The sequence below is a fragment of the Halorubrum sp. CGM5_25_10-8B genome (assembly GCF_005435095.1).
Lineage (GTDB): Archaea > Halobacteriota > Halobacteria > Halobacteriales > Haloferacaceae > Halorubrum > Halorubrum ezzemoulense.
In genome coordinates this window covers 1-53145 of the sequence record NZ_SGTY01000003.1, presented here as the reverse complement: position 1 = coordinate 53145, position 53145 = coordinate 1, and the positions used below count along the sequence as shown (strand labels likewise).

Genomic DNA, 53145 nt, shown 5'->3' with positions numbered 1-53145 from the left:
GGTGACCGAGACGGTCACCTTGTCGCCGATCCCCGCCTTCGGGTGGCGGTTCTTCGTGCCGGAGTAGCCCGACACGGAGATGACCTTCAGCTCACGGGCGCCGGTGTTGTCGGCGCACGTGATCAGCGAGCCCTTCGAGAGCCCCTGCGTGACGTCGGCCTTGAGCGCCTCCATCACTGATCACCCGAGCGGATCTCGACGACGACGTGGGACTTCGTCTTCGAGAGCGGTCGCGTCTCCGCGATCGTCACTTCGTCACCGACTTCGAGCGAGTCGAGCACGCCCGGCACGTGGGCCGGGATGCGCGAGCGACGCTTCATGTACCGATCGTATTTCGGTACGAACACGTCGTACTCTCGCTCGACGATGACGGTCTTTTCCATATCCGTCGACACGACCGTTCCCTCGCGGGTCTGGCCGCGGACGGAGAGCTGCCCGTAGAACGGGCATTTCTCGTAGTCGTAATCCTCCGGGTTGTCTGGCTCCGGAGGCGTGGGTACGTCGATTCCTATCGCCATTGTGTGGCACCTCGTTCGGTGCGTTCGGCGGGCCGATATCGCAACCGATCGCCATCCACCGTCGCGTAGACCGCGTCTTTGCACTCGCCTCGGCGGCTCGCCGGACCCGCGCCGTCACCGTCGACGACGCTTGCGGATCCGGACGGGCCAGACTGACGGGGGCGGACCCCCGTAGTATCCGACCCGAGTTGGGACGCGGACCCCGGCGACTGTCCGTCGCCGGCGGCTTCATCTGTGCGAGCGGTCGGCGTCTCGGCGACGCCGAACTCGAACGTCGCGCCCGACTTGGGCACGCGTTTGTCCCCCGACGCCGTTCGGACCACGAGGGTACCGAACGTCTCGTCGAGCACGCGACCGGCGATACCCACGTGGGCGTCGCTGTCGGCGTCGGCCACCCGAACCGGGAGGCCGACGAGCTCGTGCCGAACGAGTGTGTCGGGGGAGATCATCTTACGCTTCGTCCTCGTCGAAGTCGCCTTCTTCCGCCTGGATCGTCTTGATCCGGGCGATCGTCTTCTTGAGCTCGTTGACGCGGCCCGGGCTCTCCGGCATGCCGCCGGCCGCCCGCTGCGCCTTCGAGTTGAGCAGCTCGGTCTCGAGCTCCTCGAGTTCGACCTGGCGCTCCGCCGCGGTCATGTCGCGGATCTCGTCGGTGTAGAGGATCGCCATTATTCGTCCTCCTCCTCCTCGTCGGCCGCCTCCATCTCCGCGACGAGGTCGGCCGCCTCGGACTCGATCTCTTCGTCCAGTTCGTCGAGCTCGTCGGCGTCCGCGTCGCCGACCGGCTCCTCCGCGGCGACGTCGGTCGCCTCGGTGGCCGTGTCCTGCGTCTCCTCGACGACCTCCTCGACGACCTCCTCGTCGATGACATCCGCGGGGTCCTCGTCGGGGACATCGACATCCTCGTCGGCGCCCACGTCGGGAACCTCCTCCGGATCCTCTTCGAGCAGCGCCTCGACGCCCTCGTCGTCGCCGGCGCCGGCGGCCGCCTGCTCGACCTCGGGGACCTCGGCGTCCTCGCGGATCTGGAAGTCGTCCGGGAGCGTCGCCCCCGGCGGAATGATCTTCACGTTGACGCCGATCGTCCCGAGCTTCATGACGGCGACGCCCTGGCCGTGGTCGACGACCTCCTCGGCGGGTTCGCCGTTGTGCTTGATGTAGCCGCGGTTGAACTTCTCGACGCGCGAGCGCGCGCCGGTGACCTTGCCGGACAGGACGATCTCGGCGCCCAGCGCGCCCGCGTCCATGATGCGGTCGATCGTCGTGTGACCGGCCTTCCGGAAGTACCAGCCGCGTTCGAGGGCGTTCGCCAGACGGTCCGCGACGATCTGTGCGTTCAGGTCGGGCTCGTCGACCTCCTGAACGTCGATCTGCGGGTCGTCCATGTCGAAGCGGTCCTCGAGCTCGGTGGTGATCTTGCGGATGTTCTTCCCGCCCTTCCCGATCACCATCCCGGGCTTTTCGGCCTTCAGGACGATCTGCGTGCCCATCGGCGTCTGGGCGACGTCCATCCCGCCGTAGCCGGCGCGGCCGAGCTCGTCCGCGAAGAACTCGTTGATCTGGGAACGGCGCAGGCCGTCCTCGATGAATTGGTGTTCGTCAGCCATTAGTTGTCAGCCTCCGGCTCCTCGATGATCAGTTCGACGTCCGCGAGCGTGGTGTTCCACTCGGTCGCGCCCGCGGCGCGGGGGTTCCGACCGGGTCGCTCGCCGACCTTGTGAGGGGCGACGTGTTTGATGACCATCGCCTCGCCGTCGAACCCCTGCTCGTCGGCGTTGTTCTTGACGTTCTCCAAGAGCTTGAGGAAGTCCTTGGCGGCCTTCTCGGGGTACCGTCCCGCGTCCCAGCCGTCGATGTCGGAGCGGTGGCCCGCGCCGGCGTTGTGCTGGCGCATCGGCACCGAAGTCTCCTCGTCGATGACCTCCTGGAGGAACTCCTCCGCGTCGGCGACCGTCTCGCCTTTGATCTCTCGGGAGATCTCCTTGCTGTCCTTCACGCTGATGGGCCGGTCGCGGAGCATCCCCTTGGCGGTGGTCTCCGGGTCGGCCTCGACGCTGTAGTTGATTCCCATGGGTTACTTGAGGGGCACGAACTTCGAGGACCGGGTCGCGCCGATGCCGGCCTGACCGTGTTCGACGGTGCTTCGCGTGAGGTGGAACTCACCGAGGTAGTGCCCGATCATCTCGGGCTCAACCTGAACGCGCTCGAAGCTGTGGCCGTTGTACACGGCGAAGGTGACGCCGACGAACTCCGGCAGGATCGGCATGTCGCGCAGGTGCGTCCGGATCGGGTCGTCCGCCGTCGTCTCCTTGTCGCGGCTCCGGACCGTCTCCAGCAGCTTCTGCTGTTCGGTGCCGAGTCCGCGAACGATGCTTCGCCGCTGGCGTGCGGGGAGCAGTTCCGCGACCTCGTCTACGTCCATCTCCTGCAGCTCGTCGAGCGAGTGACCGCGGTAGGCGAACTCCTCGCCCTCGCGGCCGGTTCGGTAGTCTGAACTCATTTGTTGCCACCTCGTCCGGTGCGCTTGGATGCGATGTCACCGACCTTGCGTCCCGGCGGGGCGTCCCGCGAGACGGACTTCGGCTGGCCGGGGTGTTGGCGACCACCGCCACCGAAGGGGTGGTCGACGGCGTTCATCGCGACGCCGCGGACGCGCGGGTATTTCGTGCCGCGCGCCTTCATCTTGTGGTGTTTGTTGCCGGCCTTGACGAAGGGTTTCTCCGTCCGGCCGCCCCCCGCGACCACGCCGATCGTGGCGCGGCACTGCGGGTCGAGTCGCTTCACTTCGCCGCTGGGGAGCTGGACGACCGCGACGTCGCGGTCGTGGGTGAGGAGTGTCGCCGACACGCCGGAGGCGCGCGCGAACTTCCCGCCGTCCCCGCGGTTGCTCTCGACGTTACACACCGGGACGCCCTCGGGGATCTCCGCCAGCGGGAGCGTGTTGCCCGGCTTGATCTCGGCCGAGACGCCGACCTGAATCGTCTCGCCCACGCGCACGCCTTCCGGCGCGAGTACGAGCCGACGGTCGTCGTCCTCGAACTCGACCTCCGCGAGGGGGGCCGAGCGGGCCGGGTCGTGTTCGATCCCGACGATCTCGCCGGTGACCGTGTCCACGTCTTCGAGCTTCTTGTGCGACAGTTCCGCCTTGTAACGGTGGGAGGGGGCCCGGAACGTCGGGCCGCCGCGTCCGCGCCGTTGTCCTTGGATTCGTCGTCCCATCTCAGAACACCCCGATACGCGAGGCGATTTCGGTCGCGTCGTCGTCCGCGGACAGGGTGACGACCGCCTTCTTCTCGCCCTGCGGCGTCACCTGCGTGTTCACGTTGACGACGCCCACGTCGTAGCGCTCGGCGACCTCGGACTCGATCTCCGGTTTGGTCGCGTCCACGTCGACGAGGAACAGCAGCTTGTTGTTGAAGTCCATCTCGTTCATCGCCTGCTCGGTGACGATCGGATGCTCGATGATCGAGTTCATCGGTCGGCCACCTCCGAGACGGCGCTCTCGGTCCACAGCGTGAGTCGGCCCGGGTGCGCGCCGGGCGCGAGGTCCTCCGCGTTGACCTCGCGAGCGGTCGCGACGTCGACGCCCGCGAGGTTGCGGGCGGCGCGGGACGGCTCCTCGCTGGTGACGACGAGGACGGACTTGGGCTGGCGGTACTTGCGGCCGCGGGCCTTGCCCTGTCCGGCGCGGACGGAGCGACCCTCCTCGGCGCGCTCGATGTCGGCGTCGGCGCCGACGGCTTCGAGCACGCCAAGGGCGTCCTGCGTCTTCTCGAGGTCCTCGAACTCGTCGCTCACGACGAGCGGGAGGTCGAGGTCCTCGTCGAACGCGTGGCCGCGCTCGGCGACGAGCTCGGCGTCGGTCGTGGCCGCGATGGCCGACCGGATCGCGAGCTGTCGCTCCTTGTCGTTCAGTTGCTTCGACTGGTCCTTCTCGGCCTTCGGCGGGTGCGCGGCGCGCCCCGACACGGCGTGCGGGACGCGACGGGCGACGTTCTCGGAACGTGGCACGTGCGCGAGCCCGCGGCCGGAGCCGAACGATTCGGCGGGCGTCCGCAGCCCGGCGAACTCGTCGGCCCCGTAGGCCTGCTTCCGGTTGGCCTGAGCGGCGTCGACCGCGCGACCGATGAGGTCCGGTCGGAACGCGGTCTCGAAGACGGCCGGCAGCTCGACGCTGCCCGCCTCCTCGCCGTCCAGGTCGTGTACTGTTGCGTTCATTGGTTATCCCTGGTTGGATTCGGTGGAAACGTACCGGACCTCGGGGTCGAGGCGCGGCTGGTCGTTCGGCCGGATGGCCGGGCGGAACCGCAGCAGGCGCTGGTCCGGACCGGGCAGCGAGCCCTTGATGAGCGCGTACTCACCGTCGACCTCGCCGTAGTTGACGAAGCCGCCGTCGACGGAGGCGTCGTCGCCCTCGCCGAAGTCGATGAGGCGCTTGTTGAGCTCGGTGCGCTGGTGATAGCCGGTCTGCCCCTGCTGGGGGACGGTGGAGCGGACGCGGGAGGGGTTCCACGGACCGAGGTTGCCGATCCGACGCCGCCATCCCTGGCGGGCGTGTTTGCCCTTCCGCTTCTGAACGCCCCAGCGTTTGACGGGACCCTGCGTCCCCTTCCCCTTCGTGATGCCGGAGACGTCGGTGTACTGGCCCGCGCGGAAGACGTCGCCGAACTCGTGGGCGCCGCCCTCCGCGACGAGGTCCAGCGCGAAGTCGGCGCGCTCCTCAAGGGAGCCGCCGCCGACGCGCGTCTCCATGATGTCGGGCTTCTTCTTCGGGACGTTCGAGAGCTCCGAGGGCGCCGTGTGCGTGATGACGCGCACGTCGTCGACGACGTCGTCGTCGAGCAGCGCGCGGAGCTCGTCGGCATCTGCCTCGAAGGTGTCTTCCGCCGGGAGGTCGAGCGCGCGGTCGAGTTCCTCGTGGAACTCGGTCGCCCAGACCTCTTCGACCGGCTTCTGTCCGTACGGCGTGTTCTCGTAGGCGCGCACGGCGACGGCGTGCATCTGCGGCGTCTCGACGACGGTGACGGGGACGGCCTCTTCCATCCCTTCACGCGGCGAGTTCGCCTCGTCGTTGACCATCATGACGTGGGTCATCCCGGCCTTGTAGCCGGCGAATCCCTGCAGCGCAGGGGCCCCGTCGTCTTCTGGCCACGAACGGATGCGCGGCACCTCGCTGTCTGCGCGGGTGCGCGGGCCGTAGCCCAGCGAGCCTTTTCGTGGTCGGCTTGGTTGTGGCATGTGTTTACTCCGTGAGTGTGAGCGAGCCGAGGGTCGCGAACAGAGCCTCCTCCGTCCGGACGACCTCGCTCGCCTGTGCCGGGATCGTGTTCAGCCAGAGGTCGAACCCCGGATCGGGTTCGACCGAGCGGCCGTCGGCGACGGCCGCCCGAATGCGGTCGGGCGAAAGCCCGAGCATCTCCGGAAGCCCCCGCTCGGGCGCGCCGAAGGCGACGGTGTAACCGCCGGCCTCGCGGGCGTCCGAGACGAGGTCGCCGAGCCGCGAGACGGAGAGTTCCGCTCCGTGTCGCGACGTCGCGACGGCCAGTCCGTCGCCGGCGAGCGCTTCCGACAGGTCCGCGGCCGCGACCTGGAAGCCGACCTCCGGCTTCCCGGTGATGCGGGCGCGGACCGGTTCTCTCGAAGAGACCCTGATGGTGACGCGCTCCCCCCGCTCGACCTCCATTCCGGAGGGGACGAGCAGGGAGATCGGGTGTTCCCGCAGCGGGGAATTGACCCGGACGCGGCCTTCAGGTCCGACCTCGGTCACGAGTCCCTGTGTTTTCGACTCTTCCCCGCTAGGGGTCGAGCCGGTCCGCCACGGCACGCGGAGCGGGGGAAGCACACCGACGTACCGGAGTTCGTCGCGCTGCCCCCAGAGGTCCTTTCGGAGCTCCGGCGGCGTCGCGGCGTACCCCAGCACGGTGCGGACGTACTCCCCGCCCCGTCGCCCGTCGCCTTCCCGGTCGGGGAAGACCACGAGCCGATCCGCCCGGAACACCGCCGCCGCACGGGCGACGTAGCCGAGTTTGCGAGTCGCCTCGCGGTCGTCCTCGGCTTCCCGGACGAGCGAAGACGGAACACAGATCGTGAGTCCGTCTTCGGTACGCATCGTGGCGAGACTGTAACCTTCGATTCCGGACGGCACGGTAAAAGGATAGCGGTCCCGATATCCGGCTGTGCCGCGTTCACACGGGGTCTGCGTGGGGATTCCGCCCGCGAATCCGAGCCAACTCGTCACACGGATCCGCGTCGCCGCGGAGGCGACCCCTCACGTCGGAACGACCCGCGCCACCGGCGCGTCGTCGTCATCGACCGCGACGTAGAGGTTCCCCGTGTCCGGTTCGACCGCGACCGCGCGCATGCGCCACCCGCGGTCGGCGAGCAGGGGCTCGCGCTCGGTCACGGTCGCGTCGAGGCCGTCGCCGTCGACCGTGAACCGCCCGAGGTACCGCGCCGCGAGCGTGCCCGCGAACAGGTCGCCCCGCCACTCGGGGAACGCGTCGCCGTCGTAGAAGACCGCGCCGCTCGGCGGGAAGCCGCCGGACCCGCACGGCCAGTGGTGGACCGGCGCGATCACGCCGTCGCGGTCCTCGTGGCCCGGCGCGAAGGGGTCGTCGGTCCCGTAGCGGCACGCCTCGCTGGCGACCGGCCAGCCGTAGTCGCCGCCGCGCTCGATCACGTTGATCTCGTCGCCGTCCTCCTCGCCGTGCTCGCACTGCCAGATCCGGCCCGTCTCGGACCGCACCGCCATCGCCTGCGGGTTCCGGTGCCCGTAGCTGTACAGCGCGTCGGCCGCGTCCGGGTCGTCGACGAACGGGTTGTCAGGGTGGGCGTCGCCGTCCGGGGTCAGCCGCAGCGTCGCGCCCAGCTCGTTCGAACGGTCCTGCGAGACGTGGTCGGGTCCGAAGTCCGTGTCGCGCCGGTCGCCGACCGTGACGAACAGCGACCCCTCGGGGCCGAACGTCGCCCGGGAGCCGAAGTGGTTCGCGCCGTCGCGGAACGGCTCGGCGACCCGGATTGGCTCGAACTCGTCGAGCACCGGCGCGTCGCCGCCGTCGAGCGAGAGCCGTCCGGTCCCGACGTGCGTCGTCGCCTCGCCCGCGTCGTTCGCCGCCGCGTACGTGAGGTAGACGCGCGGGTCGACCGGGTAGTCCGGGTGGACCGCAACGTCGAGCAGGCCGCCCTGCCCCTCCGCGAACACTTCTGGCGCGCCCGCGACCGCCTCGACGGCCCCGTCCGCGGGGTCGACAAGCGAGAGCCGTCCCGGTCGCTCTGTGACCAGCAGGCGACCGTCGTCGGGTAGGAAGGCGAGCGCCCATGGGTTCTCGAACCCCTCCGCGACGGTCTCGACGTCGTACGCGACGCCCGCGCCGTCGTCCGGCGGGGCGTCGCCGCCGTCGTCGCCGGAGCCTCCGGCCTCGTCGCCGCCGGGAGAGCCGCCGCCCCCGAGACAGCCGGCGACGGCGGGAAACGCGGCGATGCCGGCGAGCCCGGCGGTCGCGCGGAGGACGGTGCGTCGGTCGGCGCGGTCGGGCAGGTCGGTCATCGTTCGGGTACGGATCCGTGTGGGGGCGCGGCACCGATGACCCTTCCGCCGACCGTCGTTCGGAACCCTTATATCTCCGACCCGGACTACGATCGGATGCGAAGCACGCACCGGTAGTGTAGTGGTATCACGCAACCTTGCCATGGTTGCAACCCGAGTTCAAATCTCGGCCGGTGCACTCCCTGCGGTCGTGCCCCGACCTGACTCCTGCTCGCTCTGCTCGCGGGAGTCTCGGCCGATGCATTTTCCGACTGACTGCGCCAGTCAGCGTCCGCTTCACTCCGCTCAGCGGACTTGCGAACGAAGTGAGCAGAATGACCGAGAGAGACTTGAGCGCTATCAGTCGCGCGCAGCGAACGGCGAGCGGAGCGAGCCGTGAGCGGGCACGTCTGATTCTGAGTTCGAATCTCGGCCGGTGTACTCCCTGCGGTCATGTACCGGCCTGACTTCCGCTCGCTTCGCTCACGACTCCCTCGCGCGTGCTGCTCGGCCGCGTGGCGGCCTCGCAGGCACGCGCCGCCGCACGAGATTCCCCGACCGGTAGTTTCAATCGGTGATCCGGCGAACTCCCCTCGCGTGACCGTACCAACGAAGACGCTCCCGGGCGGCGCGGAGCTGCCGGCGCTCGGGCTGGGCACGTACGACCTCGACGACGACGAGACGGCCGACAGCGTTCGGGCGGCGCTCGACGCCGATTACGCGCACATCGACACCGCGGAGGGGTACCGCAACGAGGCGGTCATCGGGGAGGCGCTCGCGGCGAGCGACGTCGACCGCGACGACGTCTTCCTCACCTCGAAGGTGCTCGCGAAGAACCTCAACTACGAGTCGGTGATCGAATCGTGCGAGGCGTCACTCGACCGGCTCGGCACCGACTACCTCGACTTGTACCTGATCCACTGGCCGAACCCCGCCATCTCTCTGCGCGAGACGCTCCAGGCGATGGCGGAGCTGCGCGAGCGGGGGCTCGTCCGCGATATCGGCGTCTCGAACTTCAGCGCGTACCAGCTCAGCTGCGCGCACCACATTTCCGACGTGCCGATCGCGGTCAACCAGATCGAGTTTCACCCGTGGTTCCAGCGGCCCGACCTCGTCGACTACTGCCGCGAGACCGACACCGTGATCGAGGCCGCGGCCCCGCTCGCGCGGACCGACGTGTTCGGCGACGAGGTCGTCGCCGAGCTGGCGGAGCAGTACGACAAGCACCCGGCGCAGGTGATCATCCGGTGGGCGATCGACCGCGGCGTCGTCCCGCTACCGCGCTCGTCGACCCCGGAGCACGTCCGGGCCAACGCCGACCTCGACTGGGAGCTCGACGAGGCCGATCGGCGACGGCTCGACGGGCGCGACCGCGACGCCCCGGTGTACGACACCCCGGCCCGCGACTGGACGAGCGACGTGTACGGGATCGAACAGTAGTGGGCTCGCAGCCGCGGTCGCGGCTCAGTCTCCGAGTTCGACCGGCCGCCCGGTCTCGGCCGACTCGTAGACGCCGGCGAGCGCGCGCATGTCCGTGAGCGCGTGCTCGCCGTCGGGGTGGAACGGTTCGTCGGCCAGCAGCTGGTGACCGAAATAGGCGAACTCCTCTTCGATCTGGTGGACCTGCTCGAAGTCGACATCGACCCGCGTCCCGCCGCGAACCACGGCGAATCCGCGGTCCTCGCGCTCGTAGAACGCCGGGTCGAGGACGAGTCTGGCGTCCGTCCCGGTGACCTCCAGCCGGCTCGCGTGCTGGGCGTTCTGGCTCACCGTACAGAACGCGTCGACGTCGTCCGGGAACTCGAGTCGGAACGAGGCGTGCTCGTCCACGTCGGCGAACGCCTCGTGCTCCCACCGGGTCCGGCCGGACACCCGGACCGGGTCCTCGCCGAGTGCGAACCGCGTCGTGTTGAGCGGGTAGACGCCCAGATCCATCACCGCGCAGCCGCCCGACAGCGAGGGGTCGAGCCGCCACTGGTCCGTGTCGCTTCCGAGTTCGCCGAGCATCGTCTGCGACATCGTCGCGTGGACGTGGATCACCTCGCCGGCGACGCCCGCGTCGAGGAGGTCGCGGAGCCGCCGGACGGCGGGGTCGGTCTGCATCCGGTAGCCGACCATCAGGGGCGCCCCGGCGTCGCGGCAGGCCGCCACCAGCTTCCGCGCGCGCTCCGGCGTCACCTCCAGCGGCTTCTCGCAGAGGACCGCCTTCCCCTGCTGTGCGGCGGCCTCGACGTACTCCAGGTGGGTCGCGTTCGGCGTCGCGACGTAGACGGCGTCGTACGCGTCCGCGGCGGCCCCCGATCGCAGTTCCTCGGGCGTGAGGCCCGTCAGGTCGCGCTGGGCGGCGACCGCTTCGACCGCCGCGGGGTCGACATCGCTGACGACGGTGGCCTCGGTGTACGCCGACCGCGCGATGCCGGGCAGCGCCCACTCCCGGGCGAACCAGCCGAGGCCGACGACCGCGACCCTGACCGGGTCGGCGACGGCGGCCGGGTCGAGCGTCTCCCAGTCGCGGCGCGTGAACTCGTCGAGGTACTCCGCGAAGGCGGCGTCCATGTCGCCCCCTCCGCGCGGGGGCGTCAAATAACCACGGCGACGCCGACGCGTGACGCGACCGAGCGAGTCACGGACCGCGCCGCCGTCGCGCTCGTCCGCGCCGCGCTCACCACGGCCCGTCGTAGTTCACCCGCGGCCGGTCCACGTCGATCCCGATCTCGCGGAGCGTCTCGGCCGCGCGCCGGACCGGCGCCGGGTCGGCGCGGTCGAGGGGATCGTCGGTCGCCTCGGCGAACCGGACCGTCCAGTCCCCGTCGATCACGACCGTCGCGCGCCGCGGGATGCCCGAATGCCCCTCCCACGAGTCGGCGAGCAGGTCGTACGACTCGGCGACGCCGCCGTGGAAGTCGGCGACGACCGGGAAGGGGAGTCCGAACCGGTCGGCGTACGCGAACGCCGCGTACAGCGAGTCGCCCGTGAGCGCAACGACGGCGAGGCCGTCGCGGTCGTACCAGCCGGCGTCGCGGACCGCGGCGAGCGCCGCGGTACAGGGCGGCACGAACGTCGCGGGCGCGAGACAGAGAGCGACGGCGTCGTGCGCCTCGACCAACCGGAACAGCGCCAGTTCGGTTGCGGTGCGCTCCGCGTCGCCGTCCGGAGCCCCGCCGACCGCGGGCGCGGCGAAGTCGGGGGCGGTGTCGCCGACGGTGACCATGCGTCCACGAGGCCCGCGGCCGATAAATAGCCACCCGAGGCGGGGGCGGCGACCGCGACCGGGCCCGCGGAGCGGCCTGACGCGTGCGAACAGCCGGCTCGGGGGGTGTTTTAGCTGTGGGGCCCGGAGGGCGGTCGTGATCGGAGCCCACGCCGAGACGGCGCTCGCCCTCGTCGGCACCTACGGCGCCGTCGCGGTCTTCGTCGTCTTCGCGCTCGAAGGCGCCCTCGTCGGGAAGGTGCTGCCAGCGCGGACGCTCTTTGTCGCAGCGGTGGTCGCCGCGGGGGTCGACGCTGTGGCGGTCGTCCCGGTGTTCGCGGCGGCCGTCGTCGGGGCGACGACCGGCCAGTCGCTGCTCTTCGTCGCCGTCCGTCGGTTCGACCTGGATCCGACGGCGTCGAGGGCCGTCCCGATCGACGCGGGGCGACTGGACGGCGCGACGCGCTGGCTCGACCGGTGGGGGCTCCCGGCGGTCGCCGCCTCGAACGCCGTCCCCGGGACGCGCGGGTGGCTCGCGGTGCCCAGCGCGAGCGCGTCGTCGGTGTCCGCGCCGCGGTTCGCCGCCGCGTCGCTGCTCGGGTCGGCCGCCTACGCCGGCGCGCTCCTGGGAATCGGGCTGGCCGTCGCGCTCGGCGTCGAGAGCGCAGTCGGGCTGTTCGGCGGCGACCTCGTCGCGGCGCTGTAGCCCGGCTCCGCCCGTTTCGTCCGGTCAGAGGATCGTCCCGTGCTTCTTGTCCGGCAGGTCCTTCTGAACGTCCTCGTAGAAGTCGAACCGCGCGGCGAGCTCGGCGCGGAGGTCCGAGGGCGGCACGATTTCGTCGATGACGACCTCGCTCGCCATGCGGTGGACGTCGATCCCCTCGCGGTACTCCTCGCGGAGGCGCTCCTCCTCGGCGGCGCGCTCCTCGGGGTCGTCGATCTCGGCGAGCTTCCGGGCGTAGACCGCGTTGATCGCGGCCTCGGGGCCCATGATGCCGATCTCGCCGGAGGGGAGGCCGATGACGCTCTCGGGGTCGTAGGCCGGCCCGCCCATCGCGTAGATGCCCGCGCCGTACGCCTTCCGCACGACGACGGTCTGTTTCGGCACCGTCGCCGAGGAGGTGGCGTAGATCATCTTCTTCCCCTTCTCTAAGATGGCGTCCTTCTCCACCTGCGAGCCGGCCATGAAGCCGGGCGTGTCACAGAGGTACAGCAGGGGGATCTCGTAGGCGTCGCAGGTCCAGATGAACTCCGCGGCCTTCTCCGCGGCGTCCGGGAAGATCGCGCCCGACCGCTCCGTCGGCTGGTTGGCGACGACGCCGACCGGCCGCCCGTCGATCCGGCAGAACGCCGTGACGATCTCCGGACCGTACCCCTCCTTCAGCTCGAACACCGACTCGGCGTCGGCGATCCGGTCGATCAGGTCGTGGGCGTCGTACGGGCGGTTCGGCGACTCGGGGATCAGCTCGTCGATCCCGTCGGGCGAGAGCTTCGGCGGCTTCGTCTCGCGCCGCGGGGGCTTCTCGCCGGCCCGGTCGGGGAGGTAGCCGATCAGGTCGGCGACCAGCTCGCGGGCGTGCTCCTCGTCGCGCGCGACGAGGTCCGCGGAGCCGGACTCCTCGGCGTGGACGCGGGGCCCGCCGAGATCGTCCAGATCGATTTCCTCGCCGGTGACCATCTCCACCATTCGCGGGGAGGCGATCGCCATCGCGGACATGTCCTCCACCATCACAGTGAAGTCCGCGAAGACGGGCGTGTAGGCGGCCCCGGCGATACAGGGGCCGTAGAGAACGCAGATCTGCGGCACCGCGCCGGAGAGCATCGAGTGGTTGTAGTAGTACTTCCCGATCCCCTCGCGGTTGGCGAAGAAGCCGGTCTGCTGGTCGATCCGACCGCCGGAGGAGTCCATCAGGTAGAGCACCGGGTTCCCCGTCTTCAGCGCCCGCTGTTGCATCCGAAGGAACTTCTCGACGCCCTTCGACGCCATCGACCCCGCCTTCACGGTGAAGTCGTTGGCCATGAAGTGGACGTCGCGCCCCTCGAACTCGGCCGCGCCCGTCAGCAGGCCGTCGCCCGGGAGGCGGTCGCCGCCGCGCTCGTTCCCCGCTTCGTCCTCGCCGGCGGGCGCGTCGGGGTGCCAGTCGTCGAACGCGGCGAACTTCCCGTCCTCGAACTTCACCCCCGCGGGGTCGCCGTCCGCGGCGCCGGCGTCGCCGGTCCCGCGGGTCCCGCCCTCGCCGCCGAACCAGAGGTCGAGGCGGTCGCGGACGAACAGCTTCCCCTGCTCCGAGAGCCGGTCGCGGTACTTCTTCGGGCCGCCCTCGCGGATGTCGGCTATCTCGGCGCGGAGGTCGCGCTCGCGGTCGGTCGGTCCGAGGTCGTCGTCGAGCGGGTAGCTCGGCTCGGACGGCTCGGCGCTGGCGACCGGCGTCTCCTCGCCCTCGACGTGGACGTCGACGTCGACGCCGAGGTGTTCGGCGAGCGACTTCGCGATCGCCGCAGCCTCCTCGGGCGTCGCCGCCGCGCCGACATGGACTTTCATGGACGCAAGATTTGCGGTAGATCCTAAACAGTTTTCCATGCGGGATTCGGCGGGCCCGCGTCGGCCGGCGGCCCGGGGCGGCGCGCCGCTCGTCCGGAGCGGTACCCCGCTGCTACTCCGCGTCGACGGCGGCTTCCAGCCGCTCGATCAGCGCCTCGTTGCCCACGTAAACCGGCGTGCGCTGGTGAACCGCCTCGGGCTCCACGTCGAGGATCGAGCCGGTTCCGTCCGAGGACGCGCCGCCCGCGCGCTCGACGATGTAGGCGATCGGGTTCGCCTCGAACTGTAGCCGGAGCTTCCCCTCGGACGCGCTCCGGAGGGCGGGGTAGGCGAACACGCCGCCGTAGGTGAGCACCTGGTTCACGTCGCCGACCATCGCGCCGCCGTACCGGAGCTTCAGCTCGTCTTCGATCGATCGGGCGTACGCGCGGAAGTCCGCGGGCCAGTCGGGCACCCGACCGCCGAACCCGTAGACGGTCGGGGTCGCCGGCAGCGAGAGGTCGGCCTCGACGACGGACCTCTCGACGCCGTCGCCGTCGGCGGTGACCACTTCCTCGCGGACGCCCGTCTCGTCGGCGACGACCATCGTCGTGATCGGGCCGTAGAGGACGTAGCCGGCGGCGACGAGGTCGCGGCCGCTCGCGGGCAGCGGCGCGTCGTACACGCCGACGACGGTGCCCATCGCGTTGTTCGACCGGAGGTTCGAGGAGCCGTCGAGGGGGTCGATCGCGACGGCGAGCGCGTCGCCCGCGCCGCTCCCGACGGCGCCGCCCGCGTCGACCGCCGATTCACGCTCCTCGCTGACGAACGAGCCGACGCCGTCGACCGCGGTTATCGCGTCGCCGAGGAGCTCGTCGGCGTACAGGTCGCCCGCGAGCACCGACTCGCCGGATTCGTTCTCCGTCCCGCTCTCGACGCGGCGGCCGGGGAGCGCGGCGCGGATCTCGGGGGCCGTCGCCGCGACCGCGTCGAACACCGCGTCGACGGTCGAGTCCGGTGAGGACATCAGTCGTCGCTCTCGGCGACGGCCAGCGCCTCGGCCGGGTCGGACTCTTGGAAGATCACGGCCTCCAAGGCGTCGAGGATGCGCTCGGGCTCGTCGCGCTGGAAGACGTTTCGGCCGACGGCGATGCCGGTGGCCCCCGCGTCGATGGCGTTCGAGACGTTCCGGAGGAACGCCTCGTCGTCGCGCATCGTCCCGCCGGACATGACGACGTCGGCGGGGCCGGCCATCTCGACGGCGTCGCCCATCGCCTCGGCGGAGCCGGGGTACTTCACCTTCACCACGTCGGCGCCGAGCTCCAGGCCGAGCCGCGCGCCGTACGAGATGACGTCCGGGCTCGCGTCGTTGCGGAGCCCCTGCCCGCGCGGGTACGACCACATGACGACGGCCATGTCGTGTTCGCGGGCGCCCTCCTGCGCGTCGCGGAATTCCTCGGCCATCTCTACCTCGTGGTTCGACCCGCCGTAGACCGTGAACCCGACCGCGTCGGCCCCCAGTTCGGCCGCGTACTCGGCCGTACAGTTGACGGCGCTGTTCGGCTCTCCCCGCCAGAGGTTGGAGGTCCCGTTGAGCTTCAACAGGAGGTTGACCTCGTCCTCGTAGTCGGGGTAGTACGCCTCGGCGAGCCCCTTCTGGACGGCGAGCGAGGTGACCGCCTCGTGGGTGGCGAGCTCGAAGATCCGTTCCGGGTCCGCCGTGTCCGGGTTCGGCTCGAAGTCGACCGGCCCGTGTTCGAGCCCGTGGTCGTACGCGAGAATGAGCGACTTACCGTCGCGCGAAATGTCGTCGGCGGCGTGAGGAAGCATCAGTTCGTAGTTCCGTTACATACGTAAAAAGGGCTGTGGTGAAGCCGGCGGACGTAAAGAAACTTAGCGGCCGATTGAGCGGCGCCTCGGGTCGATTTTGCGCGATCGGCTTCGAAACGCGTTACTACTCGAATTGTTAATTTCTTCGGTGCGAACGCGTTCGGGCCCGGCTTTCGCAATACTTACCAGCCGCGGCGCGGCAGCGAGTCACATGCGAACGCTTTCCGAAATCGAGGTCGTCGGCGTCGTCGGCGCCGGGACGATGGGCAACGGGATCGCGCAGGTCGCGGCGTCGGCGGGATACGACGTGGTGATGCGGGACGTGGAGCGCGAGTACGTCGAGCGCGGCCTCGACAGCGTCGAGGACAGCCTCGACCGGCTGGCCGGAAAGGGCGCGCTCGACGAGGACCCCGAAGCGGTCCGCGACCGGATCACGGGGACGACGGCCCTCGACGACCTCGCGGACGCCGACCTCGTCGTCGAGGCCGTGATCGAAGACCTCGAGGTAAAACGCGACGTGTTCGGCGACCTCGACCGCGTCACCGACGACGACATCGTCCTCGCGACGAACACCTCCACGCTGTCTATCACGACCATCGCGAGCGCGACGGAGCGCGCGAGCGACGTGGTCGGCCTCCACTTCATGAACCCCGTCCCGATCATGGACGGCGTCGAGGTCGTGGTGGGCGAGCGCACCGACCCGGCGGTCGTCGACTTCGCGCACGCCTTCGCCGAGGACTTGGGCAAGGAGACGTGGGAGTCCGACGACAAGCCCGGGTTCGTCACCAACCGGATCCTGATGCCGTGGATAAACGAGGGGATCCGCGCGTACGACGAGGGCGTCGCCGACAAGGCCGACATCGACCGCGGGATGAAGCTCGGCACGAACGTCCCGATGGGGCCGCTCGAACTCGCCGACCACATCGGCCTCGACGTGGCGCTCGACGCAAGCGAGACGCTCCACGACGAACTCGGCGACCGCTACAAGCCGGCGTACCTCCTCAAGCGCAAGGTGGAGGCGGGCGACCTCGGCAAGAAGACCGGTCGCGGGTTCTACGAGTACGAGTGACCGCGTCGGGGCGTCTGAGAGGCGGTCAGGCCGCGTCCGCGTCGCGGTCGTCGTCCGCCGTCCACCGGCGCGCGCCGGGCAGCAGCCCGACGAGCTTCGTCACGTAGCCGAACCGGAACAGCCCCAGCTGCGAGAGCGCCCCGAGGACGAACACCGCGAGGAACGCGGGCGCCGAGAGGTCGAAGAGGAGGGGTTGGACGGTCGTCTCCGCGGCGGCCGTCTCGAAGCTCGCGGGCGTCAGCGACCGCGAGGCGAACGCCGCGCCGATGAGCGCCGTCGAGACCACGAGCGTCGTCCGGGTGAGGACGAACCCGAACAGCGCGCCGACGGCGACGCCCGCCAGCGTCGCGCCGACGAGCAGCGCCGTCCCCTCGACCCCTGCGGCGTCCGCCGCGTAGAAGGGGCCGACGGCGAACCGCCCGGCGAACCCGCCGACGACCGCGCCGATGCCGAGCACCGCGAAGGAGAGCCCGGCGTACGCGAGGAAGCCGCCGAGGAGGCCGCCGACCGCGACCGCGCCGGCGGTGAGGACGGCGCCGTCGACCGCGACGAGGCCGACGACGTTCGGCGCGAGCAGGTAGCCGGCGCCGGCGCCGACGAGCAGCCCCGTCAGCGTCACCGCGTAGACGGAGACCGCCGCGCCGACGAACGCGAGCGCCAGCCCCGCGAGGACCAAGCCGCCGTTGAGTGGGGTGAGCATGTCCGTACCGTGGCGCGCGCTGCTACTTAAATTGTCGCAGCCGCGAGGACGGAAAACGGGCGGCGAGCGGCGGACTCACCGCGCCCGGCTCGTCGCTCGTCGATCGATGTATCGCGTGTACCCGCCGACCGCGAGGCCGAACCCGACGACGAGCAGGACGAACCCGAGGAGGCGACTGGTCCCGACGGTCATCACCGTCAGGACGACGCCGAACAGCAGCGCGAACACGCCGGCGACGACGACGCCCACGTCCAGCAGCGGCGACGGCTGGATGGTCCGGCAGTGCGGGCAGATCCGCGCGTCGGCGGGGATCGGCTCGCGGCAGTCGACGCAGCGGAGGCGGTCGCTCGGCACGCGAGGCGGTTCGGCCGCGACCGGTTTGGCTCTGTTGACTGCGGAGGGGGCCGAGAGGACGTGTCTGCTACCCGGACGCGCCTCGGATTGTACTCGTCGGAACAGAGAACTCCGACGGGCCGCATGGTTAAACGATGTTTCCGGATTGTGAACCGAAGTGCCGAAACGGAGACGCCGCGAGGTCCTCGGAGCCCTCGCGGTGGCTCACCGCCGGTTGTATTTCCGACGACGACCCGCAGGTGGAAATTCGGGAGATAGACGTGGTGAATCTGCGGGACGAGACCGTCGGTGTCACGATAGTTGCGGAGCGAGGCGACGAGGTCGTATCCGAGGACGGGTTCCGATTCGGCCCGAAGCAAGGCGGAGCGACGGGCGGAGTGTATTTAAAAGAAAGTTGGATGAGTGGTGAGGGAGACCTGGAACTCACGATATCCGCGGATTCGATCGACGAAGCCAGTCTATTCACGGAGAGCGTGGCACAAGAGAGTGAGGACGACGAGTGTGTATCCGCGTTCAGTCCGGTCGACGAGAACGGCGGAGGCATGTACTACGCCGAAGCTGAGTGTTGACGACGCGCGAAACGAGCGCCGGGTGCGGATTTCCGCCCGCTCTCCCGCTCAGTCCGCGCCGGCCGCCGCGGCCGGCTCGTCGCCGGTATCGAGCGTCTCCTCCACCTGCGTGAAGACGGCGATCAGCGCGAGCACGGCGGCCGCGGCCCCGACCGCGAAGGGGACGACGAAACCGAAGCCGTAGAGCCAGCCGGACGCCAGCGGCCCCAGGGCGACGCCGAAGCCGAAGCCCATCGTGAGCACCGACAGGGTGGTCCCGGACTCACCCTCGCGGGCGAGGTCGCCGGCGAGCGCGAGCGACGGGGCGAACACGCACGCGACCGCGATCCCTTGGCCGAGCCGGACGAGCATCATCAGCGCCGGCTCGGTCACGATCCCCTGAAGCAGCGTCGTCGGGACGAGGATGACGAAGCCGGCGAGCAGGAACGGCCGGCGGCCGATCCGGTCGCTGGCGCGGCCCACGGGGACCTGGAAGACCACGTTCGCTATCGTCACGGCCGCGAACTGGGCGCCGAACCACACTGGGGGCTGGTCGAGCCGCACGTTCACTTGGTTCTGGAGCGTCGCGAACAGGGCGATGCACGCGCCCATGGCGACGGTCGCGAGCCCGAGCGTGAACACGGGGTCGAGCAGGCGGTCCTCGCCGCGGACCCGGATCGACACGTCGTCGCCCGCCTCGGCCTCGACGTCGGCGTCGCGGACGAGCAGGAACACGAGCGTGAAGCTGAGGTACGCCCCCGCGCAGGCCGCGACGAAGGCGGCGTCGAAGCCGTCGAGGACCGGGAGCCCGACGGCGGAGAGGTCGTACGGCCCGCGAGCGACGACCGCGCCCGCGAGGACCGGGCCGAAGCCGAAGCCGATGAGCCGGAACGTGTTGTACACGCCGAAGTTGCCGCCGCGGTCGGCGTCGCTCGCGGCGTACTCGTTCACGAGGGCGACCGTGGCGGGGATGATGAGCGCCGCGCCGAGCCCCTGTATCGCCCGCAGCGCCACCAGCACCGGGTAGCTCGTCGCGATCGTGTACAGCCCGCTCGCGGTTCCGAGGAGCAGGATTCCGGCGAGGACGAACGGACGACGGGCGCCAACGCGGTCGGAGAGCCGCCCCGTGAACGGCTGCGAGAGGCTGTTGAGAAAGCCGAAAAGCGAGAGCACGACGCCGATGAGGAGCGGTTCGGTCAGCGTGACCGCGGCCGCGCCGACCCCGACCTCGACGCCGAGTAACCCCTCGATGTCGACGAGGTCGCTGGTGATGTACAGCGGGAGGACGACGATGAGAAAGGAGTTCCCGGCGGCGCCGACCATTCGCGCGAGCGCCAGCACGATCACGCGCCGGTCGGTGTCGGTGACGCCGGAGAGGAGCCCCATTCACTCTGGGTTCGGAACGGATGATAAAGGCGCTTGTGAACGGGGGGAGTCGATCCGGTTTCGGTCGCCGACGAGCGTCGAACCGCGGTCTCGGTGTCGACCGAGACCGAGCGGCTCAGGGGGTCGCCGGGGTCCGCTTGTCGACGCCGCGGACCTCGAACCGCGCGCCGCCGTCCTCGCCGGTCGTCGCCTCGACCGTCCACCCGTGCGTGGTGGCGATCTCCTGAACGATCGCGAGGCCGAATCCGGTGGTGCCCGCGCCGCCGCTCTCGCCGGGTTCGAAGAGCGAGTCGGCGACCGCCGGGTCGATCCCCGACCCGTCGTCCTCGACGAAGAAGCCGTCCGAGAGGTCGCCGACCCGGATCGAGACGTCGTCGCCGGCGTGGTCGACCGCGTTGCGCATCAGGTTCTCGAAGAGGTTCCGGAGGCGGTCCGGGTCGGCGAGCACCTCGCGGTCGGTCTCGACCGAGAGGGTCGCGTCCGCGGTGTCGACGGTTGACCAGCTGTCGGCGACGACGTCCGCGAGGTCGACGCGCTCCGGGTCGCCGACCGTCTCTCCCTCGCGGGCGAGCGCGAGGGTCCGCTCGACGATCGACTCCATCCGGGCGAGCGCGTCGAGCGCGGCGTCGAGGTTCTCCGCGTCGTCCGACGCCTCGCGGGCGAGTTGGACCCGCCCCTGCGCGACGTTGAGGGGGTTCCGCAGGTCGTGCGAGACGATGCTCGCGAAGGAGTCGAGCCGGTCGTTCTGTCGTTCGAGCGCCGCCTCCCGCTCTTTGAACGCCGTGATGTCCTCCTGGAAGCCGACCCAGTGCGTGACGGTCCCGTTCGGGTCGCAGATCGGGGCGATGCTCACTCGGTTCCAGAACTCCGTCCCGTCCTTCCGGTAGTTCAGCAGCTCGACGCTCGTCGGCTCGTCGGCGTCGATCGCGTCGCGGAGCTCCTGAACCGACTCCTCCTCCGTGTCCGGCCCTTGGAGGAACCGGCAGTTGACGCCGATCGACTCCTCGCGGTCGTACCCGGTCATCTCGACGAACCGGTCGTTGACGTACACCATGGGGTTGTCCTCCCGGTCCGCGTCCGTGATGGTGATCCCGACCGGCGCCTCGTCGAGGGCGCGGGTCTTCGTCTCCAGTTCCGCGCGGCGCTCGCGCTCGTCGGAGACGTTTCGGAGGATGCCGACGCTGCCGTTGAACGAGTCGCCCTCGTACGGCAGCGCGGCCATGTGGTCGCGACAGGGGATCGGCTCTCCCTCCTTCGGGACGATGTCGACGCCGAAATGCTGGACGTCGGGCCCCGAAGACGAGAGGATCGTGCCGAGGCGGTCCTCGGCCTCTTTGACCGCCGCGTCGTCCTTGATGAACCCGGGCTTCTGGCCGATGATCTCCTCGCGGTCGTAGCCGGTGAGCTCGGCGAACGGCTCGTTGACGAACCGGAAGACGCCGGTCTCGTCGACGACGTAGACGGGGTAGCCGAGCGCCTCGATGACCGTCGAGTAGCGCTCGGCGATCTCTTTGGTCCGGTGCTCCTCGACCGCCTGATCGACGCGGTTCGCGAGCCGGCGGAGCTGCTCGGGACCGCCCTTCTGGAAGTAGCCGGTGACCCCGGCGTTGAGCGCCTGACTGGCGATTTCTTCCGAGCCCTTCCCGGTGTACAGCACGAACGGGGTCTCCCCGTGGCGGTCGCTGAACACGTCGAAGAACTCCAGCCCGTCCATCGCGGGCATGTCGTAGTCGCTGACCACGCAGTCGAAGGCGGCCTCGTCGAGCCGGTCCAAGGCTGTCTCGGGGTCGGTCACGCTCGTCACCGCCACGGAGTCGATCTCGCGTTCGAGGTACGCCTCCGTGAGGTCGAGGACCGACGGGTCGTCGTCGACGTGTAACACGTCGATCGCGGCGGGCATACGTGAACGAACGATCGCGAGGAATAAACGACTACCGACCCGGCTATCGGATCTGGATCCGGGGGCGGCGGCGACCGCGGTCCGCGTTCCACTTCCGGCGCGCGTGGCTGGTTCTTAAGACCGCGGAGCGCGGAGTCGGGATCGATGACCGGCGGGACGCCAGTCGCCGGGGAGACGCTCCCGGGCGCCGGCGGCGGGGACGACGACGCGGACCGCGTCGTCTGCCACGTCGACATGGACTGCTTTTACGCCTCCTGCGAGCGGCTGCGCCGCCCCGACCTCGCGGGCGAGCCCGTCGTGGTCGGGATGGGGTACGAACCGGGCGAGTCGATCGGCGCGGTCGCGACGGCGAGCTACGAGGCCCGCGAGTTCGGCGTCGAGAGCGCGATGCCGATCTCGGAGGCCTTGGAGCTGCTCCCCCGCCGCGCGGACGCGGACCCCGACGACCCGGACGCGCCCGACCCGGAGGAGACCGGGCGGTACCTCCCCGTCGACCTCGACTTCTACGAGGACGTGGCGAGCGAGGTGAAGGAGGTCCTACGCGACTGCGCCGACACGCGCCGGGAGGTGAGCATCGACGAGGCGTACCTCGACGCCACCGACCGGACCTCGTGGGCGGTCGCCGGGGGTGGCGGCGGGAGTCCGAGCGACGGCGGTGACGGGGACGACGGCGACGATTCTACCGACCCGCCGCCGAGCGGGGCCGCCGGCCCCGCGGAGGCGCGGACGCTCGCCGAGGGATACGCCCGCCACGTGAAAGACCGGATCGAGCGGGAGGCCGGGGTGCCGGCGAGCGTCGGCGTCGCGCCGAACATGTCGGCCGCGAAGGTCGCCAGCGACGCCGACAAGCCGGACGGGCTGGTCGTCGTGCCGCCGGGGTCGGTCGCGGAGTTCCTCGCGCCGCTGCCGACCGCCGACGTTCACGGGGTCGGCCCGGTGACCGAGGGGACGCTGGCGGAGCTGGGCATCGAGACCGCGGGCGACCTCGCCGCGGCCGACCGCGACCGGCTCGCCGCGGAGCTGGGCGAGCGCGGGCCGGAGCTCTCCCGACGCGCCGCGGGCGACGACGACCGGGAGGTGACGCCGACCGGCCTCCCCAAGAGCCTCTCGCGGGAGTCGGCGCTCCCGACGACCGCCGACGAGCCGACCAAGCGCGAGACCGTCTCCGCGCTCGCCGCGGACGTTGCCCGCCGCGCCCGCGAGCGCGGCTGCCTCTACCGCACAATCGGGATCAAGGCGGTCGAGCCGCCGTTCGACGTCAACACCCGCGTCCGGAGCCTGCCCGGTCCCGTGGACGACCCCGACCTCGTCGAGGAGGTGGCGCTCGACCTGCTCGGCGAGTTCGACGAGACCCGCGTCCGCAAGCTGGGCGTGCGCGTCTCCAAGCTCGACTTCGCCGAGACGGATCAGGCGACGCTCGGCGGATTCGAACCGGGGGACGGGCCGGGAGACGGGAGCGACGGCGCGGCCGACCGCCCCCGCGGGTCGGTCGGTCGAACGGCCGGCACCGACGGCGACGGCGGGAAGCTCACCGACTGGGTAGACGGGGAGCCGACCGCGGACGGCGACGCGACGGGGAACGAGGCAGAGCGCCGGACGGGGGACGGACAGGCGTCGCTCGGCGACTGGTCGTGAGCCGCGCCCGACGCGTGGATTCATGGGGCGGCCGAAACGATCCGGGGACATGTCCCTCGCTCGTCGCGTCCTCCTCGGCTCGAACTCGGACTGCTCGCCGCGCCGGTACCGACTCCTCGTGCCGCCGCTGCTCTTTGTCGTCTCCTTCGCCGCCTACGGGCTGGGGGTCTTCGCTCACGCCGGCGGGGTGGTGTTCCTCGCGTTCGACGCCGCGGCCCTCGGCGTCCTCGTGACCGCGGGCCTCGCCTATCGAGGGGCCGGGGTCGCGCTCGCGTGGCTCTCCGTCTACGGAGCGCTGCTCGGGAGCAACGCCGACCACTACCTGCTGGGCCTGCCCGGGCGGCCCCTCGCGGAGCGCGTCGCCGCGCTCCTCGGACTCGACGGGCTCGTCTTCGTCGGGGTCGAGGCCCTCGCGCTGGGGACGCTCGCGTGGGTCGCCGGGACCGTCGGCCGTCTCGCGGTCGACCGGGTCCGGGCCGCGTGACCGGCGTGGGCGTGCGACCGGATCGAACGCGCGACGGCCGGCTATTTACGCCCCGAGCGACGACCGCGATCCATGGACGATTCCGCCGACCTCGCGTGGGAGACGCTCGACAGCGACATCGACTACGCCTGCCCCGGCTTCGACGTGCGCCGGGACGAGGTGCGCTTCCCGGACGGCGAGACGGACGGGTTCCACTACGTCGACGAGCCGCCGGCGGTCGTCGTGCTGCCGCTGACGCCCGACGGCGACGTCGTCGTCATCGACGAGTGGCGACAGGCCGTCGGCCGGGTGAACCGCGGGATTCCCGCCGGGACGATGGAGCCGGAAGACGGGGCGGCGGGGGACGGCGGCCCCGCGGGCCGAGAGCCGACGACCGCCGCGGTCGAGCGCGCCGCGGCCCGCGAACTCGCCGAGGAGACGGGGTACGAGGCGGACGCGTTCGAGCGGCTGACGGCCGTCGAGCCCACGAACGGGATGGCGAACGCGGTCCACCACCACGTGCTGGCGACCGGCTGCGAGCCGACCGCCGAGCGGGAGCTGGACCACAACGAGTCGATCGCGGTCGAGACGGTGCCGTACGACGACCTGCTCGCCGCGGTCGTCGACGACGAGCTGCGCGACGGGCGGGCCGTCACCGCGGTGCTGTGGTACGAGCTGCTCCACCAGTAGGCGGTCGGGACCCGCCTTCGGCGCCGTCGCCGTTTCGGCACGGCGTCGTGGCGCCGCCGTCTCCGCGCGATATCGCACCGTCGCCGTCTCGGAACGATACCGCGCCGTCGTCGATTCCGACACGGACAACCATTTTGCCGGGCGGCCCCTACGCGGGGCAATGACAGATCCCTCCAGCGGCGACCGGGCCACGGACGGCGGCGTCTCGGACGAGTTCGACGACGTCGGGCCGGACGCCGTCGGCGACGCGGACGGGTCGGGCGGGGGCGCCGGCTCTCCGGGCGTCGCGGTCGCGACGGCCCTCCTCCTCGGCGTCCTCGGCCCGGTCATCGCGCTCGCGAGCGGGGTCGCCGTCTTCGCGATCGACTCGCTGACCGGGGGGCTCTCGCTCGTCGCGAGCGTGGTCCTCACGCTGGTGTTCGGCCAGTACGTCGCGTTCGGCGGGCTCGCGGTCGGCTACCTCGCGTGGCGCGGCTTCGACCGCGAGGGGATCGTCTCGTACCTCGGCGTCCGGGTGCCGAGCCTCAAGGAGATCGGGATCGTCCTCGGCAGCTGGGTCGTGATCTTGATCCTGATCCTCGTGGTCTCGACGATCGTCCAGCTGCTCGGGACGGAGACCGCGGCGAACCAGAGCGCGGAGCTGGCGATGGGGAATCCGGCGATCATCCCGCTGTTCGTCGCCGCGTCGTTCCTCGTCATCGGGCCCTGCGAGGAGATCCTCTACCGGGGAGTCGTCCAGGGGCGCCTCCGCGAGTCGCTGCCGGCCGCCCCGTCGATCGCGCTGGCGGCCGCCATCTTCGCGACCATCCACGTGATGGCGCTGACCGGCGGGCTCTCCGCGCGCCTGACGACGATCTCGATCCTGTTCGTGCCGAGCCTCGTGTTCGGCGCGGTGTACGAGTACACCGAGAACCTCGTCGTCCCCGCGCTGCTCCACGGCCTCCACAACGCCGTGATCTTCACTGTCCTCTACGTCACCGTGACGCAGGTAGACCCGAACGAACTGCCGACGGTGCTGGGGTTCTTCCCGGTCTGACCCCGGACGATCGAGCGGCCTCAGTACAGGTCCTCTAGCGCCTCCTCGACGTGCGAATGCTCCTCGGCCGGGAACTCGCCGCTCGTCACGGCATCCCGGTACGCCTCGACGGCGTCGACCATCTCGCCGCGCACGTCGCCGAACTGCTTCGCGAACGGCGGCGACCACTCTCCGAGCCCGACCGCGTCGTTGATCACGAGCACCTGTCCGTCGCAGTCGGGGCCCGCGCCGATGCCGATCGTCGGGATATCCAGCGCCTCGGTCACCGCGCCCGCGAGGTTCGCCGGCACGTGCTCCAGCACGAGCGCGAACGCCCCGGCGTCGGCGTGGGCGCCCGCGAGGTCGATGATCTCCTCGGCGGCGTCCTGCTCGGTCCCCTGTCGGGTGTAGCCGCCGAGCCGGTTCACGTGCTGCGGGGTCAGGCCGAGGTGCGCCATCACCGGGATCCCGACCTCGGTCATGCGACGGGTCGTGTCGACGGTGTGGGGGCCGCTCTCGATCTTCACGGCGTCCGCGTTCGCCTGTTTTAGGAGTCGACCCGCGTTGCGGACGGACTCGGCCTCGTCGACGCCGAACGAGAGGAACGGCATGTCGGCGACGACCAGCGCGTCCCCGGTCGCGCGCGCGACCGCCGCGGTCCGGCTCGCCACCTCGTCGAGCGTGACGGGGAGCGTGGAGTCGTAGTCAAGGGCGGCGTTGCCCATGCTGTCGCCGACGAGGACGACATCGATCCCCGCCTCGTCGACGATCGCCGCCGTCGGGGCGTCGTATGCGGTCAACATCGTGATCGGATCGTCGCCCTCCCGCAGTCCCCGCGTCGTGGTCATACCTCGGAGTCACCCGCGCGACGCCGTAAAATCGTCGGGAACCGGAAAGGCGGGGCGGCGCGGCCGGGCGGCGGCGCGACCCCGGTACCGCCGCCGACCGCCACCGATTTGCCGCTCGGCCGCCGAGTCGGTCGCGTGCAACCAGTCGAGCGGGCCGAGTACGAGGGGGTGGACTACGCGTGGGTGATGCAGACGACGTTCGTCGTCACCATCCTCGTCGGCGCGCCCGCCGCGGCGCTGCTGTCGACGCTCGTGACGCTGGAGACGTGGGGCGCGCGCGCCGCGTTCGCGGTCCGGATCGGCGCGCCCATCTGGTTCGTCACCGCGGTCGCTGTCGCGCTGTACGCGCGGCGCGCCGAGGCCGGCGACGGCGGCTCTGGCAGCGACGCCGACGCGAGCGCGGAACGGGACGCCGACGCTGACGCGAGCGCGGAACGAGACGCCGACGCTGACGCCGGAGACGCCGAGCCGGAGTCTACCGAGCCGACCGACGAACAGACTGACGAGGGGGAGAAGATCGACTGACCCGCGGGCGGCGCGGTGCGAGTCGCTACTCGGCGAGCAGCTCCGAGACCCACGCGAAGTCGACGCCGCCGCGCTCGGCGGTGACCGCGTCGCTCTGCGAGTCGCCGACGAACAGGGTGTCCTCCGGGGCCTCCCCGAGGCGGTTGATCGCCGCGAGCAGCGACGCCGGGTCGGGCTTGTGGCTTCCGACGGTGTCGCGGCCGACGATCGCACCCGAGACGAGCGCGTCGCCGAGGCCGTGCGTCTCGACCGCGATGCGGCACGCGTCCTCGCAGTTGAGCGAACAGACGCCAGCCGGGGGGTGTGGGTCCGCGGACTCGTCGTCCGCGGTCGCGGCCGCGAGTCGGTCCCCGAGCGGGAGCCGGGTCGACTCGCGGGCGCCGGGGCGCTCGTGGAGCGCGATCGCCTCCTCGACCTCAGCCCGGATCCCGTACTCGTCGGCCGCGCCGAGGAGGTCCCACAGCTCCTCAGTCGGGGGGATGAGGGCGCGCTCGGCGTACACATCGAGAACCGCGTCGGCGACCGCGTCCCAGTCGACCGCGAGCTCGACGAGCGTCCCGTCGAGGTCGTAGACGACCGCGTCGTAGGCGGCGAACTGAGACCCGTCACCGTCGGTCACTCGCCGAACACCCCGCGGGCGATGATCGTCTTCTGGACCTCGGTCGTCCCCTCGTATATCTCCGTGATCTTCGCGTCGCGGTAGAGGCGCTCGACGTCGAACTCGGTCGTATAGCCGTAGCCGCCGTGGATCTGGATCGCCTCGTTCGTCACCGACATCGCGGCCTCGCTGGCGCGGTACTTCGCCTTCGATGCGGCGACGCGATAGTCCTCGCCCGCCTCTGCCTGCCGGCACGCCTCGCGGACGAGCAGCCGCGCCGCCGACACGTCGGTCGACATCTCCGCGAGCTTGTGCCGGATCGTCTGGATGTCGCTTATCGGTCGGTCGAACTGCTCGCGCTCCTCGGCGTAGGATTTCGCCTCGTCGAGCGCCGCCTGCGCGACGCCGACCGCCTGCGCCGCGATGCCGATCCGGCCCTCGGTGAGCGTCCGGAACGCGGCGGAGAGCCCCTTCCCCGGCTCGGTGAGCCGGTTCGCGGCGGGGACGCGGCAGTCGTCGAAGGTGATCCCGGTCGTGTCCGAGGCCCGGAGGCCCAGCTTCTCCTCCTTCTTGCCGACCTCGAACCCCTCGGTGTCGGCGGGGACGAGGAACTGCGTGATCGCGTCGTCGTCGGGGTCGTGCGCCTCGTCGTCGACCTTCGCGAAGACGACGGCCACGCCGCCGCGCTTCCCGTTCGTGATCCACTGCTTCTCGCCGTTGAGCGCGTACTCGTCGGTCTCGGGGTCGTACGTCGCGGTCGTCGACATCTCCGCGGGATTCGAACCCGCGTGCGGCTCGGAGAGACAGAACATGCCCACCGGGCGGCCCGTCTCCGCCATCTCGGGGAGCCACGTCTCGCGCTGAGTCTCGCTGCCGAACTCGGCGATACAGGAGGTGGCGAGGCAGTGGACCGACAGGGCCGTCGCGACTGCGAGGGACCCGTGCGCCAGCGCCTCGTTGGCGACCGCGTACGTCGTCTTCCCCGCGCCGAACCCGCCGTACGCTTCCGGGACCGTCAGCCCCGTCAGGCCGAGTTCCGCGAGCCCGTCCCACACGTCCTCCGGGAACGTCTCCGTCTCGTCGGCTTCGGCCGCCGTCGGTCGGACCTCCTCGGCCGCGAACTCCTCGACGAGGTCGCGGACCGCCTGCTGTTCGTCGGTGAGCGCCGAGCCGACGCGTGCTCCGGTCATGTCACCGACTTCGGTCCCTCACCGAAAAAGGTGAGCGATCGGCGGGACCGCCCGACCCGGCGTCCCGGACGGCTTCGGCACCGGCGCCGGTGACGCGCCTACTCCTCCGCCTCGCGCGCCTCCCACAGCGGGTACAGCTCGTCGCGGGGCGGCTCGGCGAGCGGCTCGCCGTCGATTCGGACGGTTCCCGCGGGGCGAGCCGGGTCCGCGGCGTCGCCCGAGTCCGCGGCGTCGCCCGAGTCCGCGGCGTCGCCCGAGCCCGCGGCGTCGCCCGCAGCCCCCTCGACCGAGCCGATCTCCGCGCCGCCGATCCCGACCGCGTCGAGGGCGTCGAGCGCGTCGTCGACCCGGTCCGGCGGGACCGCGGCCAGCAGCGCGCCGGAGCCGAACGTCGCGAGCGGGTCGACGCCGAGCGCGTCGCAGCAGGCGCGCGTCTCGGGGCGGACGGGGACCGCGTCGCGCTCGACGGCGAAGACCGAGTCGCTCGCCGCGGCCATCTCGACGAGGGCGGTCGCGACGCCCCCCTCTGTCGGGTCGTGGAGCGCGGTCGCGGCGTCCCGGACCGCGGCCGCGTCGGGGACGACGCTCACCTCGTCGAGGAAGCCGGCGGCAGCGTCGAGCGTCGCGGCCGGGACGCCGGCCGCGCGGCACTCCTCGCGGAAGTCGGTCGCGAGGATCGCCGTCGCCTCGATCGCCGCCCCCTTTGTGAGAAGGAGGCGGTCGCCCGGCTCAGCCCCGCCGCTCGACACGAAGCGGTCCGTCGTCCCCATCGCCGTCATCGAGCAGAGCGGGCGGTCGAGCGCGTCGAGCACCTCGGTGTGGCCCCCGACGACCGCGCACCCGAGCTCGCGCGCCGTCGCGTCGACCTGGTCGACGACGGTCCGGAGGCGGTCGGGATCGCCGTCGGGCAAAAAGAGCGTGTGCGTGAGCCACCGCGGGTCGGCCCCGCTCGCGGCGACGTCGTTACAGGCGACGTGGACCGCGAGCGTCCCGACCGACTCGGCCGCGAGCGACAGCGGGTCGGCCGCGACGACGAGCGTCTCGGCGGCGTCGACGAGGTCGATCGCGGCCGCGTCCTCCCCGTAGGCCGGCCCCCGCGCCACCGCGGCGTCTGGCGCGCCGGTCGCCGCGAGCGCCGCGGCGAGCGCGTCGGGTCCCAGCTTGCCCGTCATCGCTTCCGGAACCACGCCGCGACGGCCGCGGGGTCGGCGTCGAGGCCGCCGCCCTGCGCGAACGTCGGGCCGCCGCCCCCGCCGCCGCCGAACTCGGCGGTTATCGCGCCGACGATGTCGCCCGCGTCGACGGCCGTGTCCTCCGCGGCCGCGACCACGACGAACGGGGCGTCACCCGCGCCAATCGCGGCGAGGGCGTCGGGGCCGTCGTCCGCGTCGGCGCCGCCGCCGACGAGCGCGGTCGCCGGCTCCCGGAGTTCGTTCGGGTCGGCGTCGTCGACGGTCCCGACCGCCCACCACGCGCCGTCGACCTCGGTCGTCGGGAGGTCGCGCAGGCGGGCGGCGAGCAGGTCCCCGCGCGCCTCGCGGAGGTCCGCCTCCAGCCGGTCGGCCTCCTCGCGGAGGCGGTCGACCGCGTCGGGGAGGTCGCCGACGCGCGCGTCCAGCGTCGTCGCGGCGTCGAGCGCGGCAGCGTGGACCGCGCCGAGCTCGTCGATGGCGGTCGGGCCGACGGCGAACTCGACGCGGGTGACGCCCTCGCCGGGGTTCGACCGGTCCAGCACCGCGATCGGCCCGATATCCGCGGTGTTCTCGACGTGGGTCCCGCCGCAGGCGGCGACGTCCCAGGGGTCGTCGGCGTCGCCGACGGTGACGACCCGGACCGCGCCGCCGCTCATCGCACCCTCCTCCGTTTTCGTGTTGAACGCGATCCCGTCGACATCTCGGGCCGCCTCGGCCGAGTGGGTCGCCCACGAGACGGGCAGCGAGTCCCAGACGGCGCGGTTCGCGAGCCGCTCTAACTCGATCAGGTCGCCGTCGTCTAACGGCTCGGCGGTCGTCAGGTCGACGCGGACCTTCGTCTCGGAGATGTCGAAGCCGGCGTAGCCGAGGTCCTCGGCGATCCGGCGCGCGGCCCCGTACAGCACGTGGGAGGCGGTGTGTGCGCGGGCGCAGTAGGTCCGGAACGCGTCGTCGACCAAGCCCGTGACCTCGTCGCCGGGCGCGAGGTCGGGGTCGGCGTCGGAGTCGAGGGCGTGGACCACGTCTCCGCGCCGTTCGGTCACGTCGTCGACGAGGTGGCCGTCGAGCGTCCCCCGATCGGCGGGCTGGCCGCCGGACTCGGCGTAGAAGTACGTCTCGTCGAGGACGACCTCGCGGCCGTCGACGCGGTCGACCGTCGCTTCGAACTCCCGGACCGCCGGCTCGGCCGGCGCGCGTGAAGCGGTCATTGCCGGGTCGTGGGCACGGGCGGGTAAATAGGTGACCGCCGCGGTATCGGTTGTAAACGACCGTCGCGGTGGCGCGTGCCTGCGAGCCGCCGGCAGGCCGCGAAGCCAGCGCGCGCGAGGTCGCCGGCGCTACGCGCCGGCTGCCAGAGGGACCTTCGGTCCCTCGCTCGAGTCAGTTGCCGGAGCGAAGCGACGGCGGCTGACGAGGCTGGGGAGGCGTGCGGTGCGGTTGTGGTGTGGGCGGGCGGGACTCGAAGGGGCAGCCGCGACGGCGCGCGACGCAAGCACCGAGGGAGGGGACGGAGTGACCGACGGAGGCGCGCAGCGATCGCAGCGAGCCCTCGCGGCTGGGGCTTCGGTGGTGTTCGACGGCGATCCGTCGAGACCAATCTATAATCGGGCGGCGCCGCCGCTCGGAGCTACGAGCGAATCAAAAAACCGCCTACCCCTTATCCCTCCAGTTCGAACGCGACCTCGACTTCCGCCTGATACTCGCGGTCGGCCGCGCTGTCCAACTCGACGCCGAACTCCTCGACCTCGACCCAGTAGACGTTGTCCAGCGTGTCCTCGGCGCGGTCGATGGCGTCGTCGGCCGCGGCGTCGAAGCTCTCCTCGCTCGTCCCGATCAGCGTGATCTTCTTGAAGACCATGTCACGTGCTGGTAGGACGCATGGGGAGATAAAAATAGGCGTCGCGGGACGGGCCCGTGGCTGGAGGACCCCTACGGACTTCCGGGCGCGCCTTCCATCACCGCGAAGTCCTCGCCGTCGTGGTCGATGCCGATGACCGCCCAGTCGTAGGGGGGTTTCGAGGCGACGAGCCGCTCTTGGAGGTCGGCCGCGCGGTCGCGCCACGTGACGAAACACCGGAGTCGCGGTGTGTCGCCCCCGTCTGCGAGATACGGGTCGAGGTCGTCGTCGTCCAGACACAGCACCGTCACGAGGACGCGCCGCCACTTGCGCTCCGCGACGAACTCGCGTCCGCCCTCGGAGACGGTGTAACCCAGTTCGCGGAAGACGTCTCTGGCCTCGGTCGTCGGGGGGATGCTCGCAGTGGCCATCTGCCTCGAAGTTCGGCACCATCCGTGATAAACTTTCTCACGATTTCGGACAGAGAGAACCGGCGGGGCGGCCGGGAACGCCGCGGAGAGCCGCGAGCGCGTCCCGTCGTCGGAGGCTCACTCGTGGGCCGCGTCCCACTCGTCCGGCTTCCGGAGGTTTCCGCACTCGGTACACTGGATCCGGCCCATCGTGTCCATCGCGGTGTCGAACGACCCGCAGTTGCCGCAGCGGAACCCCCAGCGGGACTCCCCCGCCTCGTCCGCGAACACGAGGTAGAAGGGGCCGTCCGCGCCGCGCTCCGTGCGCGACCGGTCGGTGTACACGCGTTCCCCGTCCGGTGTCGTCGTCGCTTCCAGCGTCATACCTCTCGCTACCCGGCGGAGCGACTTAAGCGGCGGACTCGGCGGTCGGGAGAAAACGGAAGCGAAGCGGAGGCCGGAACCGCCCCGGTGACGGCGGGGAACCGCTACGTGCGGAACGACTCGCCGCAGCCGCACTCGGAGACGACGTTCGGGTTCTCGACCTCGAAGCCGGCCGCCTGAAGCCCGTGTTCGTAGTCGAGCGTGCTCCCGCCGATGTAGTTCTTGCTCGCGGGGTCGACGAACACCCGGAGGTCGTGGTGTTCCACGACGAGGTCGTCTTCCTCCGGCTCGGTGTCGAAGCGCATCCCGTAGGACAGCCCCGCGCAGCCGCCCTGCTGGACGAACAGTCGCAGTCCGGCGATGTCGGTGTCGAGCCCCTCGCCCTCCAAGAGCGAGAGCGCCTCCTCGGCGGCGTCCGGCGTCACCTCGATCGCCGGGTCGTTCCCCTCGGTCCCGGTGTCGGCCGGTTCGGTACTCATGCGAACGCGTTCGGCGTCGACACTCAAAACCCTGCCGGCGGGAGCGACCGGTCAGGTCGCTGCGTCGGCGCTCGAATCCGCGTCCGCGCTCGGATCCGCGTCAGTGTTCGGCTCCTGCTCGGGATCGGGCGCGCCGTCGCGAGCGGCCGCCGCGGGTCCGACGGCCCCGCTGACCGTCACGTCGCGTTTCGGGTACGGGATCTCGATGCCCGCGTCGCCGAGCGCCACGTACAGCGCCCGGTTGAGTTCGTGTTGCGCGCGGCGGCGACGGGTGGGCCCGTTCACCCAACAGAGGATCTCGTACTGGAGCGACGAGTCGCCGAACGACCGGAACCGCGCCCGCGGCTTCGGGGAGTCGAGGACCAGCGGCTCGGCTCCCACGACATCCATCGCGAGCGCCTCGAAGGCGTCCACGTCCGTCCCGTAGGCGACGCCGATCGGGACCCGGACGCGGCAGCGGCGCCGGGGCGCGGACTCGTTCGTCACCTTCGAGGCGTTGAGCGCCGCGTTCGGCACCGTCACCAGCACCTCGTCGCGGGTGAGCAGCGTCGTCGAGCGCACGCCGACCTTGATCACGGTGCCCGCCGTGCCGTCGTCCAAGACGATGTAGTCGCCGATCTTGTAGGTGTCGTCGAAGTACAGCGCGATCCCGCCGAAGAAGTTCGCGACGGTGTCCTTCGCGGCGAAGCCGACCGCGATGCCGGCGACGCCCGCCGCGCCGAGCAGGGGCGTGATCTCGATGCCCCACAGCCACAGCAGGGTTCCGGCGCTCCCCACCAGCACCGCGAGCGTCCAGACGTTCGAGAAGACGGGCGCGAAGTCGAACCGGCCGCCCTCGGCGTTGACCGCGGCGACGAGCCGGTTCACGACGCCGTTGGCCGCGTACGCCCAGACGAGGACGATCACCGACAGCGACGGCCGCCCGAACACCGCGTCGAGCAGCCGCGGCTCGACGAGTACCGACGTCCGAACCGACGGCACCTGCGTGAGCACGTACACTCCCGCGAGCGCGGCGGTGACGACGAGCGGGGCGCGGAGCGACGAGAGGACGATGTCGTCGTAGCCGGTGTCCGTGTGCGAGACGTAGCGGCGGGCGACCCGGAGGACGACGAACTCCATGGCCAAGGCGCCGGCGACCGAGACGACGAGGACCGCCACCGTCGCCTCCAGCGCGGAGAATCCCTCAAACAGCGTCAGCGGCGACGGAAACATACCGTCCCGAGGCGGCTCCGCGAGATAACCGTTGCTACCCGCCGAATTGCGGGCGCGCCGCTACTCGAACCGCTTCCGGACGCTCTCCGCGTGCGCCTCCAACCCCTCCGCCTCGGCGAGCGAGGTGATCGTCCCCGAGAGGTCGTCGAGCGCGTCGCGGTCGAGGCGCTGGACCGTCGACGACCGGAGGAACGTGTCCACGGAGAGCCCACCGTAGCGCTTCGCGCCGCCGTTCGTCGGCAGTACGTGGTTCGTCCCGGCCGCGTAGTCGCCCGCGGCGACCGGCGAGTGCGGGCCGAGGAAGACGGAGCCGGCGTTGGTGATCCGGTCGAGAAGCGCCTCGTCGTCGTCGGCCACGATCGAGAGGTGTTCGGCGGCGTACTCCTCGGCGAACAGCACGGCCTCGGGCATCGACCGCGCGTGGAGCACGCCGGAGGCCTCGTTGTCGAGCGCGGCCCGGATCGTCTCCTCGCGCTCACGCTCGGCCGCCTGCGCCTCGACCGCGTCAGCGACCGCCGCGGCGAGGTCGGCGTCATCCGTGACCGCGACCACGGAGGCGTTCGGGTCGTGTTCGGCCTGCGCGACGAGGTCGGCCGCCACGAGGGAGGGGTCCGCCGTCTCGTCCGCGAGGACAAGCACCTCGCTCGGGCCGGCGAGGAAGTCGATTTCGGCGTCGCCTTGGACGATCGACTTCGCGGCCGTGACCCACTTGTTCCCGGGGCCCACGATCTTCTGGACCCGCGTCACCGTCTCCGTGCCGTAGGCGAGCGCGGCGACAGCCTGCGCGCCGCCGACCTGGTACACCGCGTCGGCCCCCGCCTCGTGGATCGCCGCGAGGGTGACCGGGTTCAGATCCGCCGCCGGCGGCGTGGCGCCCGCGACGTGGTCGACGCCGGCGACGACCGCGGGGATGATCCCCATCAGCGCGCTGGAGGGGTACGCGGCCGCGCCGCCGGGCACGTACACGCCGACCCGGTCGATCGGACGGAACCGCCGCCCCAGCTCCCGGCCGCCGAAGTCGTCGCGCCAGTCCTCCGGGCGCTGCCGCTCGTGGAACTCGCGGACGTTCGCCGCGGCCTCGCGGACGGCGTCGAGGACCGGGTCGTCCGCGTCGGCCAGCTCGTCGTGCGCCCGCGCCGCGTCGTCCGTCACGTCGATGTTGCCGACGGCGACCCCGTCGAACTCCTCGGCGAACTCGCGGACCGCGACGTCGCCCTCCTCGCGGACCCGTTCGACGATCTCCCGCACGTCTTCGCGGACCCCCTCGACGCCGGCGTCGCGCTCGAAGAAGGCGCGGCGCTCGGCCGGCGAGAGGTCCGCGACGGTTCGTACGTCCATACGCTTCGTGGGGGTCGGCGCGGCAAGGGCGTTCCGACTCGGGCGGCGCTGGCGGTGCCACGGCCGACCGGACGAGGCGGGCCGTCGCCGCTCACGTCAGCGGGCGGACACCCGTCAGATCGAGGAGGGCGAGGACGACGAGACCGGCGAGCAGCCCGGCCGCCGCGAAGAGGACGGGCGCCGACGCGGCGACGGCGACCCCGTAGGGCGCCACCAGTCGGGTCGTGCCGCGGATGAGGAAGGAGACGAACACGAGACCGAACGCGGCGAACGCGAGGGCGACGAACCGGGAGCGGTCCACGGGCGCTCAGTCCGTCTGGGGAACGCCCGTGCCGTGGGGTCCGTGGCCGTGGGACTCGCGGCTGGGGTCGAAATCGGTACACATGTCGTAGAACACCGCCTCGGGGTCGCGGTTCCACTGCCACTTCCAGCGGGTGCGGACCAGCAGCGACAGCTTCCGGGTGAGCGACAGCTCCGGGGTCGTCGAGACGGTGTCGTACCCGAGGTTCCGGATGAGGCGGTGGTGGTCGACGTACAGCACCGCCGCGAGCAGCACCGCGAGCTGGCAGTCCTCGGGGAGGTACTTGATCCCCGCGACGCCCTCCTCGTAGAGGCGCTCCGTGCGGGCCATCTCCTCGCGGATCGCAGCCGCGACATCCTCGTCGAACTCCAAGTCGAGGATCTGCTGCTCGCTCACGCCGTGGCGCCGCAGGGTCTCTAGGGGGAGGTAGATCCGGTCGCGCTCGACGACGTCCTCGCGGACGTCCCGGAGGAAGTTCGTCATCTGGAACGCCTCGCCGAGCTTCGTGGCGTGCGGGAGCGCCTCGGCCTCCTCCTCCGGATCGAGGTCCATGATCGACGTCATCATCCGCCCGACGGCGGCGGCGGAGCCGTCCATGTACGCCTCTAGGTCCGCGTAGGTTTCGTAGCGGTCGGTGTCGATGTCGCTCTCCATCGCGTCCACGAACGAGTGAACGTCCGCGTCGGCGATGCCGTTCCGCTCGCGCACCTCGGAGAACGCCTCCAACACGGGGTCGTCGGTCGGCTCCTCGCCGAGCGCGGCCGCCCGGAGCCGGTCGAGTTCGGCCCGCTGCTCGGCGGGGGGCGCCGTGTCTTCGGCGTCGACGACCTCGTCGGCGATCCGGAAGAATCCGTACAGCACGTACGTCGGGTGACGAATCCGCTGCGGCAGTAGCCGGGTGGCGACGTGGAAGGTCTTCCCGGTGCGGCGCTGGATCCGCTTGCTCCGGGCAACCTGCTTTTGCTCTACCATGCTGACCTCGGTGGGTCGGCAAGGAGGGTCACGTACGGGTCGCCCATCATAAAAGAAAGGTCGGCCTCCAAGAACATAACAGTTCGCACGACACAGTTCGGGTGCCGATCGACCCCGGCCGTGCCGGCGATCGACGCGGCGCGCGGCGCGACCGACGGCTCAGTAGAACGTGTCGCTACAGTCGTAGACGACGCCGTGCGCCGGACAGACGTACTTACAGTGCCGGTGGTACATCGGGGTCTCGCAGACCGGACACGGGCGACCGCCGTCGTCCGCGGGGGCATCGCTCACGGCGGACACACGCGGTCGAGAGGCAAAACCCTATCCACCGTTCACCGCGTCGAGATACCTGACCAGTCAGTCGTCGAGGGCGCCCCGGAAGCGAGTTACTCGTCCGCCAGTCGGTCGTACACCGAGCGAGCGACCGTCTCCTCGTCGAACGGGAGGGTTAACACGCCCCCCCACTCGGAGCCGGTGAGCGCCCCCACCGTCTCCCCGTCGAGCTCGACGCGCCGCACCTCGGTCCCGTCGAGCGTCATCGACACCACGAACGCCGCCGGGTCGTCGGTCGCCCCCGCCTCGTCGAGGCGGCTCCGGAACGACTCGATCCCCGCCTCGGAGAACACGACCTGGACGAGGTACTCGCCGTCTTGGGAGAAGACGCCCTTGACGCGGTCGAGGTCGCTCGCGTCGAACAGCAGCGCGTCGGTCCCGTCGTCGCCGGTCACCCGCGCGACGAACGGCGCGTCGGGATCGACGCCGGCCGACGAGGGACCGGACCCGCCCCCTCCGTCGGCGGACGCGCCGCCCGTCGGTCCCGGACCGTCGCCGCCGATGCCGCCGGCCGCCTCGCCGTCCGTCACCGCCGTCGCGCCCGCGAAGCCGACGGCGCCGACCGCACAGACCGCGCCGAGGCCGCCGAGCACGCCCCGTCGAGAGATGTCCATACCCTGCGGTTTCGGCGAGCGGTAAAAAGGATTACACGCCGATTTCCGCGCGCGATAATTACGGAAATCCGGAACGTTCGACATCCGGAACGCTCGCCACCGGTTACTCGGCGGCGAAGGCGACCTCGTCGCGGGTCGCCGTCTCGCCGAACAGCCACTCGGCGTGGTCGACCGCGTACTCGCGGTGGTCCTCGGTGATGTAGCCGAGCGCGTCCTCGACGACGACCGGGCGGTAGTCTCGGAGGCCCGCGCTCCCGGCCGTGTGGAGGACGCAGACGTTCGCGAGCGTGCCGCAGATCAGCAGGTCGTCGATGCCGTGCGCGTCGAGGTACCCCTCCAAGTCCGTCCGGTAGAAGGCGTCGTAGGTGTGCTTCTCGACGACGTGGTCGTCGTCGCGCACGTCGAGGTCGGCGACGAGTTCGGCGTCCCACGACCCCTCGACGACGTGTTCGCCCCACCGGTCGAACTCGTCGTAGTAGTGGGTCTCGTCGAACTGCTCGGGCGGGTGGACGTCGCGGGTGTAGACCACGCTCGCACCGGCCTCCCGGGCGCGGTCGACGAGCGCCGTCACCGGCTCGACCGCCGCCTCGCTCGGCTCGGCGTAGAGGCTCCCGTCGGGGTGACAGAACCCGTTTTGCATGTCGACGACGACCACCGCGGTTGCTGTCGGATCGAACGCCATACCGGCGGTTAGCGCGCAGGGGGCAAAAACCGTCGTCCGTTCCGCGGGGTCCGCGCGGCGATCCGCCGACACGGCAGGAAAAAATCCGCCGGCCGCGGCGCCGAAGGAACCGACAAACTACTTACCGGGGCGGCCGATAAATCTCGTATGCGACGGGTTCTCAGCCCCTCGACCGCGGCCGCGATCGTTGCCGCGGTCGCCGTCCTGTGTGTCGCCTTCACCGCCGGCGTCGCCGCCGCCCCCGACGCCGGCGCGGTCCCCGCCGAGTCGGCCGGGAACGGCCCCGTGACGTCCGACGCCGTGCCCTCCGCGTCGGCCGAGGAGTGCGGTCCTGGTGACGGCACCGAACTGGTGGGCTGTTGGAACGGGACCCACTACGAGGAGTCGGTCGACTTCGCGGAGACCGACGGACTCAACGAGACGCAGTTGGCGGCGCTGACGGACCTGACGATGGCGCGCGTCGAACACGTCCGTCAGCGCCCCTTCCGGGAGGACGTGCCGGTCGAGACGGTCTCCCGGAGCGAGTACCTCAACGACACGGCGAGCGGGAACGGCTCCGAGGCGTTCCGGCGCTGGAACGACCAGGTGTGGGAGGCGCTGTTCGTCGTCGGCGACGACGCGAACGCCAACAGCGAGATCGACTCGGTGTTCGGCGGCGCGGTCTCTGGCTTCTACTCGCCGACGGCGGACCAGATCGTCATCGTCGTCCCCGACGGGGAGTCGCCGGATATTGACCCCTCCACGCTCGCGCACGAGCTCCTCCACGCGATGCAAGACCAGTACCACGACCTCACCGACCCGCGCTACGTCGGCGCGACGCAGGACGGCGACCTCGCGGTCGACGGGATCGTCGAGGGGGAGGCGGTCCACGTCGAGGAGCGGTACGCCGCCCGCTGCGCCGACAACTGGACCTGCGCCGAGCCGCCCGAGAGCGGCGGGGGCGGCGGCGACGTGCCCGACTTCAACTTCGGCATTCTCCAGACCGTCCTCCAGCCGTACGGCGACGGCGCGCTGTACGTCCGCGAGCTGCGCGACGAGGGGGGCTGGGCCGCCGTCAACGAGACGATGAACGACCCGCCGGCGTCGACGGCTGAGGTCATCCACCGGGACCCCGACTACGAGGAGCGCAGCGTGAGCTTCGAGGACGCCGCGACCGGCGGGTGGGAGACGTACGCGGACCAGGGGGTCGACGGCGCGGAGACAGCGGGCGAGGCGTCGATGTTCGTGATGTTCTGGTACCAGAGCGCCGGGGTGCGGTTCGACGGCGGATACGAGTATTCGGTGCTCGAGCCGGACCGGTCCCCCGCGGAGAACTACAACGTCCACTTCCGCACCGACGCGGAGCTCCAAACCCGGGGACTGTACAACTACGCGCACCCCGTGACCGAGGGGTGGGCCGGCGACGAGCTGTACCCCTACCGGAACGGCGAGCGCGACGGCTACGTCTGGGCGACCGAGTGGCAGACCGAGGGCGACGCCGCGGCGTTCCGCGACGCCTACGTGCGGATGCTGACCGCGCACGGCGACGGCGACTACGCCGAGGGGACCGTGTACGAGATCGGCGAGGAGAGCGACTTCCCCGGCGCGTACGGCGTCGAGCGCGACGGGACGAGCGTGACGATCACCCACGCGCCCTCGCCGGCGGGCGTCCTCGAACTCCGGCCGGACGCCGACCTCGCGCTCCCGGACGCGGGTGACGGGGCCGACGGCGACGGCGGTGACGGCGGAAGCGACAGCGGCGACGACGGCGACGTGAGCGACGGAACCGACGGCGCCGACGGGGCGAACGGGAGCGACGACGGGAACGGGAGCGACGACGGGAACGAGAGCGGCGACACCGCCGGCAGCACTCCCGGATTCGGGGTCGCGGCGACGCTCGTCGCCGTTATGGCGGCGCTCGGGCTGTTCGCACGGCGATCCACGTGAACTGATCCGCCCGGGATCGTCGCGCGCTCGCCGCGACACGGTGGCTTTTCGTCTCCGCGCCCGAACCGTCGAGCATGAGCGAGTTCGACATCGTCGACGCGGCCGCGATCCGGGAGGGCCGCGCGACCGACGCGTACTTCGAGCGGACCGAGGCGGCGCTGGAGGCGGCGGGGCGGAACCCGCGCGTCGTCGCCGAGGTGACCGCGGACCAGTTCCCGGACGGGGAGTTCGAGCTGTTCGCCGGCCTCGGCGACGCCGTCGAGCTGCTGGCCGGCCGCGGCGTCGACGTCGACGCGATCCCGGAGGGGCGGCTGTTCGACGGCGGGCCGGTGATGCGGATCGAGGGGCCGTACGCGGCGTTCGCGCGGCTGGAGACGTCGCTGCTCGGCTTCCTCTCGCAGGCGTCCGGGATGGCGACGGCGGCGCTCGACTGTCGGCTCGCCGCGCCGGACTCCTCGGTGCTCTCGTTCGGCGCGCGCCACGTCCACCCAGCGATGGCCGCGGCGGTCGAGCGGTCCGCGCTCGTCGGCGGCTTCGACGGGTTCTCGCACGTCGCGGCCGGCGAGCTGCTCGGCCGCGAGGCGTCCGGGACGATGCCCCACGCGCTCGCCATCTGCTTCGGCCGCGGCGAGCAGGAGGCCGCGTGGCGCGCCTACGACGATGGCGTGCCGGGGGACGCGCCCCGGATCGCGCTGTGTGACACCTACTCCGACGAGGTCGACGAGGTCCTCCGCGCGGTCGAGACGCTCGGCGACGACCTCGACGGCGTCCGGCTCGACACGACCGGGTCCCGGCGCGGCGACTTCCGACACATCGTCCGCGAGGTCCAGTGGGAACTCGAGGCCCGGGGCCACGGGGACGTGGACGTGTACGTCTCCGGCGGGCTCGGCCCCGCGGACCTCCGAGACCTGCGCGACCTCGCCGACGGGTTCGGCGTCGGCGGGTACGTCTCCAACGCGGACCCGGTCGACTTCGCGCTCGACCTCGTCGCCGTCGACGGCGAGCCGGCGGCCAAGCGCGGGAAACTCTCGGGCGCGAAGTCCGTCTACCGCACCGAAGACGGCGCCCACGCGGTCGGGCTCGCGGGGCGCTCTGGCCCGGACGGCGCCGACTCGCTCATGGAGCCCGTGATCCGCGACGGCGAGGTCGTCGCCGACGAGGCCCTCGACCTGTCGGCGTCGACGGAGCGGGCGCTCGCGGACGCGGAGGCGGTGGGGTACGGGGACGACGAGTAGTTTGTCGCACGGCGGGGCGCGGTCGGAGAGACCGGCTCGGGCCGCGCGTCACCCGGAGTCGTCCGGCGCGTCGTCGTCCGGTCCGGTGGCGCCCGAGTCGGCGCCGTCCGGGTCGCCGAACAGGCCGAGACAGGCCCACGCCCAGCCGCGGGCTCGGACGCGGCGCGGTGAGTCGGACACGGTTACGCCCTCCGGACGAGGTGGTCGCGGACCGCCCGCCGGCACTCGCGGAGCGTCTCGACGAGGCGCGCGACGGTCGAGAGGACGGGGTACGACACCGTGAAGTCGTCGTACAGGTACGCGACGGTCGATCGCTGTCGGACGCCGACCGCGGCGCCGCGGCTGGCGGTCCGATCGAGGTCGGCCTGCCGCTCCGCCAGCAGCGCCTCGCAGGCCTCGATCCGCTCGCCGAGCGCCTCGTGGCGGCGACGCAGGGCGTCGAACCCGAGCGCGGAGAGGGGCGTCTCGTCCGCGGTCGACAGCCAGTCGGTGGTCTCACGGACCGTCTCGCCGGCGGACCGGAGCGACGCCGCCTCGCGTTCGAGGGTCCGGTCGAACACGGCGAGCTCCGCGAGCCGGTCGTCGACGGCGGACGCTATCGCCGACGCGACCGGGCGGGTGAAATCGTGGTCCGTCTTCGGCGAGAGCGCGACCGCGACGGCGTCGCCCAGTTCCTCGCGGACGGTCGCGAGCAGCGGTTCGCCGTCGGAACCGTCGGGCACGCTGTGGGGCCGCACCGTCTCGGCGAACGCCTCGCGGACCCGGCGACAGCCGTCGGTCGACGCCGCGTTCGTCGCGCCGGCGATGGCGCGGACGCCGCCGGCGCTCGGTCCCGGCCCACCGCCGGTGCCGTTCCCGAAACCGGCGCCCCCGCCGCCGGCGCCGGTCGGCGCCGAGGCGGTCGGGATCGATGCGAGAGCCGATCGGAACCGCTCGTACGCTCGTCGCTCGTCCGCCGTGGCGTCGCGTTCGGCCGCCACCCGGTCCCGGGCGCGGTCGACGTGCGTCTCGACGGTCACCGCGGATCACCGCCCTCGGGCGGTCGACCGTCTGCGTTGACCGTGTGAGTCATAGAGATTAGGCTAGCCTAAAACATCAAAAAGCCACCGGTTCGCGGGACCGTCGGAGCGCGGGCGCCGATCTGCGCTCGGCGGTCGAGACGCGAGGGAGCGACAGACCACGAGTGAGAGGGCGCCGCGGCTCAACGGGACGCGTCGAGCGGGAAGGAACGGTTTGCGAGACGACGGGGCCGGGACGATCGATGTCCCGGCGCGAGCGGGTCGGCCTACAGCTCCTCGACCGCGCCGCCGTCGGCGCGCTCTCGGAACACCTGGCCCTCGATGAGCGTCACCATCGTGTCTTCCTCCTGCCAGGCGGTGGGCGAGAGCTTCGCCTTCCGGCAGGTTCGCGAGAGGAACTCCGCGGCCGACCAGCCGTTCTCGACGGGGACCGTCGGATAGAGCCAGCCGTGCGCGTTACCGCTGTCGACGGAGACGCCGTGGGTGCCGATCTCGAGGTCCTCAGCGGGATCGTTGGTAAGGACAGTGTTTGAGACGACGAACACCGAGACGGTGATGTTGTCGAGTTCCTTCGGCTCCACCTCGGAGCCGCAGGAGTCGCCCGAGGCGGCCTTGATGGCGGCCTCGACGATGGCGTGCCCGAGCTGGTCGGAAGTGTCCCACGCGCCGGCGCAGCCGCGGAGACGGCCCCGCCCCCGAGTCGACTGGAGCCGAACGAAAGCGCCGGTGCGGGCGTAGAACGCCTCGCGCATGCTTCCGGGCTGTTCGCGTTGCCCGTGTCGAACGAACGACTCCACCGCCTCCCGCGCGAGTTCGACCGCTCGTGCACCGTCGTCGTACGACAGCTGAACGGTCTGGGCCTCGGACATGAGAGTCCATTACGTTGCTGGCGACTTGAACGCTTCCCTTGTGGCACCGCGCTCGCGGCGTTCGCGGCGTCTCCGCCGAACCCCGCAGATTCCGCCCGGCGGACGCGCCCGACCGATCCGCTTATTCGCCGGCGGGCGAAACGGGAGAACGGACAGAGGGAGCCCGACTCCCGTGCCTCCGGCATGAGGAAAGTCCCCCCACCGGCCGGACAGGCGACCGGGCACACGCCCGGAGTCGGAGACGGCTGGCTCTGGAACAGCAACGACACCACCCGCCCCGACCGATGATCCGCGCGAACCGACCCGCAAGGGAAGGGAGTTAACCCGGAGAGGGCATCGTGGCTTCACCACGCGACGGGCAGGAACGGATGGAACGGCGAATCCTCGCCGGTGCAAGTCCGCGCCACAAGGTAGTCCGGCCGCGGCGCGGACGCTCAGCCGAATGTCGGGACGAACCGAAGGGGGCTTACTCCCCTCAGTCCGCTCACGCCGCCGAGCGGCGCGACCGCTCGACGCGGGGCGCGGGAGCCGGTGATGCTGGACTCACTCCAGTAGCCGACTGACGAGTTTCATGATAACGTTCACAGCCACGACGAGACCGACCGTCAGCACAATCCCGACGAGACTCGTCGCGCCGGTCCTGAGGAGGACACCGATCGAGTGGCCTGCGATCAGGAGATACATAAACACGATGCGAATACCGGTCGTTAATAAAAAATTTTCGTGTCGCGTTTCCGGTTCTGACAGAGAGCGGTCCGTGCCGCATCGGCCGGTCGAATCGTCTGGAGGGGGCGAACGGTATCGGAGTTCCGCCGCGGGGTCGCCGCCGTCGGACTACGTTCCCGACGCGACCTCGATTCGGGGCTTCGACCGGACGGAGGCTCGGACGGTTCGCCCGTGGCTCACGCCGTCTCCATCTCCTTTTCCAGCTCGCGAAGCTTCTCGATGCGGTTCTCCGTCGACGGGTGCGTCGAGGCGATCTTGCCGACGAAGCCGGCCTTGATCGGGATGATGAAGAACGCGTTCATCTCCGCCTCCTCGCGGAGGTCCTCCTTCGGCACCTTGTCCATCCGGCCGTCGATCGTCATCAGCGCCGAGGCGAGCGCGCCGGGCTTCCCGGTGATCAGCGCCGCGCCGCGGTCCGCGGAGTACTCGCGGTAGCGCGAGAGCGCGCGGATGAGCAGGAACGAGACCACCCACACGACGAGCGACACCAGAATCGCCACGATGACGGGCGCGCCCTGCCGGTTGTCGCCGCCGAGCAGCCAGCCCCACCGCACGATGAAGAAGGCGATAGTCGAGAGGAACGACGCGATGGTCATTACCATCACGTCGCGGTTCTTCACGTGCGCGAGCTCGTGGGCGAGGACGCCGTCCAACTCGTCTTCGTCAAGGCTCTCCAGCAGGCCGGTCGTCACCGCGACGGTGGCGTTCTTCTTGTTCCGGCCGGTCGCGAACGCGTTCGGGACGCGGGTGTTCGCGACCGCGACGGTCGGCTTCGGCAGGTCGGCCTGCTGGCTCAGCCGCTCGATCCGCCGGTGGAGGTCGGGGTACTCGTCGGGGTCGACCTCGCGGGCGCCCATGCTCCGCAACGCGAGCTTGTCGCTGAAGAAGTACTGCGCGACCGCGAACCCGCCGAGCATGACCAGCGGGAAGAGGAAGTCGCCGAAGTACACCGTCAAGGCTCCAACGAACACGACGTAGAGGGCGAACAGGAGGAACATCGTGAACGCCATCCGTCCACGCAACCCCCAGTCTGTCTTCCAGTCCATACCCCAAGATTACCGCTCGGCGCGTTAAAGCCTGCCGGAGCCGGTGACGATGCGACCCGGAGGCGCCCGCCCGCGGCGGTGCGGTTTTCGGCGCAACGCTGCGTTTTTGCCCCGCGACCGCGACGGCGACGCATGGAGACAGTCCTCGTCACCGGCGGCCGCGGCGCCTCCGGGCGCTGGGTCGTCGACCGCCTCGCCGGCGACTACGAGGTCGTCGTCGTCGACTACGACCACCCCGGGCTCGGCGTCGACCCCGCGCCGAACGTCTCGTTCCGCGCGGCCGACCTCGCCGAGCGCGAGCAGGCGCTCGACGTCGTCGCCGCCGTCGACCCAGACGCCGTCGTCCACTGGGCGGCGATCCCCGTGGCCGGAACCCACCCCGAGGGGCGGGTGTTCGAGACGAACGCGCTCGCCGCGAAGCACGTCCTCGACGCCGCCGGGCGGGCGGGCGCGCCGGTCGTTCAGGCCTCCAGCGACGGTGCGTACGGCTTCTTCTTCGCCGAGCCGACGCCGTTCCCGGATGAGCTGCCGGTCACCGAGGGGCACCTGCTCCGCCCGGAGGACCCGTACGGGCTCTCGAAGGTGACCGCGGAGGCCGCGGCGGGCGCGGTCGCGCGCCGCCACGGCGTGCCGGCGGTCTCCGTCCGCCCATCGTGGATCCAGTACCCCGGCGACTACGCCTGCCGCGCGGACGAGTACGTGACCGACCTCAACGCGGGCGCGGGCAACTTCTGGTCGTACGTCGACGTCCGCGACGTCGCCGACCTCGTCGCGGCCGCGCTCGCGGACCTCCTCGGCGACGACTCGGCCGTCGCGCTCGGCACCCACGAGGCGATCAACTGCGTCGCGGCCGACAACGCGCTCGGTCGCCCCCTGCTCGAACTCCTGCGCGAGTCGTACGGCGAGGTTTCCGACGACTGCGCGGTCGACGGGAGCGCGCTCGCGGAGGGCGACGACCGCGGCGCGTACGCGGTCGCGAAGGCGGAGCAGCTGTTCGGGTGGACGCCGTCGCGGTCGTGGCGCGACGCGGCCGACGAGGCGGTCACCGAGCCGGCACTGTTCGAGGGGTGACTCGGCCGGGCGACAGCGACCGATTTCCGGTCAGATCGACAGGATCGCGTTGACGAGGGTCCGCGTCGCGATGGCGGTCACGGAGCCGAGCCACGTCAGGAGCACGAAGTGGATGTAGCCGTTCGCGGGGTTCCCGCCGTCGATCCGGCGGATCATCTGCGAGGAGAGCGCCGCGTTGAACAGCACGACGGTGAGGAGGAGGTACTCGATGAGCGGGATGTCGTAGGCGCCGGGGTAGACGATCTGCCCGATGTCCATCTGGTCGAGCCCGAAGTCGGCGGTCAAGTCCGCGAGAATCGCAACGATCTCCAGCCCGATGAAGAAGGCGAACGTCGCGGCCGCGGTGATCCCGTACAGCAGTCCGATGAACGTCATCGCCGCCTGCCGGCGCTGCTCGCGCAGCTGGTTGACGGCGTTCATGTTCTTCGAAATCAGCTCGCCGAGCATCTTCGGGTCCCCGCCCATCCGCCGGCCCACGAGGTACATCTCGGAGAACTTCTGGATGAGGTACGAGCGCGTGTCTCGCGTGAACGCCCGCCACGCGCCCTCGGTGCTGATTCGCATGTTGAGCCGGCGGTAGAGCCGCTCGATCGACTCCGAGAGCTCCCCGAAGTTCTTGTCGCGCAGCGTCGTCAGCACGTCGGTGGTCGTCGACTGCTTCGCGCTCTCGGTCGCGCCCAGCGCGCGCACGAACGACGGGAACTCGCCGTCGCGGGCGGTGATCGCCTGCTCCTCGCTCCGAAGGACGACCCCGGTGATGATCAGCGGCGAGATGGGGACCGCGAGGTACAGCGGCAGCCGCACGTCGTCGAGGAAGAAGAGGAGACCGGGAAGCCCGGGCCCGTACCCGAACATCCCGGCGGCCGTGATCCCGATGAGGAGGAACGAGAGCGCGCCGCCGCCGATCAGCGACCCCCACAGCTTCAGGTCGCCCGGGGAGCGCTCGTCGGGGTGGTACCAGATCGGGTCGTACGGCGATGTGGCGCGGATCATCGCGTAGAAGCCGAGCTGGACGAAGACGAACAGCACGATGACGGCCGCGACAGTCGCGGTCGGGTCGTTACCGGTGAGGATCGGGAGGACGACCGCGAACACGAGAGCGAACGTCATCGAGAGGATCATCGACATGTACAGGTCCTTCATCACCTCCAAGTTCGAGAGCGCGGACTCGTAGCGGGTCTCGTACTGTGCTAGCATGACGTCCTGCTCAGAGACGAGGAACTCCTCCAGCGACTGCCCCGCGCCCATGGTGTAGCCGAGGCGGTCGAAGAAGTCGGCCATCGCGTCGGAGGGGACCTCCTGAGCCCGACGCCGACACGCGTCGTCGAGGCTCTGGTTCCACGTGTCGACGAGGTGGACGACGCGACCGATCTCCTCGGCGGCGACGCCGTACTCCTCCTCTTTCGCCAGCGTCCGGAACACCTCCATCCGGTCGATGTTCGTCGTCGACAGCACCGTCATGTGCGTCATCACGAGATGTAGTTGGTTGTCGATCTTCGTCTCCAGACTGGAGAGGTAGATCTTCGGGTAGATCACCGCCGCGAACAGGATGAGCCCGCCGAACATCGGGATCGGGACCCGGGCGGCGAAGGGGAGCGGCAGCGCGACCAAGCCGACGACGCTCGCGAGGAAGACGAGCACGGCCGGGAACAGCACGAGCCCGACGTACTTCCCCTTGGAGATGTCGAGCTGCTCGTACGACTCCATGACCTCGGAGGTCAGTTGGGCGGCCGTCGCGAGCCCGTCGCCCACCTGTTTCACCGCCATCGTCAGCGTCCCTCCGGCGCCCTCGCGGGCGGTTCGTCACCGAGCATCGTCACGTGTCCCCGAGCATCGTCACATCGTGTTCCGGTGCATGTCGAAGGGGAGCCCCTCGACGCCGTCACGCTGGAAGGAGTTGATCGCGTCGTTCACCTCGTGGTAGCCCAGAATGCCCTCCTGAATCATCCGCTCGATGAGCTCCGCACGGAACTCCAGGTCGTCGTAGATGTCGCGGGTGTCGGCGTAGCCGAGCAGCGTCGCGATCTGCTCTTCTAACACGTAGGAGTTGTTCATCCCCTGGAAGACGATCTCGTCTTCGACGGGGTCCCAGCTGAACACCTCGCGGGTGACGACCCCCTCCATCTCCTTGGAGTACCCCTCGATCTCCTGGACGCTCGTCACGCGGCGCAGGACTTGGTCGCCCTGCTTCACGCGGTTCTGGAACAGCGCCACGTCGGCGTTGTCCATGAACGTCTCCGGGACGTTGATCGGCTCGGAGGTGAACCGCTGGATCATCGAGACGATGTCGGACGCGTGGAACGTCAGCATCACGGGGTGGCCGGTCTGGGCCGCCTGGAACGCCATGCGCCCCTCGGCGCCCCGGACCTCACCCACGATGATGTAGTCGGGGCGCGACCGCAACGCCGCGGCGACCAGATCGAACATATCCACGTCGGTGGATCCCTCGGCGCCGCCCTCACGGGTCAACAGCTGCTGCCACGTGCTGTGCGGCGGGATGACCTCCGCGGTGTCCTCCGCGGTGTATATCTTCGAGTCGTCCGGGATGTACGAGAGGATGGCGTTCAGCGTCGTCGTCTTCCCGGACGCCGTCTCCCCGACCACGAATACCGTCTGCTCGTTCTCTAGGCAGAGCCAGAGGTACGCCGCCAACTGCGGCGAGAGCGTTCCCCAGTTCGTGATCTGATTGATCGACAGGGGCACCTCGTCGCCCTGCCGGATCGTGAGCGAGGACCCCTTCAGCGAGACGTCGTCGGAGTAGATGATGTTGATACGCGAGCCGTCGGGCAGCGTGGAGTCGACGATCGGATCGGAGTCGGAGAGGGGGTCGCCCATCCGCTCGCCCATGTTCCGCAGCCAGTTGTCGAACTCCTCGGGGGTACCGAAGTCGACGGTCGTCTCCAGCATCCCGAAGGTGCCGTGGTCGACGTGACACTCCTTGGGGCCGATGACGTGAATGTCCTCGTTGGCCGGGTCGCGCATGATCGGTTCGAGGGGGCCGAGCCCGACGATGTCGCGGTTAAGCCGGTATCGGATGTTCTCGTAGGTCTCCTCCGTGACCGAGAGTTTCCCCATGTTGAGGACCTTCGAGAGGTTCCCGCGGAGTCCGCCGTTCTGCTCGTCGATGTGCGTGACCTCCTCTAACAGCTCCTCGATGAGGTCGTCGTACTCGGCCTCGTTGTCCGGAGCGGTGTGTTGACCGCTCACGGTGAGGAGCCGGTTTTTCACCTCGTTGAGGATCTCGGCCTGCGAGCCGGAGAGCTCCGGCTCGATGGCGTAGTACTTCGTGTCCTGCCCGAGGTCGCCGTAGATGTGGCTGTAGATGGGGCCGCCGACCGGATAGATGACGTTCGGCCGGTTGGACTCGTACTCGTCTTTCGGCTCCTCGATGAACTGCGGGAACTCCCCGGTGATCTGTTTGAACTCCCGGAGGTGCTCCCGGAGGTGCGGCCGCCGCATCGCGGCCTTCCGGAGCTCGTCGGACGGTTTGGCGGTGCCGTGTTCGGTCATGTCCCACGCTCGGTCGTCGCGGTGGTCGCAGTCCGCGCGCGCGGACCGGCTGTGCGTCTGCGGGCCATGTGTTAGGCGACGCTGCGGCTCTCAATGACGATTCCGGTTCCGGAACGCACCGAGAACCCGATCGTGTCGCCGACTTGTTCGCCCATGCCCGCGAACCGCTTCACGTTGATCTGCCGGCGGATGTCGTTGCCGACCTCGATCATCTCCAGTTCGAGGAACACGTCGGCGATGGAGCGGAACGGGCCGATCGCCTCGTCGTCGACCGCCGAGGGGTCGACGGTGAGCACCACCACCTTCCCCTGCGAGATGATCTCACGGAAGAAGGAGATGATCTCGAGGGCGGCCTGCCGCTCCTCGTTCTTCCGAACGAGCGCCTCGAACGTTGGGTCGTTGCGGAAGATGGCGTCGAACGTGTCGAGGAAGACGACGTCGGAGTTCCACATCGCCTCCGCTTCCATCAGCCGCTTGAGCAGCTCCTTGCGCTCGCCGTCGCCGTCGGAGAACGCGCCGCCGGAGTCGAAGTCGGCGTGGAGGAAGAGCAGCTCCTCTTGGAGGAGCGGCTTCACCATGTCGTACTCCAGCGAGTGCATCTGGTCGATGAACCCGCGGACGGTGAGCTCCGTCGACATCATCGTCACCGAAGCGCCCTCCTCGACGAGCCCGTAGGCGAACCGCTGAGAGATGGCGCTTTTCCCGGCCCCGTAGTCGCCCTCCATGAGGACGATGCTCCCGCGGGGGATGCCACCGCCGAGCTCCTTGTTGAGTCGGTCGCGCTCGCCGAGGCCGAGCGAGAGGAGGTTGTCGTGGGGCATCTCAGTTACCCCCCACGCGGAACTGGAATAGCTCCTCGTCGCCGTTCACCGAGAGGTACACCCGGTGGTCGCCGTCGGCGAGCCCGCCGTTCACGCCGTCGATCTCGCTGACCTCGATCGTGAGGCGGAGCACGTCGCCGCGGCTCCATGCGTTCGCGCCGTCGACGGAGACCAGCTCTCCGGAGAGCTTGCTTGGCCGCACGTACCCGCCGTCGAAGACGACGTCGAGGTCGGAGCCGTCGGGCGCGAGGCGGTAGGTGCCGGTGTTCTTTATCAGGAGCGTCACGTTGCCCTCGGTCGCGTTGTACACCCCCGCGCTCGGGTCGGAGATGATCGTCACGTCGGTCCGGAGCTGCTCGGTCGCGTCGAGCCCCGCGTCGTCGACGGCAGCGCTCACGCGGTCGACGCCCGTCGTGATCGTCCCGACGACGCCGGCGGCGATCACCAGGCTGGCGATGAACAGGATGAGGTGCGAGACCGGGACGCTGGCCATCTACGCGCTCACCTCCGTCACGGTCGCGGCGTCGCGGACACCGGACTCGACGACGAGGACCACGCGGGTCTCCCCGCCGACGATGTCGGTCTCCACGGTGTCGCCGACCGTCACCGACAGCGTCTCGTCGCCCAGCCAGAGCGCGGTGTCGGCGTCGCCGTCGACGGTCGTGGCAGCGTTCGAACCCCCGACGTCGACGTACTCGTTGCCGACTAGGAGCGTCGCGTCGTCGGCGACGAGTCCGATCGAGCCCTCGTTGGTGGCGTTGACAGTGAGCTCGCCGGTCGTCGCGTTGAACGTCGCGCTCGTCACGGAGAAGTCGGTGTTCTGCCGTTCGAGCGCGCGCTCGTTGACGCCGTGTTGCGCGTCGGAGACTCGCTCGATCCCGTTGGACGCCACGGGGTAGAACGTCGTGAACGCGAAGAACAGCCCCGCGACGATGATGGCCGTAGACGCGGAGACGCTAACGCCCATCTCCCCACCCTCTGTCGGCCGGATCGGCGCGGTCGGAACGGGGATTCGGGTCGTTCATCGGTCGCGTGGAACCGTTCCGCTCGCGCCGGTCGTCGCGGGGAGCGTCGCCGCGGTTCGCCCCGCCGTCGCGGTCCGCGCCGTTCGTACCGTGGCCCGCGCCGTTCGTGCCGTGATCCGCGCCGTTCGTGCGTCGCTCGCGCTCGTCCGGGGCCTCTCGGCGACCGGACGGCTCGTGCCCGTTCCGCTTCGGGGCCGAGCGGTCGCGGCGGTCGCCGCGGGCCGGGTCGGCGCGACCGCCGCGGCGGCCTCTGACCGGCCCGCCGCCGACGATCGAGCCGCCGGCGAGGTCGTCCCAGCGGTCGAGGAGGACCGTGTGGCTGCTGGTGCCGTTGAGCTGGGTCACGTACCGGAGGCTGCGGGTGTGGTGTTCTCGGACGAGCCGGTCGGTGCCCGGACGGTCGACGAGGTTGCGGTCGATCGTGCCGAACCCGGAGAGGAAGTCCCGGAGCCGCGCCGCGGCGTCGGGACCGATCCACTCGATCCGCTCGTAGTAGTTGATGGCGCGCACCGCGTCGGTGACGTCGCTCTCGGAGACGAGGAACTCCAGCCACTCCATCACGAGGAGGTCCCCGACGTAGTCGCCCGGGAGTTCGGTGAGGTATGGCTTGCCGCGGCCGCCGCTCCCCGAGAGGTCGTCCTCACCGACGTACTCGAAGCCGCCGGACGCCTCAGCGGGGTCGCCGCCGGGTCGGCGGTCGGGGGCGGGATCCGGTTCGGCGCCTCGCGCCGGTTCGGGGTCCGCCGGTTCGCTGAAGTCGTCGCCACCGGTCTCGGCCCCGAGGTCGTCTCCGCCGAGGTCGTCACCGAACCCGTCGTCCGCGGCCCCGTCGTCGAACGAGTCCGTTTCGTCGCCGGGGTCGTCGAACGAGTCGTCCCCGTCGTCGAACGGGTCCTCGTCCGCGGCGTCGTCGCCCTCTTCGGCCCAGTCGGCCTCCCCGGAGTCGTACTCCTCTTTCAGTTCGCTGAAGCTCTTTCCGTCGTCGTTCATATCGTCTTCCTCGTCCGCCGTTTCGGTCTCGGACGCGGCGTCGTCCGTGCTGTCGTCATCCAGTTCCTCGAAGTCGTCGTCGAGGTCGTCGAACCCGCCGTCGTCGATATCCTCGTCGAGGTCGTCGAACCCGTCGTCGTCGAGGTCGTCGTCGAGGTCGTCGAACTCGTCCGCCTCCGCCTCCGCGTCCGCGTCCGCTTCCTCGTCGAGGAGGTCGTCGTCGAAGAACCCGTCCGCGTCGGCGTTCGCGACGTCCTCGTCGAGGTCCTCCTCCTCGCCGCCGTCTTCGTCGTCGAAGATGCCGAACGACCCCTCGCCGCCGCCGGCGACGCTGTCAAAGCCGCCGGAGTCGTCGACGAAGGGGTTGATGCCGCGGGTGACCATCTCGTAGATGTCGAGCAGGTTGCGGACGTCCTCCTCGATGTCGTCGACGGCGTTCGAGATCTCCTCGTTCTCCGAGCGGACCGTCGAGACGGTCGAGGAGAGCGACGCGACCTCGTTTTCGAGCTCGTCGAGCCGGTTTTCGAGCTCGTCGGTGGCCGCGCCGCCGCCGCCGCCACCGCCGCCGTCGTCGAACTCGTCGTCCCACTCGTCCATGCCGTCGAAGTCGTCGAAGCCGTCGCCGTCACCGCCCATGCCGCCGCCAC

The 53145-nt window shown here is 70.6% G+C and carries 61 protein-coding genes, 1 tRNA gene and 1 other RNA gene (1 of these 63 only partly in view); 14 read left to right on the top strand and 49 right to left on the bottom strand.

Going from position 1 to position 53145, the window contains the following annotated elements; translation table 11 throughout:
* From EXE51_RS03365 to EXE51_RS03305, 13 genes are all read right to left on the bottom strand, one after another.
* On the bottom strand, positions 1–174 hold the 5' end (the start) of the coding sequence (locus EXE51_RS03365; RefSeq protein WP_004597429.1) for a 50S ribosomal protein L14. The gene continues 225 nt to the left of window position 1, outside the view; only the first 174 of its 399 coding nucleotides appear in the window; its start codon is at positions 172–174; its stop codon lies beyond the left edge, outside the window.
* A complete protein-coding gene (locus tag EXE51_RS03360; protein ID WP_006114464.1) occupies positions 174–518 on the bottom strand; it encodes a 30S ribosomal protein S17 in 345 nt (114 codons plus the stop codon). The genes EXE51_RS03365 and EXE51_RS03360 overlap by 1 nt, the downstream gene beginning before the upstream one ends.
* Positions 509–967: a ribonuclease P protein component 1 gene (locus EXE51_RS03355; RefSeq protein WP_086216132.1), complete on the bottom strand. Its 459-nt coding sequence runs from the start codon at positions 965–967 to the stop codon at positions 509–511. The genes EXE51_RS03360 and EXE51_RS03355 overlap by 10 nt, the downstream gene beginning before the upstream one ends.
* A 1-nt stretch (position 968) precedes the next feature.
* Positions 969–1187, bottom strand: a complete 219-nt coding sequence (gene rpmC / locus EXE51_RS03350; RefSeq protein WP_006114466.1) for a 50S ribosomal protein L29 — start codon at positions 1185–1187, stop codon at positions 969–971.
* Positions 1187–2125, bottom strand: a complete 939-nt coding sequence (locus tag EXE51_RS03345) for a 30S ribosomal protein S3 (RefSeq protein ID WP_049930186.1) — start codon at positions 2123–2125, stop codon at positions 1187–1189. The genes rpmC and EXE51_RS03345 overlap by 1 nt, the downstream gene beginning before the upstream one ends.
* Positions 2125–2589, bottom strand: a complete 465-nt coding sequence (locus tag EXE51_RS03340; protein ID WP_006114468.1) for a 50S ribosomal protein L22 — start codon at positions 2587–2589, stop codon at positions 2125–2127. The genes EXE51_RS03345 and EXE51_RS03340 overlap by 1 nt, the downstream gene beginning before the upstream one ends.
* 3 nt (positions 2590–2592) lie before the next feature.
* Positions 2593–3018: a 30S ribosomal protein S19 gene (locus EXE51_RS03335; protein ID WP_049930185.1), complete on the bottom strand. Its 426-nt coding sequence runs from the start codon at positions 3016–3018 to the stop codon at positions 2593–2595.
* Positions 3015–3737 (bottom strand): 50S ribosomal protein L2, encoded by a 723-nt coding sequence (locus EXE51_RS03330; protein WP_049930183.1) that lies wholly within the window; start codon positions 3735–3737, stop codon positions 3015–3017. Before EXE51_RS03330 ends, EXE51_RS03335 begins: the two co-directional genes overlap by 4 nt.
* 1 nt (position 3738) lies before the next feature.
* The gene (locus tag EXE51_RS03325; RefSeq protein WP_049930182.1) at positions 3739–3993 is read right to left on the bottom strand and encodes a 50S ribosomal protein L23; all 255 of its coding nucleotides are present in this window, start codon (positions 3991–3993) and stop codon (positions 3739–3741) included.
* Positions 3990–4736, bottom strand: coding sequence for a 50S ribosomal protein L4 (gene rpl4p / locus EXE51_RS03320; protein ID WP_086216128.1), 747 nt, complete (start codon positions 4734–4736; stop codon positions 3990–3992). The genes EXE51_RS03325 and rpl4p overlap by 4 nt, the downstream gene beginning before the upstream one ends.
* Positions 4737–4739: 3 nt before the next feature.
* Positions 4740–5756, bottom strand: a complete 1017-nt coding sequence (locus tag EXE51_RS03315) for a 50S ribosomal protein L3 (RefSeq protein WP_089308359.1) — start codon at positions 5754–5756, stop codon at positions 4740–4742.
* Between the two features lie 4 nt (positions 5757–5760).
* Entirely contained in the window at positions 5761–6627 is an 867-nt protein-coding gene (locus EXE51_RS03310) for a putative RNA uridine N3 methyltransferase (RefSeq protein WP_086216126.1), read from the bottom strand.
* Positions 6628–6786: 159 nt separating this feature from the next.
* Positions 6787–8064 (bottom strand): PQQ-dependent sugar dehydrogenase, encoded by a 1278-nt coding sequence (locus EXE51_RS03305; protein WP_137692034.1) that lies wholly within the window; start codon positions 8062–8064, stop codon positions 6787–6789.
* A gap of 107 nt (positions 8065–8171) precedes the next feature.
* Here EXE51_RS03305 and EXE51_RS03300 point away from each other — a divergent pair.
* A tRNA-Gly gene (locus EXE51_RS03300) sits at positions 8172–8242 on the top strand.
* 398 nt (positions 8243–8640) lie between these two features.
* A complete protein-coding gene (locus EXE51_RS03295) occupies positions 8641–9483 on the top strand; it encodes an aldo/keto reductase (RefSeq protein WP_137692033.1) in 843 nt (280 codons plus the stop codon).
* A 24-nt stretch (positions 9484–9507) separates the two neighbouring features.
* Here EXE51_RS03295 and gfo6 read toward each other — a convergent pair whose 3' ends face one another.
* Positions 9508–10599: a D-xylose 1-dehydrogenase Gfo6 gene (gene gfo6 / locus EXE51_RS03290; RefSeq protein WP_094592843.1), complete on the bottom strand. Its 1092-nt coding sequence runs from the start codon at positions 10597–10599 to the stop codon at positions 9508–9510.
* A 106-nt stretch (positions 10600–10705) separates the two neighbouring features.
* Positions 10706–11254 carry a redoxin domain-containing protein gene (locus EXE51_RS03285; RefSeq protein ID WP_094521454.1) on the bottom strand — a complete coding sequence of 183 codons (549 nt, stop codon included), beginning with the start codon at positions 11252–11254 and terminating at the stop codon, positions 10706–10708.
* Positions 11255–11390: 136 nt separating this feature from the next.
* Between EXE51_RS03285 and EXE51_RS03280 the strand changes: the two genes are divergently transcribed.
* Positions 11391–11939 (top strand): VTT domain-containing protein, encoded by a 549-nt coding sequence (locus EXE51_RS03280; protein WP_137692032.1) that lies wholly within the window; start codon positions 11391–11393, stop codon positions 11937–11939.
* Positions 11940–11963: 24 nt separating this feature from the next.
* Here the strand turns inward: EXE51_RS03280 and EXE51_RS03275 are convergent, their stop codons facing one another.
* The 3 genes from EXE51_RS03275 to EXE51_RS03265 form a co-directional block, all read right to left on the bottom strand.
* Complete coding sequence (locus tag EXE51_RS03275) at positions 11964–13775, bottom strand: acyl-CoA carboxylase subunit beta (RefSeq protein ID WP_137692031.1); 1812 nt, start codon at positions 13773–13775, stop codon at positions 11964–11966.
* Positions 13776–13887: 112 nt separating this feature from the next.
* Positions 13888–14781, bottom strand: coding sequence for a class 1 fructose-bisphosphatase (locus tag EXE51_RS03270; protein ID WP_049930165.1), 894 nt, complete (start codon positions 14779–14781; stop codon positions 13888–13890).
* Positions 14781–15584: a class I fructose-bisphosphate aldolase gene (locus EXE51_RS03265; RefSeq protein ID WP_086219875.1), complete on the bottom strand. Its 804-nt coding sequence runs from the start codon at positions 15582–15584 to the stop codon at positions 14781–14783. The genes EXE51_RS03270 and EXE51_RS03265 overlap by 1 nt, the downstream gene beginning before the upstream one ends.
* Positions 15585–15795: 211 nt before the next feature.
* Here EXE51_RS03265 and EXE51_RS03260 point away from each other — a divergent pair, with 211 nt between their 5' ends.
* On the top strand, positions 15796–16653 hold the full coding sequence (locus EXE51_RS03260) for a 3-hydroxyacyl-CoA dehydrogenase family protein (RefSeq protein WP_094494598.1): 858 nt from the start codon (positions 15796–15798) through the stop codon (positions 16651–16653).
* A gap of 25 nt (positions 16654–16678) precedes the next feature.
* Here the strand turns inward: EXE51_RS03260 and EXE51_RS03255 are convergent, their stop codons facing one another.
* Both EXE51_RS03255 and EXE51_RS03250 read right to left on the bottom strand, forming a co-directional pair.
* Complete coding sequence (locus EXE51_RS03255) at positions 16679–17353, bottom strand: phosphate ABC transporter permease (protein WP_086216120.1); 675 nt, start codon at positions 17351–17353, stop codon at positions 16679–16681.
* Between the two features lie 75 nt (positions 17354–17428).
* Entirely contained in the window at positions 17429–17707 is a 279-nt protein-coding gene (locus EXE51_RS03250; RefSeq protein ID WP_049930159.1) for a zinc ribbon domain-containing protein, read from the bottom strand.
* A 134-nt stretch (positions 17708–17841) separates the two neighbouring features.
* Here EXE51_RS03250 and EXE51_RS03245 point away from each other — a divergent pair, with 134 nt between their 5' ends.
* Entirely contained in the window at positions 17842–18276 is a 435-nt protein-coding gene (locus EXE51_RS03245; protein WP_241990582.1) for a hypothetical protein, read from the top strand.
* A 48-nt stretch (positions 18277–18324) separates the two neighbouring features.
* On the opposite strand, the gene EXE51_RS03240 is transcribed toward EXE51_RS03245, so the two are convergent.
* Together EXE51_RS03240 and EXE51_RS03235 are read right to left on the bottom strand one after the other, a co-directional pair.
* Positions 18325–19641 (bottom strand): MFS transporter, encoded by a 1317-nt coding sequence (locus EXE51_RS03240; protein WP_094494597.1) that lies wholly within the window; start codon positions 19639–19641, stop codon positions 18325–18327.
* 115 nt (positions 19642–19756) lie between these two features.
* Entirely contained in the window at positions 19757–21541 is a 1785-nt protein-coding gene (locus tag EXE51_RS03235; protein ID WP_137692030.1) for a PAS domain-containing protein, read from the bottom strand.
* A gap of 144 nt (positions 21542–21685) precedes the next feature.
* Here EXE51_RS03235 and EXE51_RS03230 point away from each other — a divergent pair, with 144 nt between their 5' ends.
* The 4 genes from EXE51_RS03230 to EXE51_RS03215 all read left to right on the top strand — a co-directional run bounded on the left by EXE51_RS03230 (position 21686) and on the right by EXE51_RS03215 (position 25365).
* Positions 21686–23176: a DNA polymerase IV gene (locus EXE51_RS03230; protein WP_137692029.1), complete on the top strand. Its 1491-nt coding sequence runs from the start codon at positions 21686–21688 to the stop codon at positions 23174–23176.
* A gap of 49 nt (positions 23177–23225) precedes the next feature.
* Entirely contained in the window at positions 23226–23660 is a 435-nt protein-coding gene (locus EXE51_RS03225; RefSeq protein ID WP_094553245.1) for a hypothetical protein, read from the top strand.
* Positions 23661–23732: 72 nt separating this feature from the next.
* Positions 23733–24329, top strand: a complete 597-nt coding sequence (locus EXE51_RS03220; protein ID WP_094553246.1) for an NUDIX hydrolase — start codon at positions 23733–23735, stop codon at positions 24327–24329.
* A gap of 160 nt (positions 24330–24489) precedes the next feature.
* Entirely contained in the window at positions 24490–25365 is an 876-nt protein-coding gene (locus EXE51_RS03215) for a CPBP family intramembrane glutamic endopeptidase (RefSeq protein ID WP_049930147.1), read from the top strand.
* Positions 25366–25385: 20 nt separating this feature from the next.
* On the opposite strand, the gene panB is transcribed toward EXE51_RS03215, so the two are convergent.
* Positions 25386–26192: a 3-methyl-2-oxobutanoate hydroxymethyltransferase gene (gene panB / locus EXE51_RS03210; RefSeq protein ID WP_137692028.1), complete on the bottom strand. Its 807-nt coding sequence runs from the start codon at positions 26190–26192 to the stop codon at positions 25386–25388.
* Positions 26193–26327: 135 nt separating this feature from the next.
* Between panB and EXE51_RS03205 the strand changes: the two genes are divergently transcribed.
* Positions 26328–26717 (top strand): DUF5822 domain-containing protein, encoded by a 390-nt coding sequence (locus tag EXE51_RS03205; protein ID WP_137692027.1) that lies wholly within the window; start codon positions 26328–26330, stop codon positions 26715–26717.
* 25 nt (positions 26718–26742) lie between these two features.
* Here EXE51_RS03205 and EXE51_RS03200 read toward each other — a convergent pair whose 3' ends face one another.
* From EXE51_RS03200 to EXE51_RS03135, 15 genes are all read right to left on the bottom strand, one after another.
* Positions 26743–27336 (bottom strand): HAD family hydrolase, encoded by a 594-nt coding sequence (locus EXE51_RS03200; protein ID WP_198945662.1) that lies wholly within the window; start codon positions 27334–27336, stop codon positions 26743–26745.
* Entirely contained in the window at positions 27333–28505 is a 1173-nt protein-coding gene (locus tag EXE51_RS03195; protein WP_049930144.1) for an acyl-CoA dehydrogenase family protein, read from the bottom strand. Before EXE51_RS03195 ends, EXE51_RS03200 begins: the two co-directional genes overlap by 4 nt.
* A gap of 98 nt (positions 28506–28603) precedes the next feature.
* Positions 28604–29677, bottom strand: a complete 1074-nt coding sequence (locus tag EXE51_RS03190; RefSeq protein ID WP_137692026.1) for an AIR synthase family protein — start codon at positions 29675–29677, stop codon at positions 28604–28606.
* Positions 29674–30906, bottom strand: coding sequence for an alanine--tRNA ligase-related protein (locus EXE51_RS03185; RefSeq protein ID WP_137692025.1), 1233 nt, complete (start codon positions 30904–30906; stop codon positions 29674–29676). The genes EXE51_RS03190 and EXE51_RS03185 overlap by 4 nt, the downstream gene beginning before the upstream one ends.
* Before the next feature lie 449 nt (positions 30907–31355).
* A complete protein-coding gene (locus tag EXE51_RS03180; RefSeq protein WP_049930142.1) occupies positions 31356–31556 on the bottom strand; it encodes a dodecin in 201 nt (66 codons plus the stop codon).
* 71 nt (positions 31557–31627) lie between these two features.
* Positions 31628–31966, bottom strand: coding sequence for a hypothetical protein (locus EXE51_RS03175; protein ID WP_049930140.1), 339 nt, complete (start codon positions 31964–31966; stop codon positions 31628–31630).
* Positions 31967–32083: 117 nt separating this feature from the next.
* Entirely contained in the window at positions 32084–32329 is a 246-nt protein-coding gene (locus EXE51_RS03170; RefSeq protein WP_049930138.1) for a DUF5816 domain-containing protein, read from the bottom strand.
* Between the two features lie 104 nt (positions 32330–32433).
* The gene (locus EXE51_RS03165; protein WP_049930136.1) at positions 32434–32808 is read right to left on the bottom strand and encodes an iron-sulfur cluster assembly accessory protein; all 375 of its coding nucleotides are present in this window, start codon (positions 32806–32808) and stop codon (positions 32434–32436) included.
* A gap of 51 nt (positions 32809–32859) precedes the next feature.
* Complete coding sequence (locus EXE51_RS03160; protein ID WP_049930134.1) at positions 32860–34020, bottom strand: mechanosensitive ion channel family protein; 1161 nt, start codon at positions 34018–34020, stop codon at positions 32860–32862.
* A gap of 60 nt (positions 34021–34080) precedes the next feature.
* Positions 34081–35358: a histidinol dehydrogenase gene (gene hisD / locus EXE51_RS03155; RefSeq protein ID WP_137692024.1), complete on the bottom strand. Its 1278-nt coding sequence runs from the start codon at positions 35356–35358 to the stop codon at positions 34081–34083.
* 91 nt (positions 35359–35449) lie between these two features.
* On the bottom strand, positions 35450–35659 hold the full coding sequence (locus tag EXE51_RS03150) for a hypothetical protein (protein WP_137692023.1): 210 nt from the start codon (positions 35657–35659) through the stop codon (positions 35450–35452).
* A gap of 6 nt (positions 35660–35665) precedes the next feature.
* The gene (locus EXE51_RS03145; RefSeq protein WP_086220654.1) at positions 35666–36631 is read right to left on the bottom strand and encodes a phytoene/squalene synthase family protein; all 966 of its coding nucleotides are present in this window, start codon (positions 36629–36631) and stop codon (positions 35666–35668) included.
* 159 nt (positions 36632–36790) lie between these two features.
* The gene (locus EXE51_RS18115) at positions 36791–36922 is read right to left on the bottom strand and encodes an HVO_2523 family zinc finger protein (protein ID WP_254921840.1); all 132 of its coding nucleotides are present in this window, start codon (positions 36920–36922) and stop codon (positions 36791–36793) included.
* Between the two features lie 95 nt (positions 36923–37017).
* On the bottom strand, positions 37018–37578 hold the full coding sequence (locus EXE51_RS03140; RefSeq protein WP_137692022.1) for a hypothetical protein: 561 nt from the start codon (positions 37576–37578) through the stop codon (positions 37018–37020).
* A gap of 103 nt (positions 37579–37681) precedes the next feature.
* Entirely contained in the window at positions 37682–38260 is a 579-nt protein-coding gene (locus EXE51_RS03135; RefSeq protein WP_089308380.1) for a cysteine hydrolase family protein, read from the bottom strand.
* 147 nt (positions 38261–38407) lie between these two features.
* On the opposite strand from EXE51_RS03135, the gene EXE51_RS03130 reads away from it, so the two are divergent.
* Positions 38408–40186: an Hvo_1808 family surface protein gene (locus EXE51_RS03130; protein ID WP_137692021.1), complete on the top strand. Its 1779-nt coding sequence runs from the start codon at positions 38408–38410 to the stop codon at positions 40184–40186.
* A gap of 74 nt (positions 40187–40260) precedes the next feature.
* The gene (locus EXE51_RS03125; RefSeq protein ID WP_137692020.1) at positions 40261–41421 is read left to right on the top strand and encodes a nicotinate phosphoribosyltransferase; all 1161 of its coding nucleotides are present in this window, start codon (positions 40261–40263) and stop codon (positions 41419–41421) included.
* 48 nt (positions 41422–41469) lie between these two features.
* On the opposite strand, the gene EXE51_RS18110 is transcribed toward EXE51_RS03125, so the two are convergent.
* The 3 genes from EXE51_RS18110 to EXE51_RS03115 form a co-directional block, all read right to left on the bottom strand.
* Entirely contained in the window at positions 41470–41601 is a 132-nt protein-coding gene (locus EXE51_RS18110; RefSeq protein WP_255375963.1) for a hypothetical protein, read from the bottom strand.
* Between the two features lie 2 nt (positions 41602–41603).
* A complete protein-coding gene (locus EXE51_RS03120) occupies positions 41604–42440 on the bottom strand; it encodes a hypothetical protein (protein WP_086219917.1) in 837 nt (278 codons plus the stop codon).
* A gap of 266 nt (positions 42441–42706) precedes the next feature.
* Positions 42707–43309, bottom strand: coding sequence for a TIGR00296 family protein (locus EXE51_RS03115; protein ID WP_086216770.1), 603 nt, complete (start codon positions 43307–43309; stop codon positions 42707–42709).
* A gap of 151 nt (positions 43310–43460) precedes the next feature.
* On the opposite strand from EXE51_RS03115, the gene rnpB reads away from it, so the two are divergent.
* Positions 43461–43790: RNase P RNA component (rnpB, locus tag EXE51_RS03110), an RNA gene on the top strand.
* A gap of 62 nt (positions 43791–43852) precedes the next feature.
* On the opposite strand, the gene EXE51_RS17470 is transcribed toward rnpB, so the two are convergent.
* Together EXE51_RS17470 and htpX are read right to left on the bottom strand one after the other, a co-directional pair.
* Entirely contained in the window at positions 43853–43993 is a 141-nt protein-coding gene (locus EXE51_RS17470) for a hypothetical protein (protein WP_158413874.1), read from the bottom strand.
* Positions 43994–44211: 218 nt separating this feature from the next.
* The gene (gene htpX / locus EXE51_RS03105; protein ID WP_137692019.1) at positions 44212–45081 is read right to left on the bottom strand and encodes a zinc metalloprotease HtpX; all 870 of its coding nucleotides are present in this window, start codon (positions 45079–45081) and stop codon (positions 44212–44214) included.
* A 132-nt stretch (positions 45082–45213) separates the two neighbouring features.
* Between htpX and EXE51_RS03100 the strand changes: the two genes are divergently transcribed.
* On the top strand, positions 45214–46152 hold the full coding sequence (locus tag EXE51_RS03100) for an NAD(P)-dependent oxidoreductase (protein ID WP_137692018.1): 939 nt from the start codon (positions 45214–45216) through the stop codon (positions 46150–46152).
* Between the two features lie 30 nt (positions 46153–46182).
* On the opposite strand, the gene flaJ is transcribed toward EXE51_RS03100, so the two are convergent.
* The 6 genes from flaJ to EXE51_RS03070 form a co-directional block, all read right to left on the bottom strand.
* A complete protein-coding gene (flaJ, locus tag EXE51_RS03095; RefSeq protein WP_049930120.1) occupies positions 46183–47919 on the bottom strand; it encodes an archaellar assembly protein FlaJ in 1737 nt (578 codons plus the stop codon).
* 69 nt (positions 47920–47988) lie between these two features.
* Positions 47989–49662, bottom strand: coding sequence for a type II/IV secretion system ATPase subunit (locus EXE51_RS03090; protein ID WP_086216898.1), 1674 nt, complete (start codon positions 49660–49662; stop codon positions 47989–47991).
* 71 nt (positions 49663–49733) lie between these two features.
* On the bottom strand, positions 49734–50483 hold the full coding sequence (locus tag EXE51_RS03085) for an ATPase domain-containing protein (protein WP_049930118.1): 750 nt from the start codon (positions 50481–50483) through the stop codon (positions 49734–49736).
* Position 50484: 1 nt separating this feature from the next.
* Positions 50485–50976, bottom strand: coding sequence for a flagellar protein G (locus tag EXE51_RS03080; RefSeq protein WP_086216897.1), 492 nt, complete (start codon positions 50974–50976; stop codon positions 50485–50487).
* Positions 50977–51450 carry a flagellin gene (locus EXE51_RS03075; protein WP_086216896.1) on the bottom strand — a complete coding sequence of 158 codons (474 nt, stop codon included), beginning with the start codon at positions 51448–51450 and terminating at the stop codon, positions 50977–50979.
* On the bottom strand, positions 51440–53145 hold a 1706-nt coding region (locus EXE51_RS03070; protein ID WP_137692017.1), incomplete at its 5' end, for a FlaD/FlaE family flagellar protein. The genes EXE51_RS03075 and EXE51_RS03070, both read right to left, overlap by 11 nt.

Coding starts and splice junctions, on each gene's coding strand:
- panB (WP_137692028.1), bottom strand. CDS start 26,192: ATGACCACGACGCGGGGACTGCGGGAGGGCGACGATCCGATCACGATG.
- EXE51_RS03080 (WP_086216897.1), bottom strand. CDS start 50,976: ATGGCCAGCGTCCCGGTCTCGCACCTCATCCTGTTCATCGCCAGCCTG.
- EXE51_RS03340 (WP_006114468.1), bottom strand. CDS start 2,589: ATGGGAATCAACTACAGCGTCGAGGCCGACCCGGAGACCACCGCCAAG.
- htpX (WP_137692019.1), bottom strand. CDS start 45,081: ATGGACTGGAAGACAGACTGGGGGTTGCGTGGACGGATGGCGTTCACG.
- EXE51_RS03190 (WP_137692026.1), bottom strand. CDS start 29,677: ATGACGGGCAAGCTGGGACCCGACGCGCTCGCCGCGGCGCTCGCGGCG.
- EXE51_RS03235 (WP_137692030.1), bottom strand. CDS start 21,541: ATGCCCGCCGCGATCGACGTGTTACACGTCGACGACGACCCGTCGGTC.
- EXE51_RS03115 (WP_086216770.1), bottom strand. CDS start 43,309: ATGTCCGAGGCCCAGACCGTTCAGCTGTCGTACGACGACGGTGCACGA.
- rpmC (WP_006114466.1), bottom strand. CDS start 1,187: ATGGCGATCCTCTACACCGACGAGATCCGCGACATGACCGCGGCGGAG.
- EXE51_RS03085 (WP_049930118.1), bottom strand. CDS start 50,483: ATGCCCCACGACAACCTCCTCTCGCTCGGCCTCGGCGAGCGCGACCGA.
- rpl4p (WP_086216128.1), bottom strand. CDS start 4,736: ATGAACGCAACAGTACACGACCTGGACGGCGAGGAGGCGGGCAGCGTC.
- EXE51_RS03100 (WP_137692018.1), top strand. CDS start 45,214: ATGGAGACAGTCCTCGTCACCGGCGGCCGCGGCGCCTCCGGGCGCTGG.
- EXE51_RS03225 (WP_094553245.1), top strand. CDS start 23,226: ATGTCCCTCGCTCGTCGCGTCCTCCTCGGCTCGAACTCGGACTGCTCG.
- EXE51_RS03310 (WP_086216126.1), bottom strand. CDS start 6,627: ATGCGTACCGAAGACGGACTCACGATCTGTGTTCCGTCTTCGCTCGTC.
- EXE51_RS03160 (WP_049930134.1), bottom strand. CDS start 34,020: ATGTTTCCGTCGCCGCTGACGCTGTTTGAGGGATTCTCCGCGCTGGAG.
- EXE51_RS03220 (WP_094553246.1), top strand. CDS start 23,733: ATGGACGATTCCGCCGACCTCGCGTGGGAGACGCTCGACAGCGACATC.
- EXE51_RS03240 (WP_094494597.1), bottom strand. CDS start 19,641: ATGGGGCTCCTCTCCGGCGTCACCGACACCGACCGGCGCGTGATCGTG.
- EXE51_RS03270 (WP_049930165.1), bottom strand. CDS start 14,781: ATGTCCTCACCGGACTCGACCGTCGACGCGGTGTTCGACGCGGTCGCG.
- EXE51_RS03335 (WP_049930185.1), bottom strand. CDS start 3,018: ATGAGTTCAGACTACCGAACCGGCCGCGAGGGCGAGGAGTTCGCCTAC.
- EXE51_RS03260 (WP_094494598.1), top strand. CDS start 15,796: ATGCGAACGCTTTCCGAAATCGAGGTCGTCGGCGTCGTCGGCGCCGGG.
- EXE51_RS03135 (WP_089308380.1), bottom strand. CDS start 38,260: ATGGCGTTCGATCCGACAGCAACCGCGGTGGTCGTCGTCGACATGCAA.
- EXE51_RS03330 (WP_049930183.1), bottom strand. CDS start 3,737: ATGGGACGACGAATCCAAGGACAACGGCGCGGACGCGGCGGCCCGACG.
- EXE51_RS03175 (WP_049930140.1), bottom strand. CDS start 31,966: ATGGCCACTGCGAGCATCCCCCCGACGACCGAGGCCAGAGACGTCTTC.
- EXE51_RS03315 (WP_089308359.1), bottom strand. CDS start 5,756: ATGCCACAACCAAGCCGACCACGAAAAGGCTCGCTGGGCTACGGCCCG.
- EXE51_RS03180 (WP_049930142.1), bottom strand. CDS start 31,556: ATGGTCTTCAAGAAGATCACGCTGATCGGGACGAGCGAGGAGAGCTTC.
- EXE51_RS03130 (WP_137692021.1), top strand. CDS start 38,408: ATGCGACGGGTTCTCAGCCCCTCGACCGCGGCCGCGATCGTTGCCGCG.
- EXE51_RS03275 (WP_137692031.1), bottom strand. CDS start 13,775: ATGAAAGTCCATGTCGGCGCGGCGGCGACGCCCGAGGAGGCTGCGGCG.
- EXE51_RS03230 (WP_137692029.1), top strand. CDS start 21,686: ATGACCGGCGGGACGCCAGTCGCCGGGGAGACGCTCCCGGGCGCCGGC.
- EXE51_RS03140 (WP_137692022.1), bottom strand. CDS start 37,578: ATGGACATCTCTCGACGGGGCGTGCTCGGCGGCCTCGGCGCGGTCTGT.
- EXE51_RS03075 (WP_086216896.1), bottom strand. CDS start 51,450: ATGGGCGTTAGCGTCTCCGCGTCTACGGCCATCATCGTCGCGGGGCTG.
- EXE51_RS03325 (WP_049930182.1), bottom strand. CDS start 3,993: ATGAACTCGATCATCGAGCATCCGATCGTCACCGAGCAGGCGATGAAC.
- EXE51_RS03265 (WP_086219875.1), bottom strand. CDS start 15,584: ATGCTTCCTCACGCCGCCGACGACATTTCGCGCGACGGTAAGTCGCTC.
- EXE51_RS03165 (WP_049930136.1), bottom strand. CDS start 32,808: ATGAGTACCGAACCGGCCGACACCGGGACCGAGGGGAACGACCCGGCG.
- flaJ (WP_049930120.1), bottom strand. CDS start 47,919: ATGGCGGTGAAACAGGTGGGCGACGGGCTCGCGACGGCCGCCCAACTG.
- EXE51_RS03125 (WP_137692020.1), top strand. CDS start 40,261: ATGAGCGAGTTCGACATCGTCGACGCGGCCGCGATCCGGGAGGGCCGC.
- EXE51_RS03255 (WP_086216120.1), bottom strand. CDS start 17,353: ATGCTCACCCCACTCAACGGCGGCTTGGTCCTCGCGGGGCTGGCGCTC.
- hisD (WP_137692024.1), bottom strand. CDS start 35,358: ATGGACGTACGAACCGTCGCGGACCTCTCGCCGGCCGAGCGCCGCGCC.
- EXE51_RS03355 (WP_086216132.1), bottom strand. CDS start 967: ATGATCTCCCCCGACACACTCGTTCGGCACGAGCTCGTCGGCCTCCCG.
- EXE51_RS03145 (WP_086220654.1), bottom strand. CDS start 36,631: ATGGTAGAGCAAAAGCAGGTTGCCCGGAGCAAGCGGATCCAGCGCCGC.
- EXE51_RS03245 (WP_241990582.1), top strand. CDS start 17,842: ATGTTTCCGGATTGTGAACCGAAGTGCCGAAACGGAGACGCCGCGAGG.
- gfo6 (WP_094592843.1), bottom strand. CDS start 10,599: ATGGACGCCGCCTTCGCGGAGTACCTCGACGAGTTCACGCGCCGCGAC.
- EXE51_RS03170 (WP_049930138.1), bottom strand. CDS start 32,329: ATGACGCTGGAAGCGACGACGACACCGGACGGGGAACGCGTGTACACC.
- EXE51_RS17470 (WP_158413874.1), bottom strand. CDS start 43,993: ATGTATCTCCTGATCGCAGGCCACTCGATCGGTGTCCTCCTCAGGACC.
- EXE51_RS03195 (WP_049930144.1), bottom strand. CDS start 28,505: ATGACCGGAGCACGCGTCGGCTCGGCGCTCACCGACGAACAGCAGGCG.
- EXE51_RS03215 (WP_049930147.1), top strand. CDS start 24,490: ATGACAGATCCCTCCAGCGGCGACCGGGCCACGGACGGCGGCGTCTCG.
- EXE51_RS03305 (WP_137692034.1), bottom strand. CDS start 8,064: ATGACCGACCTGCCCGACCGCGCCGACCGACGCACCGTCCTCCGCGCG.
- EXE51_RS03360 (WP_006114464.1), bottom strand. CDS start 518: ATGGCGATAGGAATCGACGTACCCACGCCTCCGGAGCCAGACAACCCG.
- EXE51_RS03345 (WP_049930186.1), bottom strand. CDS start 2,125: ATGGCTGACGAACACCAATTCATCGAGGACGGCCTGCGCCGTTCCCAG.
- EXE51_RS03285 (WP_094521454.1), bottom strand. CDS start 11,254: ATGGTCACCGTCGGCGACACCGCCCCCGACTTCGCCGCGCCCGCGGTC.
- EXE51_RS03185 (WP_137692025.1), bottom strand. CDS start 30,906: ATGACCGCTTCACGCGCGCCGGCCGAGCCGGCGGTCCGGGAGTTCGAA.
- EXE51_RS03090 (WP_086216898.1), bottom strand. CDS start 49,662: ATGACCGAACACGGCACCGCCAAACCGTCCGACGAGCTCCGGAAGGCC.